Annotated in this window: 52 protein-coding genes (1 of these 52 only partly in view); 21 read left to right on the top strand and 31 right to left on the bottom strand. The window is 69.8% G+C overall.

Annotated features, from left to right (window positions below):
• Positions 1-22: 22 nt before the first annotated feature.
• The gene (locus QSK05_RS33025; protein ID WP_285601332.1) at positions 23-445 is read right to left on the bottom strand and encodes a MarR family winged helix-turn-helix transcriptional regulator; all 423 of its coding nucleotides are present in this window, start codon (positions 443-445) and stop codon (positions 23-25) included.
• Between the two features lie 313 nt (positions 446-758).
• Here QSK05_RS33025 and QSK05_RS33020 point away from each other — a divergent pair, with 313 nt between their 5' ends.
• The 5 genes from QSK05_RS33020 to dapF all read left to right on the top strand — a co-directional run bounded on the left by QSK05_RS33020 (position 759) and on the right by dapF (position 7,291).
• Positions 759-962: a hypothetical protein gene (locus QSK05_RS33020; RefSeq protein ID WP_285601331.1), complete on the top strand. Its 204-nt coding sequence runs from the start codon at positions 759-761 to the stop codon at positions 960-962.
• Positions 963-988: 26 nt separating this feature from the next.
• The gene (locus tag QSK05_RS33015) at positions 989-4,255 is read left to right on the top strand and encodes a helix-turn-helix transcriptional regulator (protein ID WP_285601330.1); all 3,267 of its coding nucleotides are present in this window, start codon (positions 989-991) and stop codon (positions 4,253-4,255) included.
• 179 nt (positions 4,256-4,434) lie between these two features.
• Positions 4,435-5,262 carry a class III extradiol ring-cleavage dioxygenase family protein gene (locus QSK05_RS33010; RefSeq protein WP_285601329.1) on the top strand — a complete coding sequence of 276 codons (828 nt, stop codon included), beginning with the start codon at positions 4,435-4,437 and terminating at the stop codon, positions 5,260-5,262.
• A gap of 200 nt (positions 5,263-5,462) precedes the next feature.
• Positions 5,463-6,422 carry a tRNA (adenosine(37)-N6)-dimethylallyltransferase MiaA gene (miaA, locus tag QSK05_RS33005; RefSeq protein ID WP_502879858.1) on the top strand — a complete coding sequence of 320 codons (960 nt, stop codon included), beginning with the start codon at positions 5,463-5,465 and terminating at the stop codon, positions 6,420-6,422.
• Complete coding sequence (dapF, locus tag QSK05_RS33000; protein WP_285601327.1) at positions 6,419-7,291, top strand: diaminopimelate epimerase; 873 nt, start codon at positions 6,419-6,421, stop codon at positions 7,289-7,291. The genes miaA and dapF overlap by 4 nt, the downstream gene beginning before the upstream one ends.
• A gap of 283 nt (positions 7,292-7,574) precedes the next feature.
• Here the strand turns inward: dapF and QSK05_RS32995 are convergent, their stop codons facing one another.
• The gene (locus tag QSK05_RS32995) at positions 7,575-8,216 is read right to left on the bottom strand and encodes a class I SAM-dependent methyltransferase (protein WP_285601326.1); all 642 of its coding nucleotides are present in this window, start codon (positions 8,214-8,216) and stop codon (positions 7,575-7,577) included.
• 140 nt (positions 8,217-8,356) lie between these two features.
• Between QSK05_RS32995 and hflX the strand changes: the two genes are divergently transcribed.
• On the top strand, positions 8,357-9,841 hold the full coding sequence (hflX, locus tag QSK05_RS32990; protein ID WP_502879857.1) for a GTPase HflX: 1,485 nt from the start codon (positions 8,357-8,359) through the stop codon (positions 9,839-9,841).
• 3 nt (positions 9,842-9,844) lie between these two features.
• On the opposite strand, the gene QSK05_RS32985 is transcribed toward hflX, so the two are convergent.
• Positions 9,845-10,363 (bottom strand): ATP-binding protein, encoded by a 519-nt coding sequence (locus QSK05_RS32985; RefSeq protein WP_285601324.1) that lies wholly within the window; start codon positions 10,361-10,363, stop codon positions 9,845-9,847.
• 132 nt (positions 10,364-10,495) lie between these two features.
• Here QSK05_RS32985 and QSK05_RS32980 point away from each other — a divergent pair, with 132 nt between their 5' ends.
• Positions 10,496-12,709: an ATP-dependent DNA helicase gene (locus QSK05_RS32980; protein ID WP_285601323.1), complete on the top strand. Its 2,214-nt coding sequence runs from the start codon at positions 10,496-10,498 to the stop codon at positions 12,707-12,709.
• Between the two features lie 15 nt (positions 12,710-12,724).
• Here QSK05_RS32980 and QSK05_RS32975 read toward each other — a convergent pair whose 3' ends face one another.
• Together QSK05_RS32975 and lexA are read right to left on the bottom strand one after the other, a co-directional pair.
• Positions 12,725-12,985 (bottom strand): hypothetical protein, encoded by a 261-nt coding sequence (locus QSK05_RS32975; protein WP_285601322.1) that lies wholly within the window; start codon positions 12,983-12,985, stop codon positions 12,725-12,727.
• Between the two features lie 372 nt (positions 12,986-13,357).
• The gene (lexA, locus tag QSK05_RS32970; protein ID WP_285601321.1) at positions 13,358-14,110 is read right to left on the bottom strand and encodes a transcriptional repressor LexA; all 753 of its coding nucleotides are present in this window, start codon (positions 14,108-14,110) and stop codon (positions 13,358-13,360) included.
• 191 nt (positions 14,111-14,301) lie between these two features.
• Between lexA and QSK05_RS32965 the strand changes: the two genes are divergently transcribed.
• The 3 genes from QSK05_RS32965 (at position 14,302) to QSK05_RS32955 (ending at position 18,829) form a co-directional block, all read left to right on the top strand.
• Complete coding sequence (locus QSK05_RS32965; RefSeq protein WP_285601320.1) at positions 14,302-14,823, top strand: LysM peptidoglycan-binding domain-containing protein; 522 nt, start codon at positions 14,302-14,304, stop codon at positions 14,821-14,823.
• Between the two features lie 453 nt (positions 14,824-15,276).
• The gene (gene nrdR, locus QSK05_RS32960; protein ID WP_285601319.1) at positions 15,277-15,771 is read left to right on the top strand and encodes a transcriptional regulator NrdR; all 495 of its coding nucleotides are present in this window, start codon (positions 15,277-15,279) and stop codon (positions 15,769-15,771) included.
• A gap of 148 nt (positions 15,772-15,919) precedes the next feature.
• On the top strand, positions 15,920-18,829 hold the full coding sequence (locus QSK05_RS32955) for a vitamin B12-dependent ribonucleotide reductase (RefSeq protein ID WP_285601318.1): 2,910 nt from the start codon (positions 15,920-15,922) through the stop codon (positions 18,827-18,829).
• Positions 18,830-18,884: 55 nt separating this feature from the next.
• Here the strand turns inward: QSK05_RS32955 and QSK05_RS32950 are convergent, their stop codons facing one another.
• From QSK05_RS32950 to QSK05_RS32945, 3 genes are all read right to left on the bottom strand, one after another.
• Positions 18,885-19,349: a Fic family protein gene (locus tag QSK05_RS32950; protein WP_285601334.1), complete on the bottom strand. Its 465-nt coding sequence runs from the start codon at positions 19,347-19,349 to the stop codon at positions 18,885-18,887.
• 193 nt (positions 19,350-19,542) lie between these two features.
• Positions 19,543-19,764: an antitoxin VbhA family protein gene (locus tag QSK05_RS36560; protein ID WP_352303463.1), complete on the bottom strand. Its 222-nt coding sequence runs from the start codon at positions 19,762-19,764 to the stop codon at positions 19,543-19,545.
• Between the two features lie 189 nt (positions 19,765-19,953).
• Complete coding sequence (locus QSK05_RS32945; protein ID WP_285601317.1) at positions 19,954-20,574, bottom strand: DUF6518 family protein; 621 nt, start codon at positions 20,572-20,574, stop codon at positions 19,954-19,956.
• Positions 20,575-20,737: 163 nt separating this feature from the next.
• On the opposite strand from QSK05_RS32945, the gene QSK05_RS32940 reads away from it, so the two are divergent.
• Positions 20,738-21,331, top strand: a complete 594-nt coding sequence (locus QSK05_RS32940; protein ID WP_285601316.1) for a hypothetical protein — start codon at positions 20,738-20,740, stop codon at positions 21,329-21,331.
• A 3-nt stretch (positions 21,332-21,334) separates the two neighbouring features.
• Here QSK05_RS32940 and QSK05_RS32935 read toward each other — a convergent pair whose 3' ends face one another.
• The 5 genes from QSK05_RS32935 to QSK05_RS32915 all read right to left on the bottom strand — a co-directional run bounded on the left by QSK05_RS32935 (position 21,335) and on the right by QSK05_RS32915 (position 28,258).
• On the bottom strand, positions 21,335-22,387 hold the full coding sequence (locus QSK05_RS32935) for a hypothetical protein (protein ID WP_285601315.1): 1,053 nt from the start codon (positions 22,385-22,387) through the stop codon (positions 21,335-21,337).
• Positions 22,388-22,439: 52 nt separating this feature from the next.
• Entirely contained in the window at positions 22,440-23,108 is a 669-nt protein-coding gene (locus QSK05_RS32930) for a response regulator (protein ID WP_352303476.1), read from the bottom strand.
• Between the two features lie 11 nt (positions 23,109-23,119).
• The gene (locus QSK05_RS32925; RefSeq protein WP_285601313.1) at positions 23,120-24,304 is read right to left on the bottom strand and encodes a sensor histidine kinase; all 1,185 of its coding nucleotides are present in this window, start codon (positions 24,302-24,304) and stop codon (positions 23,120-23,122) included.
• A gap of 5 nt (positions 24,305-24,309) precedes the next feature.
• A complete protein-coding gene (locus QSK05_RS32920; RefSeq protein ID WP_285601312.1) occupies positions 24,310-26,394 on the bottom strand; it encodes an MMPL family transporter in 2,085 nt (694 codons plus the stop codon).
• Between the two features lie 226 nt (positions 26,395-26,620).
• Positions 26,621-28,258: a dihydroxyacetone kinase subunit DhaK gene (locus QSK05_RS32915; protein ID WP_285601311.1), complete on the bottom strand. Its 1,638-nt coding sequence runs from the start codon at positions 28,256-28,258 to the stop codon at positions 26,621-26,623.
• A 184-nt stretch (positions 28,259-28,442) separates the two neighbouring features.
• Here QSK05_RS32915 and QSK05_RS32910 point away from each other — a divergent pair, with 184 nt between their 5' ends.
• Entirely contained in the window at positions 28,443-28,832 is a 390-nt protein-coding gene (locus QSK05_RS32910; RefSeq protein WP_285601310.1) for a DUF2500 domain-containing protein, read from the top strand.
• 54 nt (positions 28,833-28,886) lie between these two features.
• Here QSK05_RS32910 and QSK05_RS32905 read toward each other — a convergent pair whose 3' ends face one another.
• A complete protein-coding gene (locus QSK05_RS32905) occupies positions 28,887-29,414 on the bottom strand; it encodes a calcium-binding protein (RefSeq protein ID WP_285601309.1) in 528 nt (175 codons plus the stop codon).
• A 153-nt stretch (positions 29,415-29,567) separates the two neighbouring features.
• Here QSK05_RS32905 and QSK05_RS32900 point away from each other — a divergent pair, with 153 nt between their 5' ends.
• From QSK05_RS32900 to QSK05_RS32885, 4 genes are all read left to right on the top strand, one after another.
• A complete protein-coding gene (locus tag QSK05_RS32900; RefSeq protein WP_285601308.1) occupies positions 29,568-30,452 on the top strand; it encodes a LysR family transcriptional regulator in 885 nt (294 codons plus the stop codon).
• A 481-nt stretch (positions 30,453-30,933) separates the two neighbouring features.
• Positions 30,934-31,935: an ABC transporter substrate-binding protein gene (locus QSK05_RS32895; RefSeq protein WP_285601307.1), complete on the top strand. Its 1,002-nt coding sequence runs from the start codon at positions 30,934-30,936 to the stop codon at positions 31,933-31,935.
• Positions 31,932-33,134, top strand: a complete 1,203-nt coding sequence (locus QSK05_RS32890; protein ID WP_285601306.1) for a quaternary amine ABC transporter ATP-binding protein — start codon at positions 31,932-31,934, stop codon at positions 33,132-33,134. The genes QSK05_RS32895 and QSK05_RS32890 overlap by 4 nt, the downstream gene beginning before the upstream one ends.
• A complete protein-coding gene (locus QSK05_RS32885) occupies positions 33,127-34,047 on the top strand; it encodes an ABC transporter permease (protein ID WP_285601305.1) in 921 nt (306 codons plus the stop codon). The genes QSK05_RS32890 and QSK05_RS32885 overlap by 8 nt, the downstream gene beginning before the upstream one ends.
• Before the next feature lie 74 nt (positions 34,048-34,121).
• Here the strand turns inward: QSK05_RS32885 and QSK05_RS32880 are convergent, their stop codons facing one another.
• The 5 genes from QSK05_RS32880 to QSK05_RS32860 all read right to left on the bottom strand — a co-directional run bounded on the left by QSK05_RS32880 (position 34,122) and on the right by QSK05_RS32860 (position 38,208).
• Positions 34,122-34,568 carry a hypothetical protein gene (locus QSK05_RS32880; RefSeq protein WP_285601304.1) on the bottom strand — a complete coding sequence of 149 codons (447 nt, stop codon included), beginning with the start codon at positions 34,566-34,568 and terminating at the stop codon, positions 34,122-34,124.
• Between the two features lie 376 nt (positions 34,569-34,944).
• A complete protein-coding gene (locus QSK05_RS32875; RefSeq protein ID WP_285601303.1) occupies positions 34,945-35,604 on the bottom strand; it encodes a response regulator in 660 nt (219 codons plus the stop codon).
• The gene (locus tag QSK05_RS32870; protein ID WP_285601302.1) at positions 35,601-36,800 is read right to left on the bottom strand and encodes a sensor histidine kinase; all 1,200 of its coding nucleotides are present in this window, start codon (positions 36,798-36,800) and stop codon (positions 35,601-35,603) included. The genes QSK05_RS32875 and QSK05_RS32870 overlap by 4 nt, the downstream gene beginning before the upstream one ends.
• The gene (locus tag QSK05_RS32865; RefSeq protein ID WP_285601301.1) at positions 36,797-37,516 is read right to left on the bottom strand and encodes a hypothetical protein; all 720 of its coding nucleotides are present in this window, start codon (positions 37,514-37,516) and stop codon (positions 36,797-36,799) included. The genes QSK05_RS32870 and QSK05_RS32865 overlap by 4 nt, the downstream gene beginning before the upstream one ends.
• Positions 37,513-38,208: an ABC transporter ATP-binding protein gene (locus QSK05_RS32860; protein WP_285601300.1), complete on the bottom strand. Its 696-nt coding sequence runs from the start codon at positions 38,206-38,208 to the stop codon at positions 37,513-37,515. Before QSK05_RS32860 ends, QSK05_RS32865 begins: the two co-directional genes overlap by 4 nt.
• An 89-nt stretch (positions 38,209-38,297) precedes the next feature.
• On the opposite strand from QSK05_RS32860, the gene QSK05_RS32855 reads away from it, so the two are divergent.
• Together QSK05_RS32855 and QSK05_RS32850 are read left to right on the top strand one after the other, a co-directional pair.
• Positions 38,298-38,690: an ASCH domain-containing protein gene (locus QSK05_RS32855; RefSeq protein WP_285601299.1), complete on the top strand. Its 393-nt coding sequence runs from the start codon at positions 38,298-38,300 to the stop codon at positions 38,688-38,690.
• Between the two features lie 88 nt (positions 38,691-38,778).
• Complete coding sequence (locus QSK05_RS32850; RefSeq protein ID WP_285601298.1) at positions 38,779-38,919, top strand: hypothetical protein; 141 nt, start codon at positions 38,779-38,781, stop codon at positions 38,917-38,919.
• Here the strand turns inward: QSK05_RS32850 and QSK05_RS32845 are convergent.
• From QSK05_RS32845 to QSK05_RS32810, 8 genes are all read right to left on the bottom strand, one after another.
• Entirely contained in the window at positions 38,916-39,119 is a 204-nt protein-coding gene (locus QSK05_RS32845; protein WP_285601297.1) for a hypothetical protein, read from the bottom strand. The two genes, QSK05_RS32850 and QSK05_RS32845, sit on opposite strands and share 4 nt — an antisense overlap.
• A gap of 4 nt (positions 39,120-39,123) precedes the next feature.
• Positions 39,124-40,050: an SGNH hydrolase domain-containing protein gene (locus QSK05_RS32840; RefSeq protein ID WP_285601296.1), complete on the bottom strand. Its 927-nt coding sequence runs from the start codon at positions 40,048-40,050 to the stop codon at positions 39,124-39,126.
• 95 nt (positions 40,051-40,145) lie between these two features.
• Positions 40,146-41,192: an alkene reductase gene (locus QSK05_RS32835; RefSeq protein ID WP_285601295.1), complete on the bottom strand. Its 1,047-nt coding sequence runs from the start codon at positions 41,190-41,192 to the stop codon at positions 40,146-40,148.
• Positions 41,193-41,242: 50 nt separating this feature from the next.
• Positions 41,243-41,593 carry a MerR family transcriptional regulator gene (locus QSK05_RS32830; RefSeq protein WP_285601294.1) on the bottom strand — a complete coding sequence of 117 codons (351 nt, stop codon included), beginning with the start codon at positions 41,591-41,593 and terminating at the stop codon, positions 41,243-41,245.
• A 143-nt stretch (positions 41,594-41,736) separates the two neighbouring features.
• Complete coding sequence (locus tag QSK05_RS32825) at positions 41,737-42,468, bottom strand: aspartate/glutamate racemase family protein (RefSeq protein WP_285601293.1); 732 nt, start codon at positions 42,466-42,468, stop codon at positions 41,737-41,739.
• Positions 42,465-43,970, bottom strand: coding sequence for an NCS1 family nucleobase:cation symporter-1 (locus QSK05_RS32820; protein WP_285601292.1), 1,506 nt, complete (start codon positions 43,968-43,970; stop codon positions 42,465-42,467). The genes QSK05_RS32825 and QSK05_RS32820 overlap by 4 nt, the downstream gene beginning before the upstream one ends.
• A 78-nt stretch (positions 43,971-44,048) precedes the next feature.
• Entirely contained in the window at positions 44,049-44,771 is a 723-nt protein-coding gene (locus QSK05_RS32815) for a GntR family transcriptional regulator (RefSeq protein WP_285601291.1), read from the bottom strand.
• Complete coding sequence (locus tag QSK05_RS32810; protein WP_285601290.1) at positions 44,768-45,784, bottom strand: ArsR/SmtB family transcription factor; 1,017 nt, start codon at positions 45,782-45,784, stop codon at positions 44,768-44,770. The genes QSK05_RS32815 and QSK05_RS32810 overlap by 4 nt, the downstream gene beginning before the upstream one ends.
• A 56-nt stretch (positions 45,785-45,840) precedes the next feature.
• Here QSK05_RS32810 and QSK05_RS32805 point away from each other — a divergent pair, with 56 nt between their 5' ends.
• Entirely contained in the window at positions 45,841-47,082 is a 1,242-nt protein-coding gene (locus tag QSK05_RS32805) for an MFS transporter (RefSeq protein ID WP_285601289.1), read from the top strand.
• 11 nt (positions 47,083-47,093) lie between these two features.
• Here the strand turns inward: QSK05_RS32805 and QSK05_RS32800 are convergent, their stop codons facing one another.
• On the bottom strand, positions 47,094-48,161 hold the full coding sequence (locus QSK05_RS32800) for a 5'-3' exonuclease (RefSeq protein WP_285601288.1): 1,068 nt from the start codon (positions 48,159-48,161) through the stop codon (positions 47,094-47,096).
• A gap of 170 nt (positions 48,162-48,331) precedes the next feature.
• Here QSK05_RS32800 and QSK05_RS32795 point away from each other — a divergent pair, with 170 nt between their 5' ends.
• Positions 48,332-48,823, top strand: a complete 492-nt coding sequence (locus QSK05_RS32795; protein WP_285601287.1) for a MarR family winged helix-turn-helix transcriptional regulator — start codon at positions 48,332-48,334, stop codon at positions 48,821-48,823.
• Between the two features lie 66 nt (positions 48,824-48,889).
• Here the strand turns inward: QSK05_RS32795 and hrpA are convergent, their stop codons facing one another.
• The gene (gene hrpA, locus QSK05_RS32790) at positions 48,890-52,909 is read right to left on the bottom strand and encodes an ATP-dependent RNA helicase HrpA (RefSeq protein WP_285601286.1); all 4,020 of its coding nucleotides are present in this window, start codon (positions 52,907-52,909) and stop codon (positions 48,890-48,892) included.
• 96 nt (positions 52,910-53,005) lie between these two features.
• Here hrpA and QSK05_RS32785 point away from each other — a divergent pair, with 96 nt between their 5' ends.
• Entirely contained in the window at positions 53,006-53,572 is a 567-nt protein-coding gene (locus QSK05_RS32785) for a Rieske (2Fe-2S) protein (protein WP_285601285.1), read from the top strand.
• Between the two features lie 48 nt (positions 53,573-53,620).
• On the opposite strand, the gene QSK05_RS32780 is transcribed toward QSK05_RS32785, so the two are convergent.
• Together QSK05_RS32780 and QSK05_RS32775 are read right to left on the bottom strand one after the other, a co-directional pair.
• Entirely contained in the window at positions 53,621-55,903 is a 2,283-nt protein-coding gene (locus tag QSK05_RS32780; RefSeq protein WP_285601284.1) for a hypothetical protein, read from the bottom strand.
• A gap of 278 nt (positions 55,904-56,181) precedes the next feature.
• On the bottom strand, positions 56,182-56,296 hold the 3' end of the coding sequence (locus tag QSK05_RS32775; RefSeq protein ID WP_285601283.1) for a hypothetical protein. It continues 2,237 nt past the right edge of the window; the window shows 115 of its 2,352 coding nt (coding positions 2,238-2,352); its start codon lies off the right edge, out of view; the stop codon is at positions 56,182-56,184.

The raw sequence follows: 56,296 nt of genomic DNA, 5'->3' as shown, positions 1-56,296 counted from the left end.
AGCAGATACTCCGGGCCTGACGTTACGTCCGGTCTCTCAAGCGCCTCAGCACCTGAAGGGCATCCTCGATGCCCTGGGTGTCGTCACCGAACTCGTCCTCGATGCACTGCGCCAGCCAGCGTGCGCGCAGGTGCCGGTCCCGTTCCAGCTCGGTCCGGCCGACGGCGGTGAGCCGGTAGAGAACGGCGCGGCGATCGGTGGGGTGGGGTTCGGCCGTCGCTTCCCCGCGCTCGGCGATCTGGTGCACGATCGCGGTCATCGACTGGTGCCGGATGTGGCAGGCGTGAGCGAGCTCGGCGATCGTCGCCGGCCCGGAGCGGTCTAGGTGACCGAGGGCCGCCGCGTGGTTCGCCGGAAGTTCGTCAGTGGCGCGGGCCCGGCGGACGAGTTCCCCGACGACGGTGCGCAGCTCCTCGCCGAGTTCCAGGTACCCCCTACTGCTCATCCTCTGACTCTAAGGCTCCCGAATGCGGCCGGTGCGGGGTGTTGCGGGCGTCGCCCGTTCCGGCGATGCCACTCTTCCCCAAGATGCCGTCCGGTGGGCGGAAGCCCGGCCATTCATGAGCTCAGCTCCACCCCTTAGACGCCGATTCCCAGATTTCTGAGTCCTTAGGTGGCCGGGGGCCGGACCTTGATCAGAATCTGAGGTCTGAGCCTGGCCGGTGCTGCGTGATCTCCCGATCCGCCGGGTGCGGCCTTAGCGCGAAGGTTGATTCATCAGCAGAAGACGGCAGCTGAATCGACTGGGGGTCATGGTGATGAGTACGTCGTGGAACGGTTTTCGGCAGGACCTGGCGGCGAGTACGGCGGTCGGTCTCACCCGCGGGGCAACACTTCCGTACCAGAGGCTCGAGGGACCGGCCGAGACGGAAATGCGGTACCGCCAGCAGCGGCTGCTCAAGGAGGCCGCGCGTAAGCGGCAGCAGAAACAGGCACGTGAGGCTGGCAAGAAGAAGTCGTAGGCGACTGACCGGGAAGAGGTGACACGATGGGCGACGTGGCTTTCGTCGGTTCCGCCGCGCCGTTCGTCGCGAGAGTGGGGCAACTCGAGCGCCTGCGCGAACTTCTGACCCTTGCCCGGTCCGGCACCGCGACCGGGGTGATCATCGGTGGCGACGCCGGGGTCGGCAAGACCCGCACCCTCACGGAGATCGCGGAGCACGCGGCAGCGACGGGGTTCCAGGTCCTCACCGGTCGCTGCGTCGATCTGGGTATGGGGTCACTGCCCTACCTGCCGTTCGCCGAAGCTCTGAGCCAGCCGTTGCGGTGGGGAGAGCGGGACAGCGAGGAGAAGGGACGGATGGCAGAGGTCATCCGCCAGGTCTCGGCCGAACGTCAGGGGCTGGCCCAGATCGTCGGGTCGGCGATCGAGGTGATCCCGCGCAGCGTCGGTGAGGCCGGCCTGGATCGCCTGGCCCTGTTCGAGTCGGTCACCCACGTGCTGGGGCGCATCGGGTCCGAGGTCGCGCCGTTGCTCCTGATCCTGGAAGACCTGCACTGGGCCGACGCGTCCACCCGTGACCTGGTCCGGTTTCTGTTCAGCCGCCTGGGGCCCGACCGGCTGCTGGTGCTGGCCAGCTACCGTGCCGACGACCTGCACCGCCGGCACCCGCTGCGGCCGCTCGTCGGTGAACTGGTGCGGTTGCCCCGGGTCGAGCAGATGGATCTGCCTCCGTTGTCCGACCGCGAACTCGGGCAGCTCTTGGCCGGTGTGAACGGCGCTCCGGTGAAGCCGGCACTGTTGCGGCGCATCGTGAGGCGTTCGGCGGGGAATCCGTACTACGCGCAAGAACTTCTGGCCGCTGGGGACGACGGCCGCCTTCCCGAGGGCCTGACCGATCTGCTGCTCGATCGTCTGGAGCAACTGTCCGACCCGGCGAAGAAGGTGGTGCGGCTCGCGTCGGTGCTGGGGTCCGCCCGTATCGACGATGCGCTGCTGCGCGTGGTGATCAGCGGGCCGGACATCCGGGGTTCCCTGACGGCCGACGAGGCCGAGTCGGCTCTGCGAGAGGCGATCGCCCAGCAGGTGCTGGTGCCGGAGGAACTGGATCGCTACCGGTTCCGGCACGCTCTTCTGCAAGAGGCCATCTACTCGGACCTGTTGCCCGGTGAGCGGGTTCGTCTGCACAAGAACGTCGCCGATTACCTCAGACCGCTGATCGGTACGCCAGGGGCCAGGGGAATCGCCGCCGAGGTTGCACGTCACAGCCTCGCGGCCAACGACATGCCGAGTGCTCTGAATGCCTCGCTCCAGGCGGCCTGGTTCGCCGCCTGCGGCAACGCTCCCGCTGAGGCGTTGGAGCACTACGAACAGGCTCTGCAGCTGTGGGACGTCGTTCCCGACGATCAACGTGCCGAAGATGTCGCGCGCAGCACTGTCAGTCTGCGCGCGGCCGACGTGGCGAGTGATGCGGGGCGGTACACGCGAGCAGTCGACCTGGCGGCGACCGCCACGGAAGAGGCGGAGGCGGACGGCGACACCACCGCGGCGGCCAGGGCCCGGGCCACGTTGTCCCTCCATCTGTACCAGGCTGATCGGCCCCGGGAGGCGCACTCCTGTGCCGTGCAGGTCATCAACGATCTCGCCGGCGACCGGGCACCGTCCCCCGCGCGGGCCATGGCCTGGGGCATCGTCGCCCGGGTGCGTCTGGCGGCTGATCCTCGCGACGCTATGAAGGCGGTGAACCAGGCGCTGGCGGAGAGCGAGCCGCTCGGAATGACCGCTCTTCAGGTAGAACTGCTGACCACCCAGGCCGTGGCCGAGGGAGTGCTGGGGCGCGACGAAGAGTCGGCCCGGTCCTTCCGCCTGGCCCGCGCCGCGACCGAGCTCTCCGGAGACACGGCGGCCACGGTGCGGGTGATCTACAACCTCGCCATCAATCATCTGGACGCCGGAGACCTGGACGCCGGTATTGCAGATCTGCTCGCAGCCATCGAGGTGGCCGACTCCAACGGCCTGACCGCCAGTCCCTACGGGAGCAACGCCCGGTCGCTGCTGATCACCACGTTCTGGCACACCGGGCAGGTCGAACGGGCGCTGGGCGTGATCCGGCCGGACGAGGGCGCATCGCGGCTGCCGCTGTCGCTGGTCAGTTACCTACGGCTGTACGAGCTTCCGGTGCTGGCCGCGCGCGACCCCGAACAGGTGCTGCGGGCTGACGAGTGGCTGGTCATCACCGACGACTCCTGGGAACGTCAGCTGCTTCACTCGGCCCGGGCCGAGGCGATGACCTGGCTCGGGAAGTGGGAAGAGGCCGCGGTCCAGGCCCGGCGAGCGCTCGACTATGTGCTCCGGGAGGCCGAACCCTGGCTGCTGTCCGGCATTGCCATCGATGTCCGGGCTGTCAGCGCCCTGGCCGACGGGGCCGTGCGCGCCCGCGAGCTGGGTGATGCCGAGACCGAGCGATCGGCCCTCGCCGACATCGAGTACTTCCTGGAAGACGGTCGTACCCGAGGTCGTCTCGGCCTGCCCCGTCGCGGTGTGATGGGGCCCGAAGGCAAGGCCTGGTTGCTGCGCCTGGAACTGGAATGGGCGCGGGCCCGGGCTGCCGACGAGACGGCCGGATGGATTGAACTGGCTGAGACTTTCGAAGGAGTCTCGGTTTACGAGGTGGCCCGGGCCCGGTGGCGGGCGGCGCAGCTGTTACTCCGGGAGAACCATCGTGCTGAGGCCTGCGAGCAGATCCTTGCTGCCCACGACCGGGCTCTGCGGCTTGGCGCCGCGCCGCTGCTCCGAGAGCTCGAACATCTCGCTCTGCCGGCCGGCCTCAGCCTGGGCGGCGCCACCGGTGGCACCGACACGAACAGCCAGGACCGCCAGAACTATCGGGCTCTTCACGACGGGGAACTACGTGGGGAATCCGCCGGTCGCCAGGACCGCAGTGATCTTCAGGACCGCCCTGACCTTCAGGCCGGGGGACCGTACGGGGGTTCCGCTGCGCGTCCGGCTTCGGGGAACACCGGGGTTTCCGGATCCGGCGGTACCGGTCCAGCTACGTTCCCCCAGCCGGGATCTTCCGGTGGACCGGCCGCATCCGCCGATGACGCACCGATCACTGCGCCCACACTGACGCCCCGCGAGCACGAGGTGATGTCTCTGGTCGCTGCCGGCCTGACCAACCGGGCCATCGGCGAGCGGCTTTTCATCAGTGAGAAGACGGCCAGCGTGCACGTCTCCAACGTCCTGGCCAAACTCGGCGCCTCCGGTCGGGCGGAGGCAGTGGCCATCATGGGCAGGCTGGGGCTGATCCATTGAGAGAAAGCACCTGGACCGGCCACGCCCGGATCGAACCGGGTAGCGAAACCCCGGCCCTTGGACGCGGGAGCATGAGTGCGCCGCGGCCCGGGCCGGCGCGGGTTTAGGGTCGGGGAATGCTCGCCGCCGCTTTCGTGCCTTGTCCACCCCTGCTCGTACCGGCCTTGACCGGAGTTCGCGTGGGGCAGGAGGCCGGTGCTCGTACTGCCGACGAGCCCGACCCGACGCTGTCACCCGGACCGAGCGGGCAGCCCGCATCGAACCGGCAGAGTGGACAGCCCCGCCAGAGCCGGCCAACAGATCCGGTCCGGCCTTCGCTGGAAGACAGCGCCGGTGTGGTCGCAGGTGTGGGGGAGGCGCTGTCCGCGCTGACGGGTCCTCTGCTGGCGGTATGTGAGCAGGCGGTTGCCGGCCTGGTGGCGCAGGAACCCTCGACCCTGGTGCTGGTCGGCCCGGGAGAACGTACCTGGCGGCATGAGCCACAGGCATGGGGCACCCTGGCGGGCTACGGCGTGGCGGTCGAGGCACCGCGGGATCATCCGGCCACGGCACCGGGCCTGCCCTTGTCCCTGACCATCGGCCGCTGGCTGCTGGAGCGGGCTGGGTGGACCGGACCGGTAGTGCTGCAGGAGGTCTCAGTGACGGCGTCGGTTTCGGACTGTCTGGAGCTGGGGCATTCGCTTGATCAGCAGACCGGCCTGCACGCCGCGTGGCTCGTGCTGGGCGACGGCAGCAATCGGCGCGGAATGCGGTCGCCGGGGTTCGAGGATCCGGAGGCGGAGTCGTTCGACGCCGCGGTGGTGAAGGCTCTGACCGGCGCCGACCCGGAAGGGCTGGCCGACATCGCGCCCGCCCGGGCCGACGAGCTGGGATGTGTGGGCCGGGTTGCCTGGCAGGTGGCTGCCGGAGGGCTCGACGGGCCCCGGTCCGCCACCGCCGCCCTGCGGTACGAGGGCGCGCCGTTCGGCGTCGCGTACTTCGTGGCTGACTGGCGGTTCCCGGCGTGAGCGAACCGAGCTTGAGCCATCAGAAGATGACCGGCCAGGACCAGACCGGCCAGGACCAGACCGGCCAGGACCAGACCGGCCAGGACCAGACCGGCCAGGACCAGACCGGCCAGGACCAGACCGGCCAGGACCAGAGCAGTCAGGACCAGAGCAGTCAGGACCAGACCGGCCTGAATTACGGCCGCCTGAACCAGGGCCGCCTGAACGGGAGCACCGGGCAGCAGCTGGACGGCCCGGCCCGGAATCGGCTGACCGTCGCGGTGGTCGGTGCCACGGCCACCGGAAAGTCAGATTTGGCACTGGATCTTGCCGAGGCGCTGAACGGTGAGGTGATCAACGCCGACGCCATGCAGTTGTACCGGGGCATGGACATCGGTACGGCCAAGCTCCCGGCCGGTGAGCGGCGAGGAGTTCCGCACCACCTGCTCGACGTTCTCGATGTCACCCAGGAGGCCAGTCTCGCGGCCTACCAGCGGGACGCCCGGGCCGCCCGGGACGACATCCTGGCGCGGGGCAAGGTGCCGATCCTGGCCGGAGGCTCCGGGCTGTACGTGCGCGCGGTGCTCGACCAGCTCGAGATCCCGCCGACCGACCCGAAGGTCCGGCTGCGGCTGGAACGGGAGGCCGAGAGCGCCGGTGCCCCGGAGATGCACCGCCGTCTCGCCGAGCAGGACCCAGCGGCGGCAATCGCGATCCTGCCGGGCAACGTCCGGCGCATCGTGCGTGCGCTGGAGGTGATCGAGCTGACCGGCCGCCCGTTCAGCGCGACGCTGCCACGGCCCGAGTACGACGTGCCCGCCGTACAGATCGGCCTGATGGCACCACGGGAGGAACTCGACGACCGGATCGCGGCCCGGGTCGTGCGGATGTGGAGTGACGGGCTGGTCGAGGAAACAGTGCGCCTGGTCTCTGAGGGGCTACTGGACGGGAAGACCGCCCCGCGGGCGCTCGGCTACGCCCAGGTGCTGCGGATGCTCGACGGGGAGATGGACGAGGTGGAGGCCCAGGTCGACACCGTGAACACGACGCGTAAGTTCGCCCGGCGGCAGGAGTCCTGGTTCCGTCGCGACGACCGCGTCACCTGGTTGCCGTACGACGCGGCCGATCTGCGCGAGCGGGCGCTGGCGGCCGTCACCGGCCCGCGTAGCCTTACCCCGTGACGACGTTCGCGAAGGGCCATGGCACCGAGAACGACTTCGTGCTGCTCGACGACCCCGACGGCAAGCTCGACCTGACCCCTGAGCTGATCCGGCACCTCAGTGACCGCCGGGCCGGGCTCGGCGCGGACGGTGTCATCCGGGTTGTCCGGAGCGCGGCGGCCGGGCAGGACGTGGCCGGTGAGTGGTTCATGGACTACTGGAACTCTGACGGCAGCGCCGCCGAGATGTGCGGCAACGGCAGCCGGGTGTTCGTGGCGCATCTGCTGCGCCGGGGCTGGATCACGCTCGGCGAAGGTGATGAAGTGCTCATCACGACGCGCGGCGGGGTGATGCCGGTCAAGCGCCGGGGCGACCTGTTCACCATCGACCTCGGCGCGTGGCGGGTCGCCGGGGGCCCGGCCGCGGTCACGGCCGGCAGCGACGTGACCGTCACTTTCCCCGGGATGCCGCCCCTGCCTGGGCTTTCCATCGCACTGAGCAACCCGCACGTGGTGGTCGCGCTGCCCGACGTCGAGACGCTCGAAGCCCTCGACCTGACCGTGGCACCGATCGTCGAGCCCGCGCCGCCGAACGGTACGAACGTCGAGATCGTGGTGCCGCTGCACGACCAGAGCGTGCGTTCCGAGCTGGGCCACCTGAAGATGCGCGTGCACGAACGCGGTTCCGGCGAAACCCGTTCCTGCGGAACCGGAACCGTGGCGGCCGCGCTCGCCGCCCGGGCCTGGGGCGCCAACCTGGCCCCTGACCACTGGCGCATCGATGTGCTGGGAGGAACTCTCTACGTCGACACTGAGGGCACGGCCAGCGAGGGCGATTCGGCCAAGCTGTCCGGCCCCGCCGTCATCGTGGCCGAGGGCGAACTGGTCTGACTCAGAGTCGTTCGTGATCATGCCAAGTGTCCCCTGGGTTCTTGAACTCCGGGGACACTTGGCATGATCACGGACGAGGTGGGGGTCCCAGGGTTCTACAGGTGCCGGGGACACTTTGCATGATCACGGATGAAGTGGGGAGCCTAGGGTTCTCGGGGTGCCGGGGACAGTTTGCATGATCACGACCAAGGTTGGTGGCCCCGGGGCCTAGGGACGCCCGGAAGTTCTGCATGATCACGAAGAGGTTTGGGGGCCCAGGGCGTGAAGGTGACCTACTCGTCCGTTAATTCGACGCAGGAGCGGTGACCCGCAGGACCCGGTAACCCTTCGCGCTCCCGGCCCGCACGACCGTCCAGCCGGACGGGAGCTGCGTCTGCAGCCAGCCCTGCAGGGAGTCGGCGCCGAGGTTGCGCTGCACCACCAGGTGCGCGGAGGCCTCGGGCAGCAGGCGGGGGAGCCAGTGCAACAGCATCGCGTGCAGTTCGGTCTTGCCGATCCGGATCGGCGGGTTCGACCAGATTGCCGCGAACCGCACGTCGTCGGGCACCTGATCGGGCGTGGCCGTGCGCACGTTGGCCACCTTGGCCCGGCGGGCGTTGAGCACCGTCAGCTCCAGGGCCAGCTCGTTCACGTCGACGGCCCACACGCAGGCCCGCGGCGCGAGCAGGGCCGCGCTGAGCGTGATCGGGCCCCAACCGCACCCGAGGTCCAGGATCTCGCCCTCGGGCGGAGGAGGCGGGACCTCACGTAGCAGCACCCGCGTGCCGAGATCGATACGGTCGCCGCTGAACACACCACCGGCCGTGGTGACGGTGAGTTCACGCCCGGCGAGCATGATCTCGACGTCCCGCCGGTGGGTGGTCTCTTTCGGCGTTCGGAAATAGTGGGCGCCCTCGGCGGGCGCTTCAGAAGATTCGCTGGTCATCGCGAGAAATACTGTAGAGCCACCCACCGACAGTTCCGGCCACGTCGGCAAGGCTGTCGGGAATCCCAGTAGCCACCTGCGATGTTGACATGCAAGGCTGGATGCCGTAGGTCCAGCCATACCGAACTACGGAGGATGCCCTGAGTAACAAGGAACGCAGCATTGCCGACCGCAGCGAGGCCGTCGAGCGCATCCTGTCCCGTCAGGGGACGGCGCTCTCCGAAGGAACCACCCGCTGGGGCGAGCATGACGGGGACCAGACCGATCTGGCCGATCGCCAGGCCCTGCGGCGAGTCTCCGGGCTGTCGACCGAACTCGAGGATGTCACCGAGGTCGAGTACCGGCAGCTGCGACTGGAGAAGGTCGTGCTCGCCGCGGTCTGGACCACCGGGACCGCCACCGACGCGGAGAACTCCATCCGCGAGCTCGCCGCGCTGGCCGAGACGGCCGGCTCGCAGATCCTCGACGGCGTCATGCAGCGCCGCACCTCTCCCGACCCGGGCACCTACCTGGGGCAGGGCAAGGCCGAGGAGCTGCGCGTCATCGTCGAGGAGACCGGGGCCGACACCGTCGTGTGCGACGGGGAGCTCTCGCCCTCGCAGCGACGTGGCCTGGAGGACAAGGTCAAGGTCAAGGTCATCGACCGCACCGCGCTCATCCTCGACATCTTCGCCCAGCACGCCAAGTCCAAGGAGGGCAAGGCCCAGGTCGAGCTGGCCCAGTACGAGTACCTGCTGCCGCGTCTGCGCGGTTGGGGTGAGTCGATGTCCCGCCAGGCCGGTGGCCAGGTGGGTGCCGGTAACGGTATGGGTTCGCGTGGTCCCGGTGAGACGAAGATCGAGCTGGACCGGCGGCGCATCCGCACCAAGATGGCGAAGCTGCGCCGGGAGATCACGGCGATGAAGACGTCGCGGGTGACGATGCGCGACTCCCGTCGCCGTAACGCCGTGCCCGCCGTCGCCATTGCCGGGTACACCAACGCCGGCAAGTCCAGCCTGCTCAACCGGCTCACCGGTGCGGGGGTACTGGTGGAGAACGCGCTGTTCGCCACGCTGGACCCGACGATCCGCCGGGCGATGACCCCGGACGGTCGCGAGTTCACGCTGGCCGACACGGTCGGGTTCGTCCGCAGCCTTCCCACCCAGCTGATCGAGGCCTTCCGCTCCACGCTGGAGGAGGTCAGCGACTCCGATCTGCTCCTGCACGTGGTCGACGGGAGCCACCCCGATCCGGAGGGCCAGATCAGTGCCGTCCGGGCGGTGCTCGCCGAGCTCAAGGGCGATGTGCCCAAGGAGATCGTCGTCATCAACAAGATCGATGCCGCCGATCCCGAGGTGATCAACCGCATCGTTCTGCGGGAGCCGCGGGTCATCGCGGTGTCCGCGCGCAGCGGTGAGGGCATCGACAAGCTGCTCGACCTGATCCAGGAAGAGCTGCCGCGCCCGGACGTCGAGATCGACGTCCTCGTGCCCTATGACCGGGGCGACCTGGTCAGCAAGATCCACGAGCGGGGCGAGGTGCTCACCTCCGAGCATGTCGAGCAGGGCACCCGGATCAACGCCCGGGTGAACGCCGGACTGGCCCACCTGCTCGCCTCGTACCGCGTGGGAACGCCTGTCGCCTAGGCGTTATCGGTGACGTAGCCGGAGCGTCGCCGATACCACGCAGCCGCCCGCCGGGCGCGGGGTCACCACCAGGTCGTGCGTCAGCTGCGCGACCAGGTAGAGCCCGCGCCCGTGCTCGGAGAGGTCGTCGTCGGGGAGCCTCGGCACCAGCCGGTGCATCCCGTCGAGGAGTTCCGGCCGGCGGCCGAAGCCCGGCCCGATGTCGGCCACACTCAGCAGGGGATGCGAGCCGTTCCAGCTCAGCGTCACCCAGGCCGGTCCTGGAGTGTGGGCGAACGTGTTGGTCAGCAGTTCCGCCACGACGATCTGCGCCGAGTCCAGGTCGCTACCCAGGGCGGCCCGGCAGCGCAGGGCGGCGATCACCTGGTGCCGCACGGCCGGTACCCGCGCCGCGTCGCCCGCCTGCAGCACCCAGGTGGCCATGGCGGTCAGGGCCCAGGTCTCGCGGCGCCAGGCGGACAAGGCCGGGACGGCCTGGCGGCCGGATCTCCGGGAGGCCGTGGACCGCCGGGTGGTGCTCATGCGCTCGCTCCTCGACATCCAGTACCCGGATTCCGCACAGGCTCAGTCCCCACGGTGCAGTACGAGGGCGGTGTCCCGAGGGCCAGAGCGGCACATTCAGGTCTTTGGCCGACCGCCCATTAGGCTGGTCCGATGTCTTCCACCATCGATCCCGGGCACGACGAGCGGATCGAGGGGGAGAGCACCGACCCCGACATGGAGGACGAGGCGGCCGGCGACGCTGTCGCCGACACACCCGTGCGAGCGGGCCGGCATCCCCAAGCCGAAGCCACCCCGAAGAAGACCGGCGGCCGCCGACGCAAGGTGACCCAGCTGCTCTCCGCCGCGGTGGCGGAGATCGGGGGCGTGCCGCGCGAGGGCCAGGTGCAGATGGCCGAGGCCGTCGACGAGGCGATCAACGCCCGCAAGCACCTGCTGGTGCAGGCCGGTACCGGCACCGGTAAGTCGCTGGGCTACCTGGTGCCCGCGGTGAAGAAGGCCGTGAACTCCGAGCGCCCGGTGATCATCTCGACCGCGACGCTGGCGCTGCAGGCCCAGGTCGTCGAGCGCGACCTGCCTCGCCTGGCCGGCGCCCTGACCGAGGAGCTCGGCCGTTCCCCCAGCTGGCAGCTGGTGAAGGGCCGCCGCAACTACGTCTGTGTGCACAAGCTGGCCGGTGGTTTCCCCGACGAGGACGCGCTGTTCGACGCCCCGGCCGAACTGCCGGTGGCCGACCAGACCGACCGCGGTGTCAGCCACCCGGCACCCGGTACCGGCCAGACCGGTGTCACCTTCAGCGCCGCCGCGAGCCGGCTCGGGCGTGAGGTGGTGCGCCTGCGCGAATGGGCCGAGACGACCCGCACGGGTGACCGTGACGAGCTGGTGCCCGGCGTCTCCGAGAAGGCCTGGCGGCAGGTCTCGGTCAGCGCGCACGAGTGCCTGGGCGCCTCCCGCTGCCCGATGGCGGGGGAGTGCCACGTCGAGCTGGCCCGGGAACGCGCGCGGGACGTGGACATCGTCGTGACCAACCACGCACTGGTGGCGATCGACTCGTTCGAGGGCCGCGCGATGCTGCCCGAGCACGACGTGCTGGTGCTCGACGAGGCGCACGAGTTCGCCGATCGGGTCACGTCGGTGACGACCGACGAGATGACCCCGGCGATGGTGGAGTCGGGCGCCCGGATGGCCCGCCGCGTGGGGGTCGGTGACACGACGATGCTCGAGGTGGCCGGCGAGACGCTCGAGGCGGTGCTGGAAGACATGCCTGCCGGGCGCCTGGAGAACGGTGTGCCGGACGGGCTCCTGGCCGCGATCTCGCAGATCCGTGACAGCGCCCGGGCCGTCAGCTCGTCGATCCAGCAGCTGGCCAAGGACGAGAAGGGCGGCGACGGCGAGGGCGCCCTCCAGGTGGCGCGGGCCGCGGTGACCGAGATCTTCGACGTGGCCGAGCGGTTCATCCAGGCCGCGGCGCAGGCCCAGGCCTACGACGTGATCTGGGTCTCCCGCACGCGGCGCCCGGACGGGGGCGAGCGGATCAGCCTGCACGTGGCCCCGCTCTCGGTGGCCGGCCTGCTGCAGGAGCGGTTGTACAGCGACCGCACGGTGGTACTGACCTCGGCCACGCTGACCATCGGCGGTAACTTCGACTCCGCCGCCGGCGCGGTGGGGCTCGGCGGCGAGGGTGCGCCCGAGTGGACCGGCCTCGATGTCGGCAGCCCTTTCGACTACCCCAAGCAGGGCATCCTCTACCTGGCCAAACACCTGCCCCAGCCCGGCCGGGACGGCGCCTCCCCGCAGGCCATGGACGAGCTCGAGGAACTCATCAAGGCCTCCGGTGGGCGCACCCTCGGGCTGTTCTCGTCCCGCCGGGCCGCCGAGGCCGCCGCCGAGGCGCTGCGCGAGCGCCTGGACATGCCGATCCTGTGCCAGGGCGACGACAGCATGAACACGCTGGTCAAGGAGTTCGCGGCAGATCCGCGCACCTGCCTGTTCGGCACGCTGACGCTCTGGCAGGGCGTCGACGTGCCCGGGCCCTCGTGTCAGCTGGTGGTGGTGGACCGCATCCCGTTCCCGCGTCCCGACGACCCGCTGGCCTCGGCCCGGCAGCGCGCCGTGGCCAAGGCCGGCGGCAACGGGTTCATGTCGGTTGCGGCCACCCATGCCGCGCTGCGCCTGGCGCAGGGGGTCGGGCGGCTGATCCGCTCGTCCGACGACAAGGGCGTGGTGGCCGTGCTCGACCCCCGCCTGGCCACGGCCCGGTACGGAAGCTTTCTGCGGGCGTCATTGCCGCCGTTCTGGACCACGACCGACAAGGACGTCGTGCTCAAGGCGCTGCGGCGGATCGACGAGGCCGCGGAATCGGACTGAGCGGACCGATCGGGCTCAGGCGCGCAGCGAGACCCGGACCGCGCTGGTCAGGTCGTTGACCGTGTGCACGCCCTCGAGGAAGTCGTCCGGGAAGGTGGCGTCTAGCGCCTCACCCATCGCGGTCAGCAGCGCCGGGTGGGCGGTCTCGTCGAGCACCCGGGTCAGCGGACCGGTTCCGGCCAGAGCGTCGGCGGGGACCTGGAGCTGACGGGCGAGCACAGCGCGTACGGTCGAGTCGATTTCCACGACCGTGAGGTCAACCACGAGATCGGACACAGCTCGATCCTTTCCGTCCGTCCGGCCCGCGTCTTCGGGCCGGCTCGGTGCCATATCTGTCGGTGGCGCGTTCACCGATGTTTCTCCCCGGAGCAACCGGAACGAAACACTTTCGACGCCCGCAGGACAGTAGCGCGACGCCGGGACACTCACCGGGCCCCGGCCGGTCAAACCCCTGAACGGCCCCGGTGAGATCCAACACCTGGTCGCGGGCCCAACGGCCCTGGACATAGACATAGACATGGCGAAGCCGGCTCCGCTGATCGGGCGGAACCGGCTCGGCGATCGCGTCCGCTTCCGTGCGGACGCCTTGCGGGTGGTGCTGCGGCAGTTGGTGCTGGTGTTCCCGACCCGGTTACTCCAGACCCGGCGTCAGACCCGGCGCATGACCGCGACCACGCGGCCCAGAATCGTTGCGTCGTTACCCGGGATCGGCTTGTACGCCTCGTTGTGCGGGAGCAGCCAGATGTCGTCGCCCTTGCGCTTGAACGTCTTGACCGTGGCCTCGCCGTCGATCATCGCGGCCACCACCTCGCCGTTCTCGGCCACCGGCTGACGGCGGACCGCCACCAGATCGCCGTCGCAGATCGCGGCATCGATCATCGAGTCACCGACGACCTTGAGCAGGAACAGCTCACCGTCTCCGACCAGCTGCCGGGGCAGCGCGAAGACGTCTTCCACGGCCTGCTCGGCCAGAATCGGCCCACCGGCCGCGATCCGGCCGACGAGAGGCACGTACGACGCCGCGGGGTGCGTGTCTCCGGCCGCCTCCACCTGGAAGGCCGCCCCGCCTGCGGTGGCGGTACGCCCCATGGTCGGGCGCTCGCCCGGCATGATCACCTCGATCGCGCGCGGCCGGTTCGGATCGCGGCGGACGAAGCCCTTCTTCTCCAGGCTGGTGAGCTGGTGGGCCACACTGCTGGGGCTGGTGAGGCCGACCGCCTCACCGATCTCGCGCATGGTGGGCGGGTAGCCGCGCCGGTCGACGGTCTCCCGGATGGTCTCCAGCACCCGCCGCTGGCGCACGGTGAGGCCGTCGCCGTCGGGAGGGCCGTCGGGGAGTGTGCGCACCGTCGCACTCCCCTTCTCCGGTACCGCCGCGCCGGCGGTCCGATCGTCTGCCATCTGCCACCTCCATGACCCTGTGCCCGGCGGTTCGCCGGACACGATCACCCTAGGAAAGCGCGGCGACACTTTCAAACAAGTGTTCGAACGTGTCGCGGATTTTCCGCCGCGCAGTGGTAGACATGGAACACCTGTTCGATCGAACCTGTGTTCGAACAGCTGGTCACAGGCCCCGCCGATAGGAGTCGAGGATGAGCCTGACGTCTGCTCCGCCGTCCACCCGATCCCGGGTCGCGCCGCGCGTGCGATCCGGCCGTTCCCGCGTGTCTCACGTGTCCCGTGTCCCGGTCGCACCGCGCCGCCGGCATCCGCTGCTGCGGGCGCACGGTGCTCGCCCCGCTCCCGACCGGCGTCCCCGGCTGCGCATCGTGCGCGAGGGGGAGAGGGCGATGCCCCGAGTGCCCTCGGGAGCGCCGCTGCGGCTGACGCGCCGCGGCCGGGTCGTTCTCCGGGGTGGCGGCCTGCTGCTCGCCGTGGTTGCCGTCCTTGCCGGGGTGCTGCTCCTCGACCGTCCGGCCGAGGCCGGGTCGCAGGCCCGGCCGGTGCCGGTCAGCTATCACACGGTGCTCTCGGGCGAGACGCTCTGGGGGATCGCCGGCCGGATCGCGCCGGACGTCGATCGGCGCGAGACCGTCGCCGACATCATCGAGCTCAACGCACTTCCCGGCCCGGCCGTGAGCGCCGGACGCCGCATCGCCCTTCCTGCCCACTGACGGGCCATTGACCGGCCATTGACGGGTCATTGACGGGTCATTGACGAGCCACTGACGGGCAGCTGACGCCCGCCCGTTCGGGTGGTCGTCCACCATGGCCGTACCCGTGATCATCCGCTATCCGGACGCCGTTAGACCGCGACTTTCCGTAGCTTTATAGTTGCGCCGGGTAGTCACTCGACTGGAGTAGTTCTGCTCGTAAAGGCGCGGGCGGGTGCGCAGCTCGGCCAATATCGCATCGGGGCTCCCACGTGGGCGGCTTGCAACGAGTCCGCCTCCGGCCTAGCGTTGCCCCCAGATGTAGTAGTTACAGAGCTGTGAAGCGTCCACATCTAGTCAACATCTACTCAACAGGCAGTCAGTGGTTACCCACAGGGCGAAGTCGTTCATCCCGGGTTGTGCGCAGATCCGTCCGCGACCCTGCCCTGCGAGTGTCCCGGAAGGAGTCGCGCCGTGAACTGTCCCTTCTGTCGTAACGCCGATTCCCGGGTCGTCGACTCGCGGAGCACGGACGACGGTGCCGCCATCCGTCGGCGCCGGCAGTGCCCCGAGTGCGGCCGTCGCTTCAGCACCCTGGAGACGGCCAGCCTGACCGTGGTCAAGCGGTCGGGAGCCACAGAACCGTTCAGCCGCGCGAAGATCGCGACCGGCGTGCGAAAAGCGTGTCAGGGCCGCCCGGTGGGCGAGGACGACCTCGCCCGGCTGGCCCAGCGCGTCGAGGAGGCCATCCGGGCGACCGGTTGCGCCGAGATCGAGGCCCACGAGGTGGGTCTCACCATCCTGGTGCCGCTGCGCGAGCTCGACGAGGTCGCGTACCTGCGGTTCGCCAGCGTCTATCAGGCCTTCGAGTCGCTCGAGGACTTCGAGTCGGCCATCACGGTGCTCCGGGCCGAGCGGGAGCCCACCGGCGTCGAGCCGGGCTCCCCGTCCGCGCCGAGCACTCCCTGAATCACCGCCGTCGCCCGGCTGGGGAAGGCAAGGCGGCGGCGGTCCACAACAACGCACGTCAATTCAGTGAGAACAAGCCAGTACTGGCACAACTACGCCGTCGTGCGGTCGCTGACACCGCCGGCAGCAACCAAAGGGGAACGGACGTATGACGGAGACCGCGTCGGGCCGAGGCTCGCGGAAGACCCGCGACGCCGCACCGCAGGTGCGCCGCACCGGCCTGAACATCGGGCGGATCTACACCACGGAGGGGGTCCACCCCTACGACCAGGTGACCTGGGAGCGGCGCGACGTCGTCCAGACCAACTGGCGGTCGGGTGAGACGATCTTCGAGCAGAAGGGGGTCGAGTTCCCCGACTTCTGGAGCCTCAACGCGTCCACCATCGTCACCACCAAGTACTTCCGCGGCGCCTTCGGTACCGACGCCCGCGAGTCGAGCCTCAAGCAGCTCATCGACCGGGTGGTGCTGACCTACACCAAGGCCGGCCGCGACAACGGCTACTTCCTGACCGAGGCCGACGCCGACGTCTTCGAGCACGAGCTCACCTGGATGCTGCTCAACCAGGTCTTCGCGTTCAACTCGCCGGTCTGGTTCAACGTCGGCACCAGTGCCCCGCAGCAGGTCAGCGCGTGCTTCATCCTCTCCGTCGACGACTCGATGGACTCGATCCTGAACTGGTACAAGGAAGAGGGTTTCATCTTCAAGGGCGGCTCCGGCGCCGGCCTGAACCTCTCCCGGATCCGCTCGTCCAAGGAACTGCTGCACAGCGGCGGCACGGCCTCCGGTCCGGTGTCGTTCATGCGCGGTGCCGACGCCTCGGCCGGCACCATCAAGTCCGGTGGTGCCACCCGACGCGCGGCGAAGATGGTCGTGCTCGATGTCGACCACCCCGACATCGAGGAGTTCATCGAGACCAAGGCGCGCGAGGAGAACAAGATTCGCGCCCTCCGCGACGCCGGATTCGACATGGACCTCGGCGGCCGGGACATCACCAGCGTCCAGTACCAGAACGCCAACAACTCGGTCCGCGTCAGCGACGAGTTCATGCGCGCTGTCGAGTTCGGTGAGCAGTTCGGCCTGACCAGTCGCACCAGCGGCGAGGTCATCGAGCACGTCGACGCCAAGGAACTCTTCGGCAAGCTGGCCCAGGCTGCCTGGGAGTGCGCCGACCCCGGCATCCAGTACGACGGGGTGATCAACGACTGGCACACCACGCCGGAGTCCGGTCGGATCAGCGCCAGTAACCCGTGTTCGGAGTACATGCACCTGGACAACTCCAGCTGCAACCTGGCCTCGCTGAACCTGCTCAAGTTCGTCCAGGCCGACGGCGGTTTCGACGTCGAGAAGTTCACCAAGGCCGTCGAGATCGTGATCACCGCGATGGACATCTCGATCTGCTTCGCCGACTTCCCGACCGAGGCGATCACCGAGACCACGCGCGCCTACCGCCAGCTCGGTATCGGCTACGCGAATCTCGGTGCGCTGCTGATGGAGTCGGGGCTGGGCTACGACTCCGAGGGTGGCCGGGCGCTCGCCGCGTCCATCACCTCGCTGATGACCGGTGCGGCGTACCGTCGTTCGGCGGAACTTGCCGGTGTGGTGGGGGCTTACGACGGCTACCAGCGCAACGCCGAGGCCCACCGTCGCGTCATGCGCAAGCACGCCGCCGCGAACGACACCATCCGCACGGTGCACCCGATGGACGCCGCGGTGCAGCGCGCGGCCACCCAGGAGTGGGAGGCGTCGCTGGCGATCGGTGAGGTCAACGGCTGGCGCAACGCCCAGGCCTCGCTGCTCGCGCCCACGGGCACCATCGGCTTCATGATGGACTGCGACACCACCGGTATCGAGCCGGACTTCTCGCTGGTCAAGTTCAAGAAGCTGGTCGGCGGCGGCTCGATGCAGATCGTCAACCAGACGATTCCGCGGGCCCTGCGCAAGCTCGGTTACGCCGAGGAGACGGTTGAGGCCATCGTCGAGTACATCGGCGAGAAGGGGCACGTCATCGACGCTCCCGGCCTGAAGACGGAGCACTACGAGGTCTTCGACTGCGCGATGGGCGAGCGTGCCATCCGCCCGATGGGCCACGTGCGGATGATGGCCGCGACCCAGCCGTTCCTGTCCGGTGCCATCTCCAAGACGGTCAACCTGCCGGAGAACGCGACGGTCGAGAACATCGCCGACGTCTACTTCCAGGGCTGGAAGCTGGGCCTGAAGGCGCTGGCCGTCTACCGCGACAACTGCAAGGTCGGCCAGCCGCTCTCCGACGCCAAGGCCAAGAAGGCGGACGCCCCGGTCGAGAAGGTCGTGGAGAAGGTCGTCGAGTACCGTCCGACCCGCCGCCGTCTGCCGAAGTCCCGCCCGTCGATCACCACCCGCTTCACCGTGGGCGGCGCCAAGGGCTACATGACGGCCGGTTCCTACCCGGACGACGGTCTCGGCGAGGTCTTCATCAAGCTCGGCAAGCAGGGCTCGACCCTGGCCGGCATGATGGACTCCTTCTCCGTCGCCGTGAGTATCGCCCTGCAGCACGGGGTTCCGTTGCAGACGTACGTGGAGAAGTTCACGAACCTGCGCTTCGAGCCGGCCGGCCTGACCGACGACCCGGACGTGCGCATGAGCGCGAGCATCATGGACTACGTCTTCCGCCGCCTCGCCCTCGACCACCTGTCCTTCGAGGAGCGCTCGGCACTGGGCATCTACTCGGCCGACGAGCGGGCCCGCGAGCTGGCCACCGGCTCGTACCTGCCGCTGGACGATGATGGCGAAGACGTCGAGGAAGAGCTCGAGAGTCTCGCCCAGTCCGCCCAGTCGCAGGAGATCCCCCAGCCCCTGACCACGGGCAAGGCCACCAGCCAGCTGCCGGTCGTCAACGTGAACGGTGCGGCCGCGGCCAAGTCCGCCCCGAAGGCCGTGCACTCCTCGGCCGAGCTGTTCGAGGCCATGCAGGGCCGCACCGCCGACGCCCCGATGTGCTTCACCTGCGGCACCAAGATGCGCCCGGCCGGTTCCTGCTTCGTCTGCGAGGGCTGCGGGAGCACCTCCGGCTGCAGCTGAACATCACGCAGATGACAAGACGGCCCGGTGCGCGAAATAGTGCACCGGGCCCGTCTTAACGTCGGCCCTGAGCGGGTGGTACTCGCCGCCAGTGCTCGGACGAGGGCCCCTCGGCGTCTGCAGCCTCCACTTCCGTTGCGGCGAGCGTGATCTGGTCGAGCATCCGATACATAGGGCCGAAGTCCCGTCCCTCGGAGGCAGCCCGGCAGGCGTGGTCGTTGGTCTCTCCCCGGACGGCCTCCCAGTTCAGGTACCAGCCGGCGTCCCCGGCGATCCGGTCCCAGAACAGCCGCTGGGTGCGGCCGTTTCCCTCCCGGAACGGGTGCAGGAAGTTCACCTGGTCATAGTGGTGGGCCAGGCGCAGGATGAAGGTCGGGCGGTCGAGGCCTTGCAAGAATTCCTCCGCGTGCAACTCGCCGAATGCGAATGCACTGCGCGAGCAAGGTGATTCACGCCGACGAACGGTTCGGCTCCATCGACGTGTTTGCGCATGTCGATGACCCGGAGGTGGCCGGCTCAGTCGTAGACGTCCTGGAAGACGAAACCGTGGATCGCCGCTAGTTCAGACCAGAGCGTTCTCACTGGTCGTGAGTTCTTCCTGCGTCTTGACGCCGAGCTTGTTCCGGAGGATTCCGCACGCCGGATCAAGGTAAGGGTCATGCTGATGCTCTGAGATGTCGGCATCTGATGAGCGGGCAGTGCTGCCGGAAGAATCAGGTCGGCCTATTGGCACCATGTCGAGCTTGGATCCGTTCGCGAAGTTCCCACGAGGTGATCCGGCCTTCGACGTATTCCTGCCCGTCGGCGCGATCCGAGGAGCCTAGGTGGCCTCCCTCCATCACGCCGCTGTGGATGAGGGCGGACACGCGTCGCTGGCGCTCGGCGCGGGTGGTGACCCGTGTGCCCGAACCAGTTCTGACAGTCGGTGTCGCCATCGTTCGTCTCCTCCACAGAGCCCCGTGCAACCGCCACCGTACCGGTTCGACCTCGATGACAACGATGCATAAGGCCGGTCCGGACGCATCAGAGTCACGGTTTCCTCGAACGAACGGGAACGTACCCAGAGCGATCCATGGTGAACGCATCGTGATCAAGGCTATCAAAATGACGCCTTCCGGTATTCGTCACGCGTAGGTTCCCACCGTTCCGTAGACCGGGATGAACACCACGATCACCGCCACCGTGCCGGCCAGGGTCAGGGCGATCGGGAGCGGACCACGGATGCTCCGGGCGAGCATGACGGCCAGGAAGGCGACCCCGGCCAGACCGCTCAGGGTCCAGTAGACCGGGCTGGTGGTCTCCGGTACGTAGATGAGGCCGAACAGGGCCTCGCCGATCGTCACGCCGGCCAGCGCCGCGGTGGCCAGGGCCGGGCGCACTCCGTCGCCGTGCAGCCAGGCGGCCGACAGACCGATGAAAAGCCCGGCGACAGCGCTGGACAGCGTCCACAGCAGGGGGTCGTAGGCCTCGCCGGACAGCGCCAGGCCAGCGGTGAAGCCGAACATGAGCAGCACCGAGCTCGCCGATCCCAGCAGGGTCGCCGGCACCGGGCGGGCCCGGACCCGGAGGATCAGCACGACGATCACCAGTACCCAGGCGTTCGCCGAATTGGCCAGGGAATACAGCGAATACGGCAGCACGGTCTGGGCCCAGGCGGTCAGGGCGCCGATCACGAAACTGAGGACGCAGACCATCAGCCAGGCGTGTAAGGGGTCACTGGTGGGGTGGCTGGTTGTCCGGGACACCCTCGCAAGGGTGGCCGCCCGCGGCGGGGCGGACATCGTCCTCAAGTATCAGAGCGCTGGCCTTCCGGGCAGTTCTTCCGCGACCAGCGATCCGGCTGGGGAGAGGCGACGTGGGAGCTCCCGGCCCGGGCGGCGGGCTGACCTCCGTGCCTATGCTGGGGCCGTGGCGCTCGACTACCTCCTCTACGTGATCGCCGATCTCGAGCCCGAACACCTGGGGCAGCGACTGTTTCCGGGTATCGCCCCCACGGCGGTGGACCCGGGAGACATCGCGGAGCGCGACGTCGTCTGTATGTGCTGCGAACCGGTGACACTGCCGCACGTGACCTATGACCGGTGGGACGCGCAGGGTATGTCGGTGAGGGTGGAGGCCAGCCCTCACCGCGATCCGGAACGTCTGGGCCGCAGTGTCCGGATGCACGCCAAGGGCGACGACGGGGAAGAGGTGACGCGATATCTCAAGCCCTGCGCCAGCGTCGTTTTCGAGCTGCGGGACGACGACGCCCTCCGACCCGCCCGTCAGGCGCTGGAGGCCGTCACCCGCTTCGCGCACTCGGGCCCGGAGAACTTCTACTATCTGCACAACCACCACTACCTGCTGCTCTCCCGGGCCCACGGCGAGCTGCGCCGGCACCGGCCGAAATGGTGGGACTGGCACGGCGGCTTCGACGACCTCGTCCCCTCGACCGCCCGGGCCCGGACCTACCCGGAGCGTCCTGCGGCCCACGCCCCCCGTTCCCGGCGTCGCCGGGGGTGAGGTTCAGAACCGCAGCAGGATCTTCGCCATCGAGCGCTCGGCGGCGAGGCGGACCTTCCGGGTGCCGTGGGCCAGGTGGTTGCGCAGTTCCGGCACGTCACGGGTGTCACCGAACCGGCCCAGGCCCTCCAGGCAGGCGGCCCGTACCTGGGAGTCACCGGCCCACAGGCTGGTGCGGTACCACTCGCCGAGATCCAGGCCGAGACGCTGGGCGTGCAGGCAGGCGAGCGCCCGGGTGGCCGGGGCCGGATCGGCCAGCAGGGGCTCCAGGTCGGAGGAGTCGAGATCGTCGGCATCGCGCAGCGCGATCCATCGCACGTCGGGGTCCGGAGCGGCGAGAAGCCCGGCGGCAACGGCGATCCGGTCTTCGGCCAGCCATCCCGCACAGGCCCGGCGCAACCAGGCGTCGTGCTCGGACAGGGCGATCGTCACCATCTGCGGGGGCGGCAGCTCCCCGAGCGAGCGGGCCAGGGAATGGGCCCAGCGCCGTTCGCCGGGACTGCCGATCCGGTCGAACGTCCCGACGAACGCCGGCACCGGCATCTGCTGGAAGAGGAGGTCCAGCACGGCGTTCAGAGCAGTGCCCGACTGGGCCCAGCGGCGGCGCCGGGCCTCGACCAGACATCGCAGAGCCGAAAGGTGTTGCTTCACGTCGAACCGGGGCAGCAGGGCGTCGGCGGCGGCCGTGCGCACCTGGGGTACCGGGTCGAGCAGGCCGAGGGCCAGGGCGGTGGTGACGGTGGAGGTGCCCGGCATCGCCGCGAGCACCTGGGTGGCTTGCTGCCGGACGTACCCGTCGGGGTGCCGGCTGAGCACCGCGGCGGCCACGACCGGGACATCCGGCCGCCGCAGACGGTCGCGGGCCGCCGCGACGGGGATCCAGAGCTTGTGGTCGGTGTGGTCGAGGTAACTGCAGTAACGGCTCAGCGCCAGCCAGGCCCGGCTGTCCATCCGGTCGAGCACGCGACCGGTGGCCGCCATCTCGCCGGCGTCGCCACTCGCGACGCTACGGATCACGTCGAGCACGAGGGTACTGCTGGAGAGAACCTTCACCACGAGGCCCATCCTGGGTGACGCATCCGCTTTCGGCCAGAGAATTTCGCGTATGTCACCCGCGGCCGACCAGTCCGCCCTCATAGGCGATGACCACCAGCTGCGCCCGGTCGCGGGCCCCGAGCTTGCCGAGTACCCGGGACACGTGCGTCTTCACGGTCAGCGGAGAGAGCACCAGTTCCTGCGCGATCTCCTTGTTCGACATCCCCGCCGCGACCAGACCCAGGATGTCGCGCTCGCGCTGGGTCAGGCTGTCAAGGCCCTCCACCACTTTCGGGCCGGCCGGGACGACCGGTGAGGGAGCGGTCTGCGCGCCGACGTAGGCCTGGATCAGCCGCCCGGTCACCTGGGGTGCCAGCAGCGCCTGCCCCTCGTGCACGAGGCGGACCGCGTCGATGAGCGCCTCGGGTTCGATGTCCTTGAGCAGGAACCCCGAGGCGCCGGCCTTGAGGGCCCCGAACACGTACTCGTCCAGCTCGAACGTGGTCAGCACGATGACGCGGGTACCGGTCAGGGCGGGGTCCGCGGTGATCCGGGCGGTGGCCTGCAGCCCGTCGGAGCGTGGCATCTGCACGTCCATCAGCACCACGTCCGGCCGGGTCTGCCCGGCCAGCTGCACGGCCTGGTCGCCGTCGCCGGCCTCACCGACCACCTCGAGGTCGGGTACGGCCTTCATCAGGGCCCGGAAACCCGCGCGCAGCAACGGCTGGTCGTCGACGAGCATCACCTTGATCGTCACAGTGCCTCTTTCCTGTCGGGGAGGGGCAGGGCCGCGCTGACCCGCCACCCACCGGTGGGCCGGGGCCCGGCCTCGAGGGTCCCCCCGACGGCGGCCGCCCGTTCCCGCATGCCCCGCAGGCCGCTGCCCGAACCGCTGGTACTCAGCGGCCCCGGGCAGGCCCCACCCTCGTCCACCACCTCGACGACCAGCCGGTCGTTCACCGGTCGCACGCTCACCCGGGCGCTGGTCGGGCCGGCGTGCCGCAGGGTGTTGGTCAGGGCCTCCTGAACGATCCGGTAGGCCGTGGTGCCGATCGGGGTGGGCACCGGCCCGGGGTCCAGCTCGACGGTGACGTCGAGACCGGCGGTGCGCAGGTTCTCGGCGAGATCGTCCAGGGCCGCGACGGCCTGCACCGGAGGCCCGGGCTGGGAGGCCACCGGCTCACCCGCCTGCAGCAGGCCGAGCGTGGAGCGCAGGTCGCCCAGTGCGTCGCCACTGACCTGCTTGATGGTGCGCAGCGTGGCGTGCGCCTCGTCCGGGTCGTTGTGCACCAGGTAGGCCCCGACCCCGGCCTGGACGTTGATGGTGACGAGGGCGTGGGCGACCACGTCGTGCACGTCGCGGGCGATGCGCAGCCGTTCCTCACCCGCCCGCCGCCGCGCCGTCTCCTCCTGGGTGCGCTCGGCGGTCTGGGCGCGCTCGACCAGGGCGGTCATGGCGGCCCGGCGCTCGTGGGCGGCCACACCCAGGGCCAGCGGCAGCACCGCCCAGGCGAGGTTCTGAGCCGTGGGCACGCTGAACAGCGCATGAGGGCTATAGATCTGCAGGATGGCCAGGGTCAGGGGCAGGAGCGCCACGCCCGCGGCCAGTGCGGCCCGGCGGCCGTGGCGGTCGGCGACCGCGTAGGCGCAGAGCACGGCCGGGGCGGGGAGCGTGGTGTAGATATCGACATCGGCCTGGGCGAGCCCGAAGAGGGTGATGATGGCCAGGGTCAGTGACACCGCGGGCAGCTGCCGTCGCAGCAGGACCGGCAGCGCGGCCAGGACGATCGTGGTGGCCTGCAGGATGCTCAGGGGCAGGCTCCGAAAAGCCACCTCGGCGAACATCCCGCCCGCGCAGAGCACCGTCAGCGCGACACCCCAGAACCGGATCACTCCCGACAGATTAGCCGCGAGTGATCCGGTCAGGTAAGAGCTCATGAAAATCAGTTCGCCAGAACCAGTTCGGGTCGTCCCTCGGACAGGCCCACCCGGTCGTGCACACGCCGCAGCCACATCGGCGACCACCAGTTCCACTTGCCCATCAGGGCCATCAGGGCCGGGACCAGCAGGGAACGGACGACGAACGCGTCCACCAGTACCCCGACGGCTGTGGAGATGCCGATCTGCTGCATGAACGAGATCTCGCTGGTGCTGAAGGCCCCGATGGCCACCGCCAGCAGGATCGCGGCCGCGGTGACGATGCTGCCGGTGCGGCCCAGACCCGAGGCCACCGCCTCACGCTCACTCAGACCCTCCTCCCTGGCCTCCTTGATCCGGCCGAGCAGGAACACGCCGTAGTCGGTGGAGAGCGCGAAGACCAGGGCCGCGGCGACCAGGAAGTCGGTCGGTTCCACACCGCCGTTGGGCGTGTAGCCGAGCAGACCCGTCAGGCGGCCGTCCTGGTAGACGAAGACGATCGAGCCCAGCGAGACGCCGACGGTCAGCACGTTCATCAGTACGGCCTTGACCGGCAGCACGACCGAGCCGGTCATCAGCCACAGCACCAGCATCGTGAGCACCACCAGCAGGGTCACGGCGAGGGGCAGGGTGCCGGCGAGGGCGTCCTGCTGGTCGATGAAGGACGCGGCGGGTCCGGTCACCAGGGCGTCGACACCGGTGTCGGCGGCCAGATCACGGACGTCGTTCACGACGGTGCGGGCCTGGTCACCGGTCGCGTCGCCGTCGACGAGCAGGTCGAGCTGCCAGGTGCCCCCGCCCAGATCGGCGGGCCCGGCCGGTTCCGTGCCGGAGGCCACGCCGGGCAGGGCGGACGCGGCACCGGCGAAGTCCTCGACCTGGGAGGCGTCGTCACTGCGGACGGCGATGCTCACAGGGGTGCCGGTGTCGGTGCCGTAGTGCTCGGTCAGGGTGTCGGCCACCACCCGGGAGCTGAGGGTCTGCGGGATCACCGTTTCGTCGACCGGGGTCCAGTTCGCCCGCAGGGCCGGGGCCGCCAGGAGCAGCATCACGGCGGCGGTCGCGACGGCGATGGCTCCGGGCCTGCGCATCACCGCGTGGGAGAACCGGTACCAGCGACCCTCGCCCGAGGTGCGCTGCCGGCGTGCCAGTTTCGTTCCCCACAGACCGAACAGCGCGGGGGAGACGATCAGCGAGGCGAGGGCGGCGACCACGGCGACCGTGGCCCCGGCGATGCCCATCGACCGCAGGAAGCCCATCGGGAACACCGCGAGTGTGGCCAGGGCCACGGCGACGGTGGCGGCCGAGTAGACGACCGTGCGGCCGGCGGTGCGCATCGTGGTCAGCACGGCTGAGGGCCCGGCTCCCTGGCGGGTCAGTTCCTCGCGGTAGCGGCTCAGCAGGAACAGTGAATAGTCCACGGCCAGGCCCAGTCCCAGGCCGATGACGAGGTTGAGGGCGAAGATGCTCAGGCCGTAGAGCTGGTTGACCCCCAGCAGCGCGAGGAACGTGCCGAGAACGGTCGTGATGCCGACGATGAGCGGCAGAACGGCTCCTCTCCCGCCGAAGAAGAGGATCGACAGCAGCACCAGCACCGGGAAGGCGAACAGCTCGGCCCGGCTCAGGTCCTTCTCGGTCTGCTCGCCCAGTTGCAGGCCCAGTACGGCCTCACCGCCCAAGGTCACGCCCGCGCGCCCGTCGAACGCCTCGATCACGTCCTGGGCGATCTTCTCCTCGTCGAGACCGGCCCGCAGCGTGGCGGTGACCAGTGTGGAGCTGCCGTCGGTGGCGGGACCGGCGGGGTCGGCGGCGGCCACACCCTCCACGGCCGACAGGGTGGCGACCGTGTCGGCCACCGTGGCCGGGCTCTCGACCAGCACGAGCACCCCGGCGCTGGGCTGCAGGCCGGTCGCGGCCTCGATCCGCTCCAGCGCCCGGGAGGACTCGGCGTCCGGGGGAGCGAACCCGCCCTCGGTGTCCAGGGCCCCGGCCACCGGACCCCCGAAGACACCGGCCAGGGCGACGAACAGCAGCACGGCCAGGAGGGAGCGGCGGGGTGCGGCATGCAGGATCCGCACGAAGCGGCTGATGGGTGAACTCTTCTCGTCCATGCCCCGAGCTTCGCGGGGAGGGGCCGGCCCCCGCGTCCGTCGCGAGATGGCATCCGGAGCGGTCCGGACCGGCCGCATACGCCATGCGATGTACGCCGGGGGGCCGCCCCCCAATCGGCCGTGATCATGCAAAACCTCCCCGGAGTTCTAGAACTCCAGCGCCCACTGTTCTAGAACGCTGGGGAGGTTTTGCATGATCACGGAAGAAAATAAGCGACGGCTTGTGTCAGGCGGGTGGGGTGGTGGTGGCCGCGGCCCGGAACATCACCGCGATCGCCGCCGCGCCCGGGTCCTGCACGTCGGCCAGGTGCTCGGAGGGTACGTAGGCCGATCGTCCGGCGCGCGCGGAGGTCATCGAAGCCGTTGCGGTGGAGCCCTTCTCGGCTGCCTCGGCGGCGTCCGCGGCCGATCCGGTCGACAGGGCGGCGACGGCCGGCACCAGGGCGTCGAGCATGGTGCGGTCGCCGACCGAGGCGCCGCCGTAGCGCTGCATCGCGCCGATCCCGGCCTGCAGCGCGTCGGCCACGGAAACGCCCTGTGCCGAGGCGGTTCCGGCGGCGGCGAAGAACACCGAGCCGAGCACCCCGCTGGAGCCGCCCATGCTGGTGGCGAGAATGCCGGAGAGCGCGGAGAAGAGGGCGGGTCGCTCGGCCAGGGGCAGGGTGTCCAGCCCGGCCAGCACCCGGCGCGCGGCGGTGCTGAACGTCGAGCCGGTGTCGCCGTCACCGACGTACGAGTCCAGGGTGTTGAGCATGCCCTCGGCCTCGATGATGCTGTCGCAGACGGCGGTCAGGAGCGTGCGGACGTCGTGGTCGGCGGACGCGGTGAACGTCGGGTTCTCGACGGCCGGCACCTCGACGAGGGTGACCTCACCCACCGGCAGGGCTCCCGGCCAGGCGATGTGTGCGGCCACCGGGGCCTGGAGCAGTGCGGTCAGCTCGGCGTCGACCGGCAGGGCCGAGACCGAGAAGCCCTGGGCCGCAAGCGAGGTCATGAGCAGGGCGGGGCCGGTCAGCAGCGACGCCCGGGCTCCCAGGGGAGTGGCGAGCAGGTCGCGCAGCACGATGCCGAGCTCCAGGGCGGCCACGCCACCGAGGTTGTTCAGCAGGAGGGCGAGCGGCCCCCCGGACACCGACTCCTCGAGAGAGGAAGCCATCGACGCCACGAGAGCAGCCGCGTCCTCCAGCTGGATGGTGTGGGCCCCGGGCTCGCCGTGGATGCCGAGACCCAGCTCGGCCGTGCCCGGCTCGACCCGTTCGGTGTAGGGACGGCCCGGGATGGCCACACCGGTCAGGGAGACGCCGAGCGTCTTGGCGGTGGAGGCCACACGCCCGGCGACGGCGGCCACCTCGGCGAGGGAGGCACCCGACTCGGCCGCGGCCCCGGCGGTCTTGTGCACGAACAGGGTCCCGGCCAGACCTCGCGGCTGGGGCGCGTCGGGCAGTGCGATGTCGTCGCCGACCACGACCATCTCCACGGCGAGGCCCAGGGCCCGGGCCCGCTCGACGGCGAGGCCGAAGTTCAGCCGGTCGCCGGTGTAGTTCTTCACGATCACCAGGCATCCCGCGTCGCCGGTGACCGACACGATCGCGGCGAGCACCGCGTCCACACTCGGGGAGGCGAAGATGTCACCGCAGACGGCGGCGGTCAGTAGACCCTGACCCACGAACCCCGCGTGAGCGGGCTCGTGCCCGGCCCCACCCCCGGAGACCACGGCGACCCGGTCGCGCGGGGCATCGGTGCGGACGACCACCTTGATGTCCGGATAACCGTCGAGCCGGGCCAATCTGCCGCCCGAGGCCCGCACCAGCCCGTCGATCGAGTCCTGCACGGCGTGGTCGACATCGTTGACGAGGTGGCCCATGAATGCTCCTTCGCGCGGCGTGAATCCTCTTCGACACTATCGAAGTGCACTGTGGGACACCTGAGGCCGCAGGCGTCACACGTCACAGATCCCGCCTGCATCGAACGGAACCCTTGCCGCGTCTGTACGGTGTCGCGTCCACCCCGATCACCCGATCACCCCGATCGCCCCCAAGGAGCCCTCGATGGACGAATTCAGGGATTTCGATGGTTCCATCGACCCGTTCTTCTACTTCTTCTTCGCCATCGCGGGCTTGATCGCGCTGGTCTTCCTTGCTTTCGTGGTGGCTATCGGCAAGGCCACCGTCCAGGGGATGCAGCAGCGGAGCCGGGACAACGCCGCGCCCGTGCTCACCGTGCCCGGCGCGGTCGTGGCCAAGCGCCAGGACCACCACCGCACCAGCGATCACTCGCACACCAGTTACTTCGTGACGTTCGAGATCCAGGGGCACGATCGCATCGAGTTCCCGGTCGAGGGGAACCAATGGGGGACGCTCCTGGAGGGCGACCGCGGTCAGGTCACCTACCAGGGCACCCGCTTCAAGGGTTTCAACCGCACCCCTCAGGACCGCTGAACTCTTTCTGAACCGGCCTGGACTCGGTCTGAGCTCAGACCGGGCCCGGGCCGCTCAGTCGTTGTCCGGCTCCTCGCCCTGGTAGACGCGGTCGCGGCCGGCCCCGCCGGAGAGCTGGTCCTTGCCGGAGTCACCCTCGAGCAGGTCGTTGCCCGAGTTGCCCCACAGCCGGTCGGTGCCGGAGCCGCCCTGGATCTCGTCGTGGCCCTGGCCACCGTGCAGCCGGTCGGCTCCGGAGTCACCGTCGATCTCGTCGTTCCCCGACCCGCCGAAGGCCACGTCCTGGCCGGAGCCGCCGTCGATCTCGTCGGAACCGGCCCCACCGCAGATCAGGTCGTTGCCGCCGTTGCCGTCGATCTCGTCCGCACCACCGAGCGCCACGATCACGTCCCGGCCGCGGGTGCCCTCGATGTCGTCCGCCCCGCCGGTGCCGACGATGGTGGCCCTGACCCCGTTGCAGGTGTGGGCGGCCGAGGCGGTGGGGGTGGCAGCGGCGGCCGGGCCCGCGAGCAGGAGGGTGCCGGCGCCGAGCGCGGCCGCGGCGCTGACGGCGAGGGGAAGGGTGCGGGTCATGCGCTTCATGGCGGTCTCCTGGTTTCTCGGTTGTTCTTCCGGGCAGAAGAAGTTCACCCAGAGCGCGTGAGTGCAGGAGGAGAGGAACATGAAAGCCCTCTCATGAAGAGTGGGTCGTCGTAAGACCCTCACACGTAACAGGTGAGGCCTACTCTGTGGCCGATGGACCGTCGACAGCTGGAGTATTTCCTCGCGGTCGCGGAGTGCGGGAGTTTCACCCGGGCCGCGGCGGCCCTCACCATCGCCCAGCCCAGCCTCTCCCACGCGATCGGCCTGCTCGAGCGGGAGCTGGGATCACCGCTGTTCGAGCGGCTCGGACGGGGAGTGCGCCTGACCGCGGCCGGGCAGGCGCTGATGGTGCCGGCCCGCCGCACGCTGCGTTCGTTCCAGCTGGCCACGACCGCTGTACGCAGCGTCACGGACATCGGGTTCGGACGGCTGACGATCATCTCGAACACCTTGTGGGCGGTCGAGCCGCTGGTGCAGATCATCGGTGAGTTCCGGCAGGCCCATCCGGCGGTGCAGTTCAGCATCAGTGATCCGGTGCGGCGTTCCGACGTGCTCGACCAGGTGCGTTCGGGCGACGCGGATTTCGGCCTGGTCGACGGCACCCCGCCGGCCGGGGTGCTGGAGAGCCAGTGGCTGGTCGAGCACCGGCTGGTGGCGGTGCTACCGCCCGACGCCCTGCCCGGTCAGACCACGGTGAGCGTCACGGAGCTGGTACCGCTCGGCCTGATCTGTACGCTGCGGGGCACCGCGCTGCGGGAACTGCTCGACACCGAACTCCAGGTGGCCGGCGAGGCGTCGGAGCTGGCCGTGGAGACCGCGCACCTGGCCGCGGTGATCCCGCTGGTGCTGGCCGGCGCCGGGGCCGCGCTGCTGCCGGAGGGCCTGGCCGAGGACGCCGCCCAGCGCGGGGCCCGGGTGCTGCCGCTGCGTCGGCCGACGGTCGCGGCCGTGCACCTGATCTGGCGGGCGCGGGGGCTCAGCAGCCCGGGGCAGCACTTCCGCACCCTCGCGGCGACGATGTACGGTGACGAGACATAGATAATCTCTATAGGATTGAGAGAGAATTGGTCTCTCTTTCCAGTTCGGGACTATCGACCCTGGTTCTCCCGGCTGCCACGATCAGGGACAGTCGAGAGGACGGAGCTATGGGTCGCGGACGCGGACACCCCCGATGCGGACGTGGGGATCAAGTGTGGTAACCGGCGCATAATTCTCGCCCCCAGCGAGCTTCCGGGCGCGTTTCCTGGCAGGGTGGTGCGTTCCGTATCCACTTGCCGACGATGACGTGAACCCGATGAACAACCCTGCCTGAAGCTATGACCTGCCCAGCCGGACCGGATCTTTCCGGGCCCAGATCTGCTGCGGTGGTCTGGTTTCTTGCAGGACATGAACTTTCGGCCGCACCTTGACGTGTCTTGGTCCAAGAGCGGCCGCCCGGCGCAGTTTCTGCGACGCTCCGGCCCGGGTGGACCACTGAATCGGCAGCATCAGCAGCAGCACCGGAAGAAGGAGAAGTCCGATGAAGCCTCCCGGCATACGCCGCGGTCGCAGGATGCTGGCCCTCGCGGTCTGTGTGACGGCGGTCGCGACCACCATGGCCTGCTCCAGCGCGCAGGACAAGGGCGACTTCGCCCTGGTCGCCGACAGCGGTGGCGGTGACGACGGCGGTGGTGGCGGCGCCGAGTCCGTCACCCTGATCCAGCAGCCCTGGGTCGACCTCCAGGCCGAGAACGAGATCAGCAAGCAGATCCTGGAGGGTCTGGGCTACTCGGTGAAGGTCGACGAGGTCTCGGTCGAGCTCGGCGCCCAGGCCATGTCCACCGGCGACGCGGACGCCTACCTGGGTAACTGGTGGCCCTCGCAGGAGCCCACCTACGGCGACCTGATCGACGCCGGTGACGTGGAGGTCGCCAGCACGATCCTCGAGGGCACCGAGTACGCCCCGGCCGTGCCCGCCAAGACCGCCGAGCGCCTCGGCATCACGTCCCTGGCCGACCTGGACGAGCACGGCGACGAGTTCGGCCGCCGGATCTACGGCATCGAGGCCGGTTCCCCCGGCAACGAGACGATCCAGAAGGCCATCGACGACGACGCCTACGGTCTGGGCGACTGGAAGCTGGTGGCCAGCGGTACGGCGGCCATGCTGACCCAGGTGCAGAAGGCCGACTCCTCCGGCAAGGCCATCGTCTTCCTGGGCTGGAGCCCGCACTGGATGACCGTGGACTTCGGCGCGACGTTCCTCGAGGACCCGGACAAGGTCTGGGGCGGCGCCGGTGAGATCCGCACCGTGTCGCGCAAGGGCTGGGCCGCGGACAACCCCAACATCGCGGCCTTCCTCAAGAACCTGACCTTCACCACGGACGAGGCCGGCCAGTTCTACTACGACAAGGACAAGGACGGTAAGTCCCTGCCCGACATCGCCAAGGCCTGGATCAACGACAACCCGGACAAGGTCCGGGAGTTCCTCAAGGGTGTGCAGTCCAGTGACGGTCAAGACGCGGAGTCGGTGATCCTCAAATGATCGAGGGCAAGGGACTGAGCAAGGCCTACGGGCTGAGCGACAGCGCGGCCCGCCGGGCGCTGGCCAGTGACGACCCGGCCGCCGCGGTGGCCCGGGCCGGTGGCTACCTCGGTGCGCACGACGTCAACTTCACCATCGAGACCGGCGAGATGTTCGTCGTGATGGGACTTTCCGGTTCCGGCAAGTCCACCGTGCTGCGCATGATCAACCGTCTGAACGAGCCGAGCAACGGCCAGCTGCTCATCGACGGCGAAGACATCGTGGGCATCCCGGACTCCCGGCTGCGGCAGATCCGCAACGAGAAGATCGGCATGGTGTTCCAGCACTTCTCGCTCTTCCCGCACCGCACGGTGCTGGAGAACGCCGCGTACGGGCTCAAGGTGCGCGGGATCTCCAAGAGCGAGCGGTTCGAGAAGGCCGACGCGGCGCTGCACCGGGTCGGGCTGAACGGGCGGGGCTCGAAGTACCCGCACGAGCTGTCCGGCGGTATGCGCCAGCGCGTGGGCCTGGCCCGGGCGCTCGCCGTCGACCCGCCGATCCTGCTGATGGACGAGCCGTTCTCGGCTCTCGACCCGCTGATCCGCCGCGACATGCAGGACCTGCTCATGCAGCTGCAGGCCGAGGACAAGCGCACCACCGTCTTCGTCACGCACGACCTGAACGAGGCCATGCGGATCGGTGACCGGATCATGGTGATGCGCGACGGCAAGGTCGTGCAGACCGGCGCCGGGGTCGAGATTGTGGCCCGGCCCGCCGACGACTACGTCAGCGAGTTCGTGGCCGACGTCGACCGGGCCCGGGTGCTCACCGCCACCGACCTGATGCGCCCGGCGCTGCTGACGTTCGCGGTGGACGAATCACCCCGGACCGCGCTCACGAAACTGGCCGACAACGAGGCCAACGGCGCTTTCGTGCTCAAGGACGACAGGCACCTGCTCGGCGTCGTCACCGACACCCACCTGCACGAGGCCATCAGCCGCGGGCAGAAAGACCTGTCCGGCGCGGTCACGAAGGATTACCACGCCGTGAAGCCGGACGCCGTGATCGGCGACTTCATGCACCTGGCCGGCCGTCAGGTCGTGCCGGTGACCGTCGTCGACGAAGACGGCAAGCTGGCCGGCGTCGTGCCCCGCGCCGCGATCCTGTCCAGCCTGTCGAGTGTTCCCGAGGTCCGAGAGGAGGCGACCGTCAATGCCTGATCTGAAGATCGGTCAGTACGGCGAAGATGTCATCCGGTGGTTCCAGGAGCATTTCGAAGGGCTCTTCGACTTCCTCACCACCTGGCTGAGCCACCTGCTGCGCTGGACCTACGACATCGTGGCCGGGCTTCAGCCCGTGCCGATGACGATCGTGTTCGCCGTCGTCGCCCTGGTCATCACCCGTCGCATCGGGCTCACCGCTCTGCTCGTGATCGGCCTGCTGGTGGTCGACTCGATGGGCCTGTGGTACGAGACCATGCAGAGCCTGGCCACCGTGCTGGTGGCCACGATCATCGCGCTCGCCATCGGTATCCCGGTGGGCATCTGGTCGGCGTTCAACCCGGTGGTCCGGGCGATCGTGGCCCCGCTGCTCGACTTCATGCAGACGGTGCCGACCTTCGTGTACCTGCTGCCGACGGTGCTGTTCTTCGGCATCGGCGCGGTGCCGGGCATGATCGCGACGATCGTGTTCGCCGCCCCGCCCGCCGTGCGCCTGACCCAGCTCGGTATTCGCCAGGTCGACCCCGAGACCGTCGAGGCATCAGCCGCTTTCGGAGGATCCCGCTGGGAGATCCTGCGAGAGGTGCAACTTCCGCTGGCCCGGGCCTCGATCATGGCCGGCGTCAACCAGGTGATCATGCTGGCCCTGTCGATGGTCGTCGTCGCCGGTCTGGTCGGTGGCGAGGGCCTGGGTGGCATCGTGGTCTCCTCGGTGCAGAGCCTGGCGATCGGTGACTCGATCGAAGGCGGCCTGGCCGTGGTCGTCCTCGCGATCTACCTCGACCGCGTCTCGGCCGCGCTCGGCGGTCAGGGCCGGGGCAACCCGTCCTGGTGGCCCAAGCGCAAGGCGTCCGAGGGCCTCGAGCAGGCCCAGGTCCAGCCCGCCGAGGCCCGTGAACTGGCTGCTGTGTGATCTGACTCCGCCACATAATGAGGGACGCCTACCAGCCCGCGGGCTGGTAGGCGTCCCTCATTCTGTGGTCAGTCCTACCGGCCGATCTTGTGCCGTCGGTCGGGATTCTCGAAGTAGTAGCGGACGGTGCGGTAAGCAGGAACCGTCTGGCTGCGGAACGTAGCGGCCGGGCAGACGATGCGCGGCAGTGTCCTGACATCGTCACCGAGCCGGCCCAGGGAACTGCGGGCCCGAAGATCGGCGGTCAGGGCGAATTCGATGACGAACGACGGGGCCGGACCGTTCCGGGCACGCACATCGGTGATGGTGTCCCAGGGTGTGAACTGATCGGTCAGACCGGTCCGGTGGTAAACGCCACTCGGCGTCAGCACCAGTGCTCCTCGGCCGCGTCGAATGATGAACAAGCACAGCCACAGCAGGAAACCGGCAACGACGAAGCAGACGACAACGAGCAGAAGGCTGCGGGGGACATCCCGGCGGATCAGGGTCACTCCCAGCGCAATCGCGGCGATGGCCGTCATGGCAAGGGACGGCAGAACCCAGACGAACAAGCGTGACGAATGAAGAAAGGCAGTTCCCGGTTCACCGATGTCGTTGACACCCGTCCGGGAGGATCGGAAGAGACTCGGATCTGTCGCATCCCGGTGAGGAACTGAGCCACGAAGTGGGCGAGGTAGCAGGCGCTCGTAAGGTAGGCGAAAGCCTGCCCGAGGTCACCGTCATGCACTCTGTTGACAGCCAGCGCCAGGAAGAGCAACGTCAGCAGAGACGTGATGAAAGACGCATTGATCGTGGCTCTCGAGCGGACCGGGCGTGGCCAGTCCCTGGGCGCGTCCTGCGTCACGTACACGGTGGTCATCCTCTCAAGAACAGACGGGTAGGGTCCGAAGCCCGTGGTCACCCTTCCCCGGCCACCACGAGCCCGTTCTCGTAGGCGAATACCACGGCCTGGACGCGGTCGCGCAGCCCGAGTTTCAGGAGCAGGTTGCTGACGTGGCTCTTCACCGTGGCCTCGGTGACGTGGAGGTGGGCGCCGATCTCCGTGTTCGAGAGGCCCTTGGCCAGTAGGCGCAGGGTTTCGTGCTCGCGGGCCGTCAGCTTGTCGGCCCGGGCGGAGGCGACGATCGGGGCCCCGCGCCGGGCGAAGGTCTCGACCAGGCGCCGGGTCACGGTGGGGGAGAGCAGCGAGTCGCCCTGGTGCACCACCCGGATCGCCTCGACGAGTTTCTCCCGGGAGGCATCTTTCAGTAGGAAGCCGGCGGCGCCCGCCCGGATCGCGCCGAACACGTACTCGTCCTCCTCGAACGTGGTGAGGACGAGAACCCTGGTTCGGCCGAAAGCCTCGGTGATGGTCCGGGTGGCGGCGATGCCGTCGGTGTGTGGCATGCGGATGTCCATGAGCACGACGTCGGGTTTCAGATGCCGGGTCCGGTCCACGGCCTCGTTGCCGTCCGCCGCCTCGCCGACCACCTCCAGATCGTCGAAGGCGTTCAGTACCAGGCGAAGTCCCAGGCGGACGAGTTCCTGGTCGTCGGTGAGGAGGATGCGGATGCTCATGTCCGGCGGGCTCCGGTTCGGGTGGGCTCCGGCTCGGGTGGCAGGACGGCGGCCAGGCGGAATCCGGCCGCGGTCGGGCCGGCCTCCAGGTGCCCACCGGCTGCGGCCACACGTTCACGCAGGCCGGGGATCCCGCTGCCGGTCCCCGGGCTCGGGGCGGGGGGCCGTGGCCGTCCGTCGTCGGTCACCGAAACCTCCAGTCGGCGTTCACCGAAGGTGAGCGTGACCGCGACGGTGCCGGGGGCGTCCGCATGTCTGGCGGCATTGGTCAGCCCTTCCTGGACCACCCGGTAGACCGTGAGTTCGGTTGCGGCCGAGTAGTTTCCCGGTTCGCCGACGGTGAGCAGGGTGACGGGCGTGCCGGTGCGACGGTGCTGCTCGACCAGGGCCGGTAGCTGGGCGATCGACGGGGCGGGCGCCAGGCCGGACGACGCCCCGGGCCCGTCCTCCCGCAGCACCACCAGCATCTGCCGCAGCTCGGCAATGCTCTGTTCCCCGCTCCGCTCCACCTGACGCAGGGCCTCTTCGGCCAGGTCCGGATCTGCGCGCAGGGTGTCGCGGGCCCCGCGCACGCCGAGCAGCATCACGGTGACGGAATGGGCCACGATGTCGTGCAGTTCGCGGGCGATCGCGGTGCGCTCGGTCTGGGCGGCGAGACGGGCGATCTGCTGGTTGCGATCCTCCAGCGTGGCCAGGTAACGCAGGTAGCTACGGGTGTTGGCGCCGACGGCCCAGGCGATGACGGGAACCGGGATCGCGCTGATCGAGCCGATCTGGAGCACCAGTGCCGTGACGGCCAGGGCGGGCAGGGCACGTCGGCGTTCCCGGTACAGCGCCACCAGTCCCATCGCGACCAGGGCCGGGGCGCCACCCGGATAGCTGTTCGCCGCCGCGAGCACGGCTTCCAGCGTGAGGATCAGGGCGAGCATGACGAGCGGGGCGCGGCGGTGGAGCAGGAGCAGGAGCCCCGCGCACCCGGTCAGGGCCAGGGTGAAGCCCGGTGGGGGAGTGCCCGGGGCCCCGAGACTGTCTGACAGCAGGCCGATCTCGATGCCGGTGGTTCCGATCACCAGGGGGAGGTCGAGGAGGAGAGCCCGTCGGCGCGGGCCGAGGTGGAACCGGTCGGCGAGGCCGGGAAGTCCTGTCGCGATGCCGGTTGCGGCCCGCTCCAGGAACGGCGCGGCGCTCGTCGTCATGCCAGGTCCCGCCACCTCTCGCAGATCAGCGCGGCCATCACGCCGACCACGCTCCAGGCCGTCAGCACCAGGCCGGCCTGGGGCACGGTCAGCGTGGTGTGGTGGGTCATGCCCGAGAGTACCGAGGCCGCGCCGAAGGGCGTCAGGTTCGCGAGGCCCTCGTTCACACCGCCGAGCAGAGGCACGACGGCGAAGTCGAGCACGAGCGCGGTCACCACCCCGGCGATCTGGTTGCGGATCACAGCGCCGAGTGCCGCGCCCAAGACAGTCGCCAGCACGGACGCCGCCAGGTTGGCGGCCACGACGTCGCGCACGTCACCGGTGCTCAGTGGCTCGCCGGGCATGTCGCCGACCAGCGGGAGCGCGATCGCGACGGATACCGCGGAGGTGATCACGCCGAGCGCGAGGCCGGTCGCGGTGTGGACCAGGATGCGCAGGGCCAGCACGGTCTGGCGGGCCCGGCCGGAGGCCAGCACCGCGGGAGCCGCGGTGCGGTGCCGGTACTCACCCGCGACACCGACCAGCCCCCAGACGAGCAGTAGCACGGGCAAGCAGGTCAGGGCCTCCTTCTTCTCCGGCAGCGAGTCCAGGTCACCGGACGCGGCCCCGACCACCAGTGCATTGAGCGCCCCGAACCCGGCGCTGACCAGGACGAAGGCGTAGAGCGTGCGGGTGGTGAGGGTCTTGCCGAGTTCACCGCGCAGGATGCCGATCATGATGCGCTCCCGTCCACGAGGCTGAAGAACAGGTCTTCCAGCGAGTCGGGGCGGGGGCCCTGGTGCAGAATCCGGCCCCGGTCGATCACGATCACGTCGTGCACGGTCCGGTCCGCCTCGCTCAGCACATGGCTCGACAGCAACACCGTGCCGCCGTGGGAAGCCCTCTCGTGCAGCAATTGCCGCAGCCACCGCATCCCGGCCGGGTCCAGCCCGTTGACCGGCTCGTCCAGCACCAGCACCGGCGGATCGCCCAGCAGCGCCGCCGCCAGGCCGAGCCGCTGGCGCATGCCCAGCGAGTAACCGCCCACCCGACGCCGGGCGGCGTCCTGCAGACCGACCTCGGTGAGTGCCTCGTCCACCCGTTGACGCGGCAGTCCCGCGATCCGCGCGAGGGAGAGCAGATGGGCCCGGCCGGTGCGGCCGGGATGGGCACCGCAGGGTTCGATGTACACCCCGACCTGCCGTGCTCCCGGGGTGCCGAGCGGCCGGCCGTTCAGGAGCGCGCGCCCGTGGGTCGGCCGGGCCAGGCCGGTGAGGAGTTTCAGCAGGCTGGTCTTGCCCGCGCCGTTGGGCCCGAAGAACCCGGTGACGGCCCCGGCCCGCACGCCGAACGACACGTCGTCGACCACCGTGCGGCGGCCGTACCGTTTCGTCAGTCCTTCGGCCTGGATCACTGCTGTCGATGTCATACCGTCCAGGCTGATCTCGACGACGGGTGCGTCTCTTCGGCCGCAGGACGGATATCCGTCTGCGACCCAGGGACGAGAAGGAGGGGACCATGGGCTGGCCACGGATCGACGGGCTGCGGACGATGGAGATCGGCACGCCGGGGGCGATGCGCAAGGAGCTGACCGGGCTGGTGCTGGCCGGGCCGAAGCGGGGCACCGCCGGGCTGCTGTCCGAGTACGCGGACGAGGGTGAGGAACTCGAGCGGGTCGGCGAGGTGATGGTGCTCGTCGACGACGACATCACCGAGATCGGGCGGATCCGGATCACGGCGGTGGACGTGGTGGCGTTCGGGGCGGTCAGCGACGAGTTCGCGCGGTCGGAGGGGGAGGGGTACGCCGGCCGGCGGGAGTGGGCCGTGGCGCACCGGGCGTTCTGGGAGCGCGGTGGGAACGCGATCACCGACGCGACCCCGGTCGTCTGCGTGGGATTCGACCTGCTCTGAACCCGTCCGGGAGGGTCTTGCGAACCTGGGCAATCCGGCCACTGCGACGTAGTGTGAGGGCGCGGGCCGGAGCGTGGGGAGATCGCGGATGAAGACGTCGGCGTGGGTGTGGGTGTCGTGCGTGGTGGCGCTGTTCGTCGCGGCCGGGCTCGCGTTCGCCGGGAACCTGTTCCCGGCGGCGATCGTGCTGTTCCTGATCGGCGGGATTCTGGTGGCTTACCGCCCTTAGAAAAGGGAGGGGATCAGGAGCACGATCAGGGTGAGGATCAGGCCGGCCCCGCCGAGCTTCATGATCTGCTGTCGCTGCTCCTCGGTGGGCACGTAGCCGCGCCGCGACTGCTTCACCGCCGTGATCACGACGCGCAGCGTCAGACCCATCACGACGACGGCGGCGATCAGGACGATGATCAGGAGTACGGCTTCCAGCACCCGCTCAACTATAGGTCAGCAGCTCCTGCGCCAGAGCGGGCGTCAGGCCGCGCTGCAGCCCGGCCTCGAACGACGGGGCCAGGCTGCGGGCGAAGGTGGCGGTGATGTGGTGGTCGTCGCGGTAGACCAGCAGGCTGCCCAGCACCGCCGGGCAGGTCGTGGCCGAGCAGAAGTGGCTGGTCAGGTCGATGACCGGCACACCGCTGCGCTCGGCTGCGGCGCTGACCACCCCGGCGCCGCCCAGCACCTGTTCGCGTGGCCGGGAGCAGACGTCCGGACGGCCGGGGTGGGCCTGCACACAGGCCGCCGCGTCGAAGCCCATGCGGGGCGTCTCCGCGACGGTCACCACCGGGATGCCGGCGGCCTTCACCCGGTTGATCCGGGTGCTCAGGCCCCGCACCATCTCCGCCCGGTTGGCGGCACCCTTCAACGGTTTTCCGTTCACCATCGTCGGGTAGTGGTCCAGCTCGGTGGTCACCACCAGGGCGGGCCGCAGCGCGAGCACCCGCTGCAGGGCCGAGGCGTTCCAGCTGATGCAGGTGCGGTACTCCTTGCCCACCCGCACCCGGTGGATGTCGGAGAAGGCGCACCCGGACTTCGTCATGGTGATCAGCTTCCAGTGGTGCCGGGCGGCGAGGGCCTGGAGCGTGGGCACCCACTGGGCCGTCTTGGAGTCCCCCACCGCGACGACCAGAGGAGAGCCGTCGGTCGCGGAATCGGCGAAGACGCACGGATGCACCACGGTGCCCCGATAGCCCGAGGCACAGCCCCGGGCGTAGAGGTCACCCGCGTCCTTCTTCGCCTGGGCCGGGTCCGGCGTGATCGCCACGCCCGGGGAGGCGCCGGACAGTGGCCGGGCGTCCGGGGCACAGGCGGTCAGGACGAGGATCAGACCGAGCAGGCCGACGGCACGCGCGACGAACCTGGTCATGCGCGGTGTCGTCCTCCTGGATCGGGGTTCCGGCCGGAACCCAGTGTGGAGGATCGGGCGAGCGCGTCAATTCGGGTGAAGGCCGCGCCACCACGTCAGTAGGCGTGTCCCGGGTAGGTCAGATAACCCTTGTCGCCGCCCGTGTAGTAGGTCTCCTCGTCGGCCGTCGCCAGCGGCAGCCCGGCCCGTAGCCGCTCCACCAGGTCGGGGTTGGCGATGAAGGCCCGGCCGAAACTGACCAGGTCGGCGCCCCGCTCCAGCCAGTACCCGGCGGACTGCCCCGCGGGATTGACGATCAGCGCACCCGGCCAGGTCTGGCGCAGCCCGATCAGGGTCTCCTCGTGCGTGCTCGCCACCAGGTGCACGTAGGCCAGGCCGAGCGGTGCCAGTTCGGAGAGCAGCGCCGTGTACATCTGCGGGATGTCCTCCTCGACGGCGTCCCAGATCCCCGCCCCGGGGGAGAGACGGATGCCGACGCGCGACGCCCCGATCGCGTCGACGGTCGCGGCGACCGCCTCGACGGCGAAACGGATGCGGCCCGTGATGGAACCGCCGTAGACGTCGGTGCGGTGATTCGCGCTGCTGGAGAGGAACTGGCCGATCAGGTAACCGTTGGCGCCGTGCAGCTCGACCCCGTCGAAACCGGCCTCGACAGCGTGGCGGGCGGCGTCGGCGAAGACGAGGGCCTCGGCCGCGGCCTCCGAGGTACTGAGCGCCCGCGGCACCGGGGCCGGTAGCAGGCCCTTCGGTGTGAAGATCATGGTGTTGCGGGCGGCGACGGCCGAGGGGCCGACCGGCTGCACCCCCGAGGTCTCCTCGTGGCTGATCCGCCCGCTGTGCATCAGCTGGGCGAAGATCCGGCCGCCGTTGGTGTGCACCGCACCGGTGACCTGCTTCCACGCCTGGACCTGGGCAGCGTTGTGCAGGCCGGCGGAGAGCGGGTTGGCCTGCCCCTGGAGACTGGGTTGCACGCCGTCGGAGATCAGGAGTCCCGCGGTGGCCCGCTGCGCGAAGTAGGCCGCCATCGAGGGCGTGGCCAGGCCCTCGGGGTTGGAGCGCACGCGGCTCATCGGGGCCATCACCAGGCGGTTGGGCAGACGCAGGCCGGACAGGTCGAAGGAACTGAAGAGATCGTTCGTCATGCCGAGGACCGTAGAAGCTGACGTTGGTGTCAGGTCCAAGCGGGCGTGAGCTACATCACGGCCAGCAGTGAATCAATCACGTCGTCCAGCCGCGCCCGCGCCGTGAGTAGTTCGCCGACCCGGTGGTCGAGCTGCTCGCGCACGGTCTGCAACCGGCCCAGTCTCTCCCCGTACGCGGCGGTCCCGGTCTCGCGGTGCGGGCAGACCTCCAGGATGGTCTGGCTGGACAGCCCGGCGGCGTAGAGGTTCTGTATGACGCGCACCCGTTCGACACTGGACTCCGGGTACTCTCGGTGCCCGCGTCCGTTGCGCGACGACTCCAGCAGTCCCTGCTCCTCGTAGTAGCGCAGGGCGCGCACACTCACCCCGGCCCGCTGGGCCAGCTCACCGATGGCGATCATCAATATTCCTTGCGGGGTGAGGCTTCGGAGATCCAATGGTGGACGTCGATGTCAGGTCCCAGCGTAACCCCGGGTTCTGCGGGGCCACCGTCTTGTTCGTGATCAGGCTGGGGGATGGCACGATCACGAACGAGGGCCTGAGGTCAGGTGTGCCGGGCGAGGCTCCAAGGACCCAGGAGGCCGGTGTACGGCTTCGCCGGTGGACGCGCGAACTCGCCATGCTTGCCCGTGCTGAGCCCCAGCCGCACCAAGGACTCGGTGAACACGGTCGCCGCCGCGACCCCGTCCACCACCGGCGCCCCGATCACCGCCGAGATCTCGGCGCACAGATCGGCCATCCCGGCACACCCCAGCACGATCGCGTCGGAGCCGTCGGCCTCCAGCGCCCGCCGGCACTTCTGGGTGATCACCGAGCGGGCGGCCGGATCGGTCTCCAGTTCCAGCACCGGGATCTCGCAGCTGTGCACGCCTCGGCAGCGCTCGCCGAAACCGTAGGCCCGGGCCAGGTCCCAGGCCCGGCCGGTGGTACGGGCCAGCGTGGTGACCACGCTGAAACCGCGCCCGAGGAACGAGGCCGCGTGCATCGCGGCCTCGGCGATCCCGATCACCGGTCCCTGCGCCAGTTCCCGGGCCGCGTCCAGCCCGGGGTCGCCGAAACAGGCCACGACGTAACCGTCGGCCTCGCCGCGGGCGATCTCGGTCAGCAGTCCGGGCACGGCCAGGGCCTCGTCGTAGTGGCTCTCGATCGACACCGGCCCGGTCGCCGGGTTCACCGCCTCGACGACCGTGCCGGGTGAGGCCGCCGCCCGGGCGGCCCTCCCGATCAGGCCGGTCATCGAGACGGTGGTGTTCGGGTTGACCACCCGCAGGATCATGCGCGCAGGGCCTGCTGGGTGGCTGAATTGATGCGCCCGGCGATGACGTAGTAGGCCACGAAACCGATTCCGCACCCGATGAACCAGCTGTAGTCGCTCACCCACAGACCCGCGTCCACCATTTTGGGCACGATCACGGAAGCGATCGAGAAGGCACCGGCGAGCACCGTGGCGATCACCGCGTCGGGATTGTAGCCACCGGCATACCAGTACCTTCCGCTCTCCGACAGGGTGAACAGGTCGTCCACCACTACCCGCTGGTTGCGCAGCAGGTAGTAGTCCGCGATGAGCACGCCGAACAGCGGGCCGATCAGGGCGCCGAGCACACCCAGCGTGTAGTGGATGGCGTCGTCGTTGTCGTACCAGTTCCACGGGGTCAGGATCACCGAGCCGACCGCCGCGATCATGCCGCCCATCCGCCAGCTGATCCGCTGCGGGCTGACGTTCGAGAAGTCGAAGGCGGGGGAGATGAAGTTGGCGACGATGTTGATGCCGATCGTGGCGGTGGTGAAGGTCAGGGCGCCGAGCACGATCGCGAAGGTGTTGTCGATGCGCGAGACCGTCTCGACCGGGTCGGTGATCAGCTCACCGAACACCGGCAGGGTGGCGGCCGCGGTGACCACCGTGAGGATGGAGAACACCAGGAAGTTCACCGGCAGGCCGAGGAAGTTGCCGCGCTTGACCGCATCGAAACTGCGCCCGTACCGCGAGAAGTCGCCGAAGTTCAGCATCGGCCCGGAGAAGTAGGAGACCACCAGGGCGATCGCCGAGAGCATGGTGGTGACCACGTTCCAGCCGGTCAGATTTTCCGACGACAGGTTCAGCGACACGTGCCATTGCGACTTCCACAGCAGGTAGCCGCAGAGCGCGAACATCACCACGTAGACGGCCGGTCCGCAGAAGTCGATGAACCGGCGGATGCTCTCCATGCCCATCCAGAACACGCCCGCCTGGAGGACCCAGAGCAGGGCGTACGTGCCCCAGCCGAGGGTCGAGAGCCCGAGGAAGCCGTGTTGCGAGGCGTCGGCATAGGGCGCGAGACCGTCGAACAGGCGCACCAGCACCACGTCGAGCGCGGCCGAGGCCAGGTAGGTCTGGATGCCGTACCAGGCCACCGCGATCGAGCCGCGGATGATGGCCGGGATGTTCGCGCCCTTCACACCGAACGGCGCGCGGCAGATCACCGGGTACGGAACCCCGGACACCTGGCTGGGTTTCGCCACCAGGTTGCAGAAGAACTGGACGATGACGATGCCGACGACCAGCGAGACGAGAACCTGCCAGGAGGTCAGGCCGAGCGCGAAGAGGCTGCCCGCGGTGACGTAGCCGCCGACGCTGTGCACGTCGGACATCCAGAACGCGAAAATGTTGTACGTGCCCCACTTCTGCTCGGCCAGCGGCGCGAGGTCGGCATTGGTGAGGCGGGGGTCGTAACCGTCTTTGATCAACGGCACACCGGCCGGATGATCGGGGGTCAGGTGGACTGAGAGGTCTTCGGCCATGGTCTGCTCCCGGCGGGCATCAGGGGGAAGGGGCCCTGATGACGCTAGGCGCGGATTGTTGCTGGCCGATGACGCAGTTCATATATCTTCCCCGTCGGGGTCGGCCAGCAGTCCCGCCCGCTCCGGCAACACCGCGATCACGGATTCCAGGCGCTGATGATGCCGCGCGGCCACGTCGAGCAGCGCGTCACCGTCGCGCGCGACGAAGGCCTCCAGCATGGCAGTGTGTTCCCCGTGCAGGAGTTCCCGGGCCGAGGGTTCCAGCCAGCGCATCGGCTGGAACGGCTCGGTGACGTTCCACGCCGACTCGAACATCCGCAGCAGGCGCTGCATCCGGCAGGGAATGATCAGCGCCAAGTGGAAGTGCCGGCTCTCCCGGTGATAACTGCGCGGGTCCCAGTCGGTCTGGAGCGCCTCGAGCGCCGCATGGGCCCCCCGGGCGGCGACCACGTCGTCCTGCGTTGCCGTCTCGATCGCCGCCCGCAACGCCGCTGACTCCAGCACCCCACGCACCAGGTAGATCTCGGCCAGCTCGCGGCGGGTCAGCTGCGCCACCACGTAGCCGGCGTTCGGCCGGTGCGCCACCAGGTTCTCACCCACCAGCGTCTTCAGGGCCTCGCGCACCGGGATCGGGCTGACCCCGAACAGCGCCGCCACCTCGGCCAGCGGGATCGGGGTACCGGGCGGCACCCCGCCGTCGAGGATCACGCGCCGCAGCTCGTCGAGGATCACCTGCTGCGGGCTGCCGGTCCGGCGTGGCTCGAGCTGGTCGAGCAGTGCTGAACGCCGTCCGTGGCTCATCCGCGCACGGTATCGGGGTGCGGGGGTGCCGGGGGACGCCGGTCACCGGTGCCCGAGCGGGTCACCAGGGCCTCGCCCAGGTCTGACTGCCGGTAGAGCACCGACCGGCCGGACCGGTCGGAGGTGAGCAGCCCGGCGTCCCGGAGGGCGCGCAGATGCTGGTTGACGGCGGCCGGGGTGGTGCGGCGGCGGGACGCGAGTTCGGTGGACGAGGCCGGTACCGCCAGCTCGGCCAGCAGTTCGGCCCGGACCCGGCCGATCAGGGCGGACAGCGCGCGGGTCGAGACCGGGGGTGTGGGCTGCCAGAGCGTGCCCACGCCCCGGGCCGCGTAGATCACGTGCGGCTCCTCGGTGGACTGGGTGGGGGTCATCGCGGTGCGGGTGAAAGCGGTGGGGATCAGTGTGAGACCACTGCCGTCGGTGCTGCGGGTGAACCCCTTCGACGTGCTCAGGCGGATTTCCAGGACCCGGTCGCGCAGCCGGATCGTGGGGGAGAGACCGTCGAACATCCGGGCCGAGCCGTGCCGCACCATCTCCCGGCCCCGATGGGCCACGTCGGCCTCCAGCAGCTGCCGCAGGCGGGGCCAGTACGGTTCCAGGCAGGCCTCCCAGTACTCGCGCAGGGCTGCCACAACCCGGCGGCGCACACTCGACGGGCGCCCGGACACCGCGGCCGGCAAGCCCTTCGGGTGTACCACGGCGAGGTCGTGCAGGAAGCGTCGGGGCGGTACGTCCGCCAGCGCGTCGAGCTGCTGATCGATGTGGGACAGCGGCTGGTGCGGCCGGGAGGTGAGCAGATCGGGCAGCCAGAGCCGGTCGTTGGTCATCGCCAGCAGCACCTCGTCGTCGAGACCGGCGCGTGCCGCCTGGGTCTCGCGGATCCAGTTCAGATGCAGCGGGTTACGGCCGGGATCGCGGAAACTCTTCAGGGAGAGGGCCAGTTCGTTCAGTGGGGAGACCGCGAACCGGACCTCGGCGAGGTCCATCGGGGCCAGGACGTACCTCGTCATCATGAAGCGCAACGCTATATCTATTCCCTATGGCCCGGATGCCCTGAGAGAACTGCGGCATGCACCGGCTGATCCGATTCCTGCGTCCCGACCACCTCACCACCCGGGCCCTCACCGCGGCGACCATGGCGTCCGCCACCGCGAACGGCGTCTTCTACACCGTCAGTGCGCTGTTCTTCACCCGGGTCGCCGGGCTGCCCGCCACCACGGTCGGGCTGGGGCTGACCATCGCCGGAGCAGTCGGCGTCGCCGGGTCTTTCGGGGCCGGACGGGCGTGTGACCGGTTCGGTGCCCGGCGCGTCCTGCTGATCGCCACCGCCGGGCAGGCACTCGCCCTGCTGCTGTACACCGGCGCCCGGGAGACCCTGTCCTTCACCGTGATCGCCTGCGCCGCGGTGGGTCTGCGGGCCGTGCAGGGAACCGCGCGCCAGACCCTCTTGGCCGTGGCCTTTCCCGGGCCGGACCGGGTGGCCGTGCGGGCCCGTCTGCGCGTGGTGACCAACATCTTCATCGGTCTGGGAGCGGTTCTCGGGGGAGCGGCCCTGATCGTCGACTCGACGTACGCCTACACGACGGCACTGGTGGCGGTCGCGGTCCTGTCCGGCCTGGCCTGCCTGCCGATCCGGGCGCTGAGCACACCCGAGGCGGTGACGCTTCCGCGGCGGGCGGGAGAGGGATCGCCGCTGCAGGACCGCCGCTACCTTCTCGTCACCGGCCTCAACAGCCTGATGGCGATGCAGTTCGGCCTGAGCAACGTGGGGCTCCCGCTGTGGGTGGCCTTCCACACCGAGGCGCCCACGGTCACGGTCTCCGGTCTGTTGCTGCTGAACACGGTGCTCGTCGCGCTGCTCCAGGTCCGCGTCGCCCGGGGAACCGACGACGTCGTCACCGCGGCGAGAGCCGTGGCCCTGGCCGGGGTCCTGCTGGCCCTCGCCTGCGGGCTCTACGCCGGCGCGGGGTGGGTGGGCGCGGCCGGGGCGGTGATCCTGCTGGTGCTGGCCGCGACGGTGCAGGCCGTCGCCGAGATGCGGGGCGAGGCCGGCAGCTGGGGCCTGGCCTTCGAGCTGGCCGACCCACGGCGTCCCGGCGCGTACCAGGGCGTCAGTCAGACCGGGTACGCCCTCGGAGCCATGCTGGCACCGCTCGTGATCACCGCCACCGCCATCGATCACGGCACGGTGGGCTGGGCGGTGCTGGCCGGGATGTTCGTGGCCGCCGGAGGGCTGACTCTTCTGGTGGTGACGTCGACGCCGCGCCCTTCCTCGCTCGTGATCAGGCCGACCATCGCCGAATCGGCATGATCGCGAAGGGATCAGAACAGCGACATCTGCCCGGCGTCGGCCAGGGCCGCGGCCTTCCGGGACGCCCGGTTGCCCAGGGGACGGGGCAGGGTGATCACCCGGTCGGGAGGCGCGGCCGGCCGGCGCGGGCCCTGACCGTAGACACGCTCGCCGTACCAGGACGGGGGTTCGCCGCCGGTGAGCGACCACAACGAGCCGCCCAGCCGGATGTCGCGGGCGCGCAGCGTGCCCTGAAGACGCTCCTGGTCGAGCGGCAGGGCCATCGTGGCGATCTTCGGAATGCGCAGGTCGCGCCGGAGCTCCATCAGGTGCTGGTTGCGCGCGACGTTGGCCCGGGCCTCCTCACCGGCCAGCGCCGCCGTGGCGGCCGGCCCGATCAGGGCGGCCACCTCGTCCTCACGCCCCTCGTCGAGGATCTCGTAGACCCTCTCGACCGTGTCGAACTCGGCGAGCAGCTTCGCGGCGCGCTTGGGGCCGACGCCGAAGGCGCCGGGCAGGTTGTCGGAGGCGTCGCCCCGCAGGGCCGCGAAGTCCTTGTACTGGTCGGGCCGCACGCCGTACTGCGCCTGCAGCCCCTGCGGGTCGATCAGCGGGGAGCCGTCGATGCCCCCGTTCATCACCCGCAGCACCGAGGTGTTCTGGTCGACCAGGGCGAACATGTCGCGGTCGCTGGTCACGACGGTGGCCTGCCAGCCGTGCTTGCGGGCGGCCCGGGCCGAGGAGGCCATCACGTCGTCGGCCTCGTAACCCTTCGGTACCACCACGGTGACACCGGCCGCGGCCAGGAAACCGGGAGCGGCGTCGAGCTGGAGGCAGAGATCTTCGGACTTCTCCGGGCGATGGGCCTTGTAGCCCTCGTAGTCCCCGCGCCGCACCGACTCACCGGCCGAGCAGTCGAAGCCGACCACCAGCGCGTCGGGGCGCAGCCGGGCCGAGGCCGTGGCCAGGAAGCTGATGAGACCCTTGAGCGCCCAGATCGGCGCGCCGTCGGCATCGCGCAGATCTCCCTGCGACATCGCGTGGTGAGCGCGGTGCAGGAGGCTGTTGCCGTCGACAGCCAGCAGCAGGGGTACGGGCACGCGTTCCAGGATGCCGCCTGGATCCGGTCCGCGCACGCATCACCGGGCAAAATCTCGAACGAGTGTTCGACCGTGTGCACAGCGTTGTGAGCCATGCCACTTGTTGCTGGGGGAAACGGCCGGAGCGTCTCACCGGGCCCTGTGGCAAAAACCCTGGATAAGGTGTCCCGGTGAGTGAACCGCAGTGGCTGAGCGAAGAGGAACAGAAGGCCTGGCGGAAGTTCGCCGCAGTCTTCACCCTGCTGCCGGCCTCCCTCGACGCCCAGCTGCAACACGACGCGCAGCTCACCCACTTCGCCTACTTCGCGCTGGCCATGCTCTCCGAAGCGCCCGACCGGGCCCTGCGGATGAGTGAACTGGCCGCCCGCTCGAGCAGCTCGCCCAGCCGGCTCTCGCACACCATCAGCCGGCTGGAGAACCGCGGCTACGTGCAGCGGGCCCGCGCCGCCGAGGACGGTCGCGGTCAGGTGGCCCAGATGACCGACGAGGGTATGAACGCCATCTCCGAGTTCGCCCCGGGCCACGTCGACGCGGTGCGCCGGTTCGTGTTCGACGCGCTCACCCCTGAGCAGGTGCAGCAGCTCAACGAGATCTCCTCGGCGATCCTGGCCAAGATCGACCCGGACGGCACGCTGGTGCCGCCCCCGCCCGGCGGCGAGTGACGAACCACCCTTCGTGATCAGGCAAAGTGTCCCCGGGGGACACTTTGCCTGATCACGAACAGGTTTTTACTGCAGGTCGCTGATCGCCTTGCGCACCCGCTGCTCCGACACCGGGTAGGCCGTTTTCAGGCCGGAGCCGAACAGGCTGACGCGTAGTTCCTCGAGCATCCAGCGCACCCCGATCACGTCGTCGCTGTGCCGCCGGGGCGCCGGTAGCTTCGCCACGGCCGCCTGGAACTCGGCCCGCAGGGCCAGAACCTGTTCCTGCAGGCCCCGGTCGCGCTGGTAGCGCTCGGGGAGCTTCTCCAGCCGGCGCTGCATCGCCTGGAGATAACGGACGAGGTCGGGCAACTTGGTGGCGCCGGTCGCGGTCACGAAGCCGGGGAACACCAGCGCCGCCAGCTGGGACCGCAGATCGGTCAGGCCGGGCAGCAGCGCCGGGCTCGACGTGGTCTTCAGCTCCAGCTCGATCTCCCGGGCCAACCCCAGAATGGTGGACGTCGTGGCCAGTGCGTCGGTCACGGTCGGGTGGACGTCCTGCCGGACCAGGAGCAGGAGCGACTCGAAAGCCGTCTTGTCCCAGGCCGGTCCGCCGGACAGGTCGACGAGGTGGTCGACGGCCGCCCCGAGGCAGTCGTCGAACAGGTCGGACGGGGTCTTGTGCGGGGCCTGGGCCAGCGCCAGCTTCTGCCGGTTGCTCAGGCGGGCGAGCACGCTCTTGGCCGGCGAGGCCATGTTCAGCAGGAGCAGCCGCCGGGTGCCCGCCTTCATGGCCCGGCGCTGTTCCTCCGCCGTCTCCAGCACCACGACGTCGACGTGGTCGCCCCGGTCGACCAGCGCCGGGTAGCCCTGCACGGTGAGCCCCGCGACCCGGTGCTCCACACTGCGCGGAACGGCCGCGTCCGGGAAGGTCTTCAGGTTCTTCGCCTCGACCTGGGCAACGGCGGAGGAGATCTCCTGGCGCAGCTTCGGTCGCAGTTTCTCCCGTAGCTTCGCCAGGCTCTTGCCCTCGGCGAGGCGGGCGCCCTTCTCGTCGTGCACCCGGAATGTCACCAGCAGGTGGTCGGGCACCTTGGTCAGGTCCCACGAGCCCTCCGGGATGTCCACCCCGGTCAGCTCGTACAGCTCGTCCTCCAGCGCCGGGAACAGTGGCTCGGAGCCGGGTTCGGTGTCGGCCAGCCGATCCAGCACCCCCTTGGCCCGGTCGGGGGCCGGGCTCAGGCCCTTACGGATCGGCTTGGGCAGCGAGCGGATCAGCTCGGTGACCAGTTCCGTGCGCAGGCCCGGGATCTGCCACTCGAAGTCCTGCTCGCGCACCTGGTTCAGCGCGGCCAGGGGCAGGTGCACGGTCACGCCGTCGGCGGCCGTACCCGGCTCGAACTGATAGGTCACCTTCAGGTCCAGTCCGGCGGCCCGCCAGGTGGCCGGGTAGTCCTCGGCCGCGACCTGGGGGGCCTCGGGGGCGAAGAGCATGGACGTCCAGAAGCTCAGCTGGTCGGGCCGGTCGCGGCGGGCCTTCTTCCACCACGAGTCGAAGTGCGCCACCGACACCACGTCGGCGGGCACGCGCTGGTCGTAGAAGTCGAACAGGGCCTGGTCGTCCACCACGATGTCGCGGCGCCGGACCTTGTCCTCCAGCGACCCGACATCGTCCAGCAGCTTGCGGTTCTCGTGGAAGAACTCGTGCTGGGTGCGCCAGTCGCCCTCGACCAGGGCGTGCCGGATGAACAGCTCGCGCGAGACCTCCGGGTCGATCCGGCCGTAGCCGACCGTACGCCCCGTCACCACCGGAATGCCGTACAGCGTCACGCGTTCCGTGGCCACGGCGGAACCGCGCTTACGTTCCCAGCGCGGCTCGCTGTAATGGCGCCTGACCAGGTGCCCGCCCAGCCGCTCGATCCACAACGGGTCGATGCGCGCGGCGGTGCGGCCCCAGAGCCGGGTGGTCTCCACCAGTTCACCCACCATCACCCAGCGGGGCGTGCTGCGGGCCAGGGCGGAACCGGGCTGGATGGTGAACTTCGCGCTGCGGGCGCCCAGGTACTCCCGGGTCTCGCCCTCCTTCAGGCCGACCTGCGAGAGCAGACCGGAGAGCAAGGAGAGATGCACCTTCTCGGCCGTCCCGTCGTCGACGGGCTCGAGGGCGTCCTCCATCTCTCCCAGGTCCGCAGCGTCGAGGGAATCGGGATCGAAACTGGACGTCGCGCGTCCACCCGCCACCCGGATCCCCGCGCTGCGCAGCACCTGCCGCAGCTGGCCGTGCAGGTCCTGCCACTCGCGGATGCGCTGGCCGTGCAGGAACTCGTCGCGGCACATCCGGCGGAAACGTCCGGAGCCGAATTCCTTCTGCTTTCCGACGACGTAGTTCCAGAGGTTGATGTAGGCCAGGAAGTCGGAGCGCGGGTCTTTGAACCGGGCGTGCAACTGGTCGGCCTGAGCCTGCTTGTCGGTCGGCCGTTCGCGCGGGTCCTGGATGGACAGCGCCGCCACAATGACGAGAACGTCGCCCAGACAACCGTTCCGGTCGGCCTCGACGAGCATGCGGGCCAGGCGCGGGTCGACCGGCAGCTGCGCCAGGGTGCGGCCCATGCCGGTGAGGCGCTTGCGCGCGTCGGTCTCGGCCGGGTCGATCGCCCCGAGCTCGTGCAGCAGTGCCACACCATCTTTGATCTGGCGCGGGTCGGGCGGGTCGAGGAACGGGAACTTCTCCACCTCGCCGAGGTTCAGCGACGTCATCTGCAGGATGACCGCCGCCAGGTTGGTGCGCAGGATCTCGGGATCGGTGAACGGAGGCCGGTTCTCGAAGTCGTCCTCGCTGTAGAGGCGGATACAGATACCGTCGGAGAGCCGCCCGCAGCGGCCCTTGCGCTGATTGGCCGACGCCTGCGAGACCGGCTCGATCGGCAGCCGCTGCACCTTGGTGCGGAAGCTGTAACGGCTGATGCGCGCCGTGCCCGGGTCGATCACGTAGCGGATTCCCGGCACGGTGAGCGAGGTCTCGGCGACGTTCGTGGCCAGTACGATGCGCCGGCCGCTGTGCGGGGAGAAGACCCTGTGCTGTTCGGCCGCGCTCAGCCGGGCGTACAGCGGCACCACCTCGGTGTGTGCGCCCACATGCCGGCCCAGAGCCTCCGCGGCGTCGCGGATCTCGCGCTCACCGCTGAAGAAGACCAGCACGTCGCCCGGCCCCTCGGCCTCGAGCTCGTCGACCGCCTCGATCACGGCTTCGATCGGGTCGCGGGTGATCTCGCTGACGATGCCCTCTTCGTCGGTCTCCTCGACGAGCACCAGAGGCCGGTAGCGCACCTCGACCGGGTAGGTACGGCCCGAGACCTCGACGATCGGCGCGTCGGCGAAGTGCCGGGAGAACGCCTGCGGGTCGATCGTGGCCGAGGTGATGATGATTTTCAGGTCGGGGCGGCGGGGGAGCAGTTGCTTGAGGTAACCGAGCAGGAAGTCGATGTTCAGGCTGCGCTCGTGCGCCTCGTCGATGATGATCGTGTCGTAACGGGACAGCAGCCGGTCGCGCTGGATCTCGGCCAGCAGAATGCCGTCGGTCATCAGTCGCACCAGGGTCGATTCGCTCGCCTGGTCGGTGAAACGCACGGTGTAACCGATGGTTTCGCCGAGTTCGGAGCCGACCTCCTCGGCGATGCGCTCGGCCACCGATCGGGCCGCCAGGCGCCGGGGCTGGGTGTGCCCGATCAGCCCGCGCACGCCGCGGCCCAGTTCCAGGCAGATCTTCGGCAGCTGGGTGGTCTTGCCCGAACCGGTTTCGCCGGCAACGATCACGACCTGGTTCTCGGCGATCGCCTTCATCAGGTCGTCACGACGCTGGCTGACCGGTAGTTGCTCCGGATAGGTGATCACGGGCACGGCTGCGCGGCGGGTCTCAACTCTTGCCCGCGCCGTGCCGATCTCCCGCTCGATCCGGGCCAGTTCGGCCGTCTTCTCGTCGTCGCTGCGCCGGCGTGAATGCAGCACCGAATCGAGCTGGCGGCCGAGACGGCGTGCGTCACTCAGGGACACGTCGTTCAGGTCAACCCGCAGCTCGCGTACAGCTCGGTCCCAGGTTTGTGTGCTCATCTTCGCGAAATCCTCGACACGGCAGAAGAACTTGCGTTTCGCACAGTCCCTGTCACTACTATTTGCACCTTCAACGACCTCATGGGAGGACCAACCATGACTGCAACCCTCCGCAGCACCGGAGAGACGCAGACGGCTTCCGCCACCGAGGAAGCCACCGCTGCGACTGACACGACCAACGGGCTGAGCCGCCGGCGGGCCATGGCGGTCTGCTCGTTCACCCTGCTGGGAGCCGCAGGCCTGGCGGCCTGTGGCGGCGGGAGCGACGACGATACTGCCTCATCGAGCACGGGCAGCACCTCGAGCGAGACCTCGGCGGCCGGGGAGACGTCGGCCGCGGCCGATGCGACCACGTCGGCCGGCGCGGGCAGCGCGGAGGTGATCGCCCCGGTGTCGGACATCGCCGTGGGTGACGCCGCCGGCTTCACGCTCGACGGCGCACCGATCATCGTGGCGATGCCCGAGGCCGACAAGCCCGCAGCGTTCTCCGCGGTCTGCCCGCACCAGGGTGCCACCGTTGCGGTCAAGGGTGACCAGCTGGTGTGCCCGCTGCACAATTCGGTATTCGAGAAGACCACGGGCGCTTTCGTCTCCGGGCCGGCGAACAAGTCGCTGACCCCCATCACGGTTTCGGTCGAGGACGGCAACATCGTCACGTCCTGACCCATTCCCGCTCAGTTTTAGGCCGGGGGCCCGATGAGTCAACCGACTTTATCGGGCCTTCGGCCTGCTCCGGGCCGTGGAGCTGATCTCGATCGTGCCCCGGGCCCGGGTGAGGGAGCCGGCCGAGGTCAGGGTGCCGGCCCTGTCCACGGCCCGGGCGGTGAGTTCCCACGCGTAGGGGCCCTCGGCCAGTGGCCGGCCCGCGTCGGAGCGCCCGTCCCAGTTGATGCCGCGCAGGCTGCCGTCGGCGCCGCCGGAGATCCGGAACGTGCGCACCACCCGTCCCGACGGAGCCACGATGCGCAGCCGCGCGTCGCGCACCGGCCGGGTGACGTCGAACTGCGGCTGCCAGCGGTCGAACCTCCCGTCGCCGTCCGGGGTGAATCCCAGCGGTGCGGCGGCGGCGATCAGGCGTGGCCGGAGGTTCACCGTGAACGGCAGCCGGTCGATCACGAGCCCCTGCGCGGTCTGCCGGGCCACCAGGTTCCCGTCCAGCGTGAAGCCGCCGGTGGGGCCCGGCAGCACGATCGGTGACGACCGCGGGTCGGAGAGGTCGACCAGGCTGAGGGCGTCGCCGTCGCGCCAGGCCAGGACCCCCTCGCGCAGGGTGAGGCCGGTGATCGGCGCCGGACCGGAGCCGATGATCAGGCCCAGCCCGGTGTCGATGTCGCGCATCCCGCCGGTGCGCAGGTCCTGCACCGTGATGTGGCTGCCGTCGCAGTTCGCCCAGGCCGCCGTTCCGGCCCAGATCGAGACCGGCGGAGCCTTCGCGCAGCTGCTGCTCTCCAGACGCACCGGCAGCGGGCGCTCGACGTTGACCGACCAGACACCGGCCAGGTCGTGGCCCTTCGCGTCCCGCCCGCCCTCGGGCACCGCATAGACGACGTCCGCGCCGTACAGGTCGTCCTGCCCGGCGAGGGCGGCCGCGGCCGGCTCGCGCCAGACCAGCTCACCGTCGGGCCGGAACACCTGGCCCGCGACCAGCGTGTACGGGCCGGAGACGGCGGGGGAATCGTCGGTGATGCGTTGCTGGGCGCCCTTGCGCGTGATCAGGCGCTGGGCCACCCGGGCGGTCGTGGAGCCCTGGTCGAGCAGCAGCCATTCCCCGGGGGCGCCCGGGGCGGCGAGAGCACCCCGCCCGGCCGAGAAGGCCAGGGGGACCGGCCCGGTGGTCTGCCGCAGCCGGGTCGAAGGGCTCCGGGTGATCGCGTCCGGTGCGCCGGTCAGCACGGTGCTGAAGACGTGTGTGGCCTGCTTCCCGGCCGACTGGTCGGTGAAGTGCAGCGTGCCGGCGGCCAGGGCCCAGGACGTGATCGGGAAGCGTGCCGCCGGGATCTTCGCGACCTGGGTCACCGAACGGCCCTGGATCACGTAGACGGCCGGGGTCAGCCCGCTGGAGGCGGTGTAGAAGCGGTCGCCCACGGCGTCGAGCCCGGAGTTGACGTTGATGCCGTGCGGCAGGAGTGCCCGGGCCACGTTCCCCCGCTCTCCTCGGCGGGATTCGAGCACCCAGCGGCCCTCCCGGGCCACGATCCGGGCCTGCATCCCGCCGAACTCCAGCCAGCGACCCGGCTTCTGCGTGGCGAGCCGGCCGTCCGGGTCGATCTGGGCGTACGGCGCCGTCGCGTCGCCGCCCCGCAGTTTCTGCCGGACGGCCAGGGAGCCCGCCCGGTCATTCGTGAGGTCCCGGCCCCCGGCCAGGTCGAGGCGGTGCTCCTGCGGGTAGGCGGGGCGGCCGCCGTCCCCGCCACCGAGTTCGTACCAGGCCAGCGTGGGGCCGGCCACGCTGAGCCGCACCAGCGAGCCGTCCCGGGTGGGTTCCCCGGCACCGGGCCGCGCGGTCAGGCGCAGGGTGCCGTCCCGCCCGGTCAGGGCCCCGGTGTAGACGGTGGCGGGGGCCGGCGTCCCCTCGCTGTCGATGCCCGTGGGGGCGCCCTGCCAGATCGCGATGCCGTCCTGCGAGGCGCCGATCAGCCGCACCGCGGTCGACGCCGGGTGCCCGGCGATCCGCAGCGTCGCCGTCGGCGCCACCGTGCGCGCGGCCAGGGCCTGGGCCCGGGTGCGGACCGGTTCGCCGGTGTTGCCCGGGGTGTCGACGGCGCCGGCGACGATCAGGGACAGGGCCACGAGGCCAAGGGCCGGCCGGGCGTACCGGATCGGGCGGTGCGGGTTCTCCTGGGGGACATCCTGCCGGTGGAGGCCGGCGGGCGGTGGGGTCGGTGGAACCGGCGACAGGGAGAGATCGGTGTCGGGTGAGATCCGGACTTCCAGATCGGGTGCCGAGCGCGGACGCACGACCAGGGACGGGGCGACCGGCGTCTCGCGGCTCATCTGAGGTTCTCCCACCGTGGATCCGGACACGTGGGCATGGTGCTCCCGGATCGGTGTGGATGCACGCATCCCACGGGCCCCATCTCGATACGGGTCCGTGACCGGAGCCGGAAACCGGTCCACCGTGCGTGCCGTTCGCCGACCGTGTCCTTTCTTGGAAGGGACCCGCCGCACAACCACCCTTTCGAGCCGGTCCTCCCGCGATGCGCCCCAGCAAGACCTCGGGACGTGGTGGCCCTGCGTCCTCCCTCACCTGTTCGTGATCACGGCAAGGTTTTTCAGCTGCTCAGTTCGATGCGGCCGGAGATCGTGGCTCCGTCGGTGGCGGTGGTGAGGGCGGCGCCGGACGGGGAGGCGGCGGTCAGGGTCCAGCGGTAGTACCCGCGGGCGGCG

The organism is Kineosporia sp. NBRC 101731 (assembly GCF_030269305.1).
In the GTDB taxonomy this organism is placed as follows: Bacteria; Actinomycetota; Actinomycetes; order Actinomycetales; family Kineosporiaceae; genus Kineosporia.
This window is presented reverse-complemented; position numbering and strand designations above follow the sequence as displayed.

Excerpts from the sequence above, each read along its gene's own strand:
- QSK05_RS33025 (WP_285601332.1), bottom strand. The coding sequence starts at position 445 with ATGAGCAGTAGGGGGTACCTGGAACTCGGCGAGGAGCTGCGCACCGTC.
- QSK05_RS33020 (WP_285601331.1), top strand. The coding sequence starts at position 759 with ATGAGTACGTCGTGGAACGGTTTTCGGCAGGACCTGGCGGCGAGTACG.
- QSK05_RS33015 (WP_285601330.1), top strand. The coding sequence starts at position 989 with ATGGGCGACGTGGCTTTCGTCGGTTCCGCCGCGCCGTTCGTCGCGAGA.
- QSK05_RS32995 (WP_285601326.1), bottom strand. The coding sequence starts at position 8,216 with ATGACCAGCGAATCTTCTGAAGCGCCCGCCGAGGGCGCCCACTATTTC.
- QSK05_RS32985 (WP_285601324.1), bottom strand. The coding sequence starts at position 10,363 with ATGAGCACCACCCGGCGGTCCACGGCCTCCCGGAGATCCGGCCGCCAG.
- QSK05_RS32980 (WP_285601323.1), top strand. The coding sequence starts at position 10,496 with ATGTCTTCCACCATCGATCCCGGGCACGACGAGCGGATCGAGGGGGAG.
- lexA (WP_285601321.1), bottom strand. The coding sequence starts at position 14,110 with ATGGCAGACGATCGGACCGCCGGCGCGGCGGTACCGGAGAAGGGGAGT.
- QSK05_RS32965 (WP_285601320.1), top strand. The coding sequence starts at position 14,302 with ATGAGCCTGACGTCTGCTCCGCCGTCCACCCGATCCCGGGTCGCGCCG.
- QSK05_RS32955 (WP_285601318.1), top strand. The coding sequence starts at position 15,920 with ATGACGGAGACCGCGTCGGGCCGAGGCTCGCGGAAGACCCGCGACGCC.
- QSK05_RS36560 (WP_352303463.1), bottom strand. The coding sequence starts at position 19,764 with ATGGCGACACCGACTGTCAGAACTGGTTCGGGCACACGGGTCACCACC.
- QSK05_RS32930 (WP_352303476.1), bottom strand. The coding sequence starts at position 23,108 with ATGCTCGTCGACGACCAGCCGTTGCTGCGCGCGGGTTTCCGGGCCCTG.
- QSK05_RS32925 (WP_285601313.1), bottom strand. The coding sequence starts at position 24,304 with ATGAGCTCTTACCTGACCGGATCACTCGCGGCTAATCTGTCGGGAGTG.
- QSK05_RS32920 (WP_285601312.1), bottom strand. The coding sequence starts at position 26,394 with ATGGACGAGAAGAGTTCACCCATCAGCCGCTTCGTGCGGATCCTGCAT.
- QSK05_RS32915 (WP_285601311.1), bottom strand. The coding sequence starts at position 28,258 with ATGGGCCACCTCGTCAACGATGTCGACCACGCCGTGCAGGACTCGATC.
- QSK05_RS32910 (WP_285601310.1), top strand. The coding sequence starts at position 28,443 with ATGGACGAATTCAGGGATTTCGATGGTTCCATCGACCCGTTCTTCTAC.
- QSK05_RS32905 (WP_285601309.1), bottom strand. The coding sequence starts at position 29,414 with ATGAAGCGCATGACCCGCACCCTTCCCCTCGCCGTCAGCGCCGCGGCC.
- QSK05_RS32900 (WP_285601308.1), top strand. The coding sequence starts at position 29,568 with ATGGACCGTCGACAGCTGGAGTATTTCCTCGCGGTCGCGGAGTGCGGG.
- QSK05_RS32895 (WP_285601307.1), top strand. The coding sequence starts at position 30,934 with ATGAAGCCTCCCGGCATACGCCGCGGTCGCAGGATGCTGGCCCTCGCG.
- QSK05_RS32890 (WP_285601306.1), top strand. The coding sequence starts at position 31,932 with ATGATCGAGGGCAAGGGACTGAGCAAGGCCTACGGGCTGAGCGACAGC.
- QSK05_RS32885 (WP_285601305.1), top strand. The coding sequence starts at position 33,127 with ATGCCTGATCTGAAGATCGGTCAGTACGGCGAAGATGTCATCCGGTGG.
- QSK05_RS32880 (WP_285601304.1), bottom strand. The coding sequence starts at position 34,568 with ATGACGGCCATCGCCGCGATTGCGCTGGGAGTGACCCTGATCCGCCGG.
- QSK05_RS32875 (WP_285601303.1), bottom strand. The coding sequence starts at position 35,604 with ATGAGCATCCGCATCCTCCTCACCGACGACCAGGAACTCGTCCGCCTG.
- QSK05_RS32870 (WP_285601302.1), bottom strand. The coding sequence starts at position 36,800 with ATGACGACGAGCGCCGCGCCGTTCCTGGAGCGGGCCGCAACCGGCATC.
- QSK05_RS32865 (WP_285601301.1), bottom strand. The coding sequence starts at position 37,516 with ATGATCGGCATCCTGCGCGGTGAACTCGGCAAGACCCTCACCACCCGC.
- QSK05_RS32860 (WP_285601300.1), bottom strand. The coding sequence starts at position 38,208 with ATGACATCGACAGCAGTGATCCAGGCCGAAGGACTGACGAAACGGTAC.
- QSK05_RS32855 (WP_285601299.1), top strand. The coding sequence starts at position 38,298 with ATGGGCTGGCCACGGATCGACGGGCTGCGGACGATGGAGATCGGCACG.
- QSK05_RS32850 (WP_285601298.1), top strand. The coding sequence starts at position 38,779 with ATGAAGACGTCGGCGTGGGTGTGGGTGTCGTGCGTGGTGGCGCTGTTC.
- QSK05_RS32840 (WP_285601296.1), bottom strand. The coding sequence starts at position 40,050 with ATGACCAGGTTCGTCGCGCGTGCCGTCGGCCTGCTCGGTCTGATCCTC.
- QSK05_RS32835 (WP_285601295.1), bottom strand. The coding sequence starts at position 41,192 with ATGACGAACGATCTCTTCAGTTCCTTCGACCTGTCCGGCCTGCGTCTG.
- QSK05_RS32830 (WP_285601294.1), bottom strand. The coding sequence starts at position 41,593 with ATGATCGCCATCGGTGAGCTGGCCCAGCGGGCCGGGGTGAGTGTGCGC.
- QSK05_RS32825 (WP_285601293.1), bottom strand. The coding sequence starts at position 42,468 with ATGATCCTGCGGGTGGTCAACCCGAACACCACCGTCTCGATGACCGGC.
- QSK05_RS32820 (WP_285601292.1), bottom strand. The coding sequence starts at position 43,970 with ATGGCCGAAGACCTCTCAGTCCACCTGACCCCCGATCATCCGGCCGGT.
- QSK05_RS32815 (WP_285601291.1), bottom strand. The coding sequence starts at position 44,771 with ATGAGCCACGGACGGCGTTCAGCACTGCTCGACCAGCTCGAGCCACGC.
- QSK05_RS32810 (WP_285601290.1), bottom strand. The coding sequence starts at position 45,784 with ATGATGACGAGGTACGTCCTGGCCCCGATGGACCTCGCCGAGGTCCGG.
- QSK05_RS32805 (WP_285601289.1), top strand. The coding sequence starts at position 45,841 with ATGCACCGGCTGATCCGATTCCTGCGTCCCGACCACCTCACCACCCGG.
- hrpA (WP_285601286.1), bottom strand. The coding sequence starts at position 52,909 with ATGAGCACACAAACCTGGGACCGAGCTGTACGCGAGCTGCGGGTTGAC.
- QSK05_RS32785 (WP_285601285.1), top strand. The coding sequence starts at position 53,006 with ATGACTGCAACCCTCCGCAGCACCGGAGAGACGCAGACGGCTTCCGCC.
- QSK05_RS32780 (WP_285601284.1), bottom strand. The coding sequence starts at position 55,903 with ATGAGCCGCGAGACGCCGGTCGCCCCGTCCCTGGTCGTGCGTCCGCGC.